General features: G+C 41.5%; 56 protein-coding genes and 1 pseudogene (2 of these 57 only partly in view). 18 read left to right on the forward strand and 39 right to left on the reverse strand.

From position 1 onward, the window contains the following. The 6 genes in view from CD03_RS0102415 to CD03_RS0102440 are tightly spaced (at most 50 nt apart) and all read left to right on the forward strand, a layout consistent with a single transcriptional unit that may run on beyond the window. A protein-coding gene (locus CD03_RS0102415) for an ABC transporter permease/substrate-binding protein (protein ID WP_027292265.1) crosses the window boundary here: on the forward strand, positions 1–730 show its end. Its footprint begins 809 nt before the window's first position; the window shows 730 of its 1,539 coding nt (coding positions 810–1,539); its start codon lies off the left edge, out of view; it ends in the stop codon at positions 728–730. 14 nt (positions 731–744) lie between these two features. Continuing rightward, on the forward strand, positions 745–1,497 hold the full coding sequence (locus CD03_RS0102420) for an ATP-binding cassette domain-containing protein (protein WP_330377108.1): 753 nt from the start codon (positions 745–747) through the stop codon (positions 1,495–1,497). Between the two features lies 1 nt (position 1,498). Further along, entirely contained in the window at positions 1,499–2,278 is a 780-nt protein-coding gene (locus CD03_RS0102425; protein WP_027292267.1) for a protein-ADP-ribose hydrolase, read from the forward strand. Continuing rightward, a complete protein-coding gene (locus CD03_RS32130; RefSeq protein ID WP_197041615.1) occupies positions 2,223–2,708 on the forward strand; it encodes a hypothetical protein in 486 nt (161 codons plus the stop codon). Before CD03_RS0102425 ends, CD03_RS32130 begins: the two co-directional genes overlap by 56 nt. Then, complete coding sequence (locus tag CD03_RS0102435; RefSeq protein WP_242849018.1) at positions 2,705–3,568, forward strand: SIR2 family NAD-dependent protein deacylase; 864 nt, start codon at positions 2,705–2,707, stop codon at positions 3,566–3,568. The genes CD03_RS32130 and CD03_RS0102435 overlap by 4 nt, the downstream gene beginning before the upstream one ends. A 50-nt stretch (positions 3,569–3,618) precedes the next feature. Then, the gene (locus CD03_RS0102440) at positions 3,619–3,993 is read left to right on the forward strand and encodes a TnpV protein (RefSeq protein ID WP_027292269.1); all 375 of its coding nucleotides are present in this window, start codon (positions 3,619–3,621) and stop codon (positions 3,991–3,993) included. 133 nt (positions 3,994–4,126) lie between these two features. Here CD03_RS0102440 and CD03_RS39310 read toward each other — a convergent pair whose 3' ends face one another. Genes CD03_RS39310 through CD03_RS37665 form a run of 4 tightly spaced genes read right to left on the reverse strand, consistent with a single transcriptional unit; the run spans position 4,127 to position 5,646 of the window. Then, the gene (locus CD03_RS39310; RefSeq protein ID WP_242849019.1) at positions 4,127–4,435 is read right to left on the reverse strand and encodes a DUF1016 N-terminal domain-containing protein; all 309 of its coding nucleotides are present in this window, start codon (positions 4,433–4,435) and stop codon (positions 4,127–4,129) included. 52 nt (positions 4,436–4,487) lie between these two features. Beyond that, positions 4,488–4,616 carry a hypothetical protein gene (locus CD03_RS38740; protein ID WP_255348054.1) on the reverse strand — a complete coding sequence of 43 codons (129 nt, stop codon included), beginning with the start codon at positions 4,614–4,616 and terminating at the stop codon, positions 4,488–4,490. Then, a complete protein-coding gene (locus tag CD03_RS0102450; RefSeq protein WP_156042733.1) occupies positions 4,613–5,089 on the reverse strand; it encodes a hypothetical protein in 477 nt (158 codons plus the stop codon). The genes CD03_RS38740 and CD03_RS0102450 overlap by 4 nt, the downstream gene beginning before the upstream one ends. A gap of 47 nt (positions 5,090–5,136) precedes the next feature. Continuing rightward, positions 5,137–5,646 (reverse strand): ATP-binding protein, encoded by a 510-nt coding sequence (locus CD03_RS37665; protein WP_197041641.1) that lies wholly within the window; start codon positions 5,644–5,646, stop codon positions 5,137–5,139. Here CD03_RS37665 and CD03_RS39765 point away from each other — a divergent pair. Then, positions 5,575–5,787, forward strand: coding sequence for a DUF4368 domain-containing protein (locus CD03_RS39765; protein WP_027292272.1), 213 nt, complete (start codon positions 5,575–5,577; stop codon positions 5,785–5,787). The two genes, CD03_RS37665 and CD03_RS39765, sit on opposite strands and share 72 nt — an antisense overlap. A gap of 151 nt (positions 5,788–5,938) precedes the next feature. On the opposite strand, the pseudogene CD03_RS36950 reads toward CD03_RS39765, so the two are convergent. Then, positions 5,939–6,702: pseudogene (locus CD03_RS36950) on the reverse strand (IS5 family transposase). 329 nt (positions 6,703–7,031) lie between these two features. Between CD03_RS36950 and CD03_RS32135 the strand changes: the two are divergent. Further along, complete coding sequence (locus CD03_RS32135) at positions 7,032–8,402, forward strand: D-alanyl-D-alanine carboxypeptidase family protein (protein ID WP_052377629.1); 1,371 nt, start codon at positions 7,032–7,034, stop codon at positions 8,400–8,402. A 98-nt stretch (positions 8,403–8,500) separates the two neighbouring features. On the opposite strand, the gene CD03_RS0102480 is transcribed toward CD03_RS32135, so the two are convergent. Continuing rightward, the gene (locus CD03_RS0102480) at positions 8,501–9,007 is read right to left on the reverse strand and encodes a VanZ family protein (RefSeq protein ID WP_027292275.1); all 507 of its coding nucleotides are present in this window, start codon (positions 9,005–9,007) and stop codon (positions 8,501–8,503) included. A gap of 859 nt (positions 9,008–9,866) precedes the next feature. Here CD03_RS0102480 and CD03_RS0102495 point away from each other — a divergent pair. After that, positions 9,867–10,679 carry a DUF305 domain-containing protein gene (locus CD03_RS0102495; protein ID WP_027292276.1) on the forward strand — a complete coding sequence of 271 codons (813 nt, stop codon included), beginning with the start codon at positions 9,867–9,869 and terminating at the stop codon, positions 10,677–10,679. 443 nt (positions 10,680–11,122) lie between these two features. On the opposite strand, the gene CD03_RS0102500 is transcribed toward CD03_RS0102495, so the two are convergent. From CD03_RS0102500 to CD03_RS0102520, 5 genes are all read right to left on the reverse strand, one after another. Continuing rightward, on the reverse strand, positions 11,123–12,139 hold the full coding sequence (locus CD03_RS0102500; RefSeq protein ID WP_027292277.1) for a zinc-dependent alcohol dehydrogenase: 1,017 nt from the start codon (positions 12,137–12,139) through the stop codon (positions 11,123–11,125). 38 nt (positions 12,140–12,177) lie between these two features. Next, positions 12,178–12,711, reverse strand: coding sequence for a hypothetical protein (locus CD03_RS0102505; RefSeq protein WP_027292278.1), 534 nt, complete (start codon positions 12,709–12,711; stop codon positions 12,178–12,180). 3 nt (positions 12,712–12,714) lie between these two features. Beyond that, the gene (locus CD03_RS0102510; RefSeq protein WP_027292279.1) at positions 12,715–13,791 is read right to left on the reverse strand and encodes a HAMP domain-containing sensor histidine kinase; all 1,077 of its coding nucleotides are present in this window, start codon (positions 13,789–13,791) and stop codon (positions 12,715–12,717) included. Further along, on the reverse strand, positions 13,788–14,459 hold the full coding sequence (locus CD03_RS0102515; RefSeq protein WP_027292280.1) for a response regulator transcription factor: 672 nt from the start codon (positions 14,457–14,459) through the stop codon (positions 13,788–13,790). The genes CD03_RS0102510 and CD03_RS0102515 overlap by 4 nt, the downstream gene beginning before the upstream one ends. 68 nt (positions 14,460–14,527) lie before the next feature. Continuing rightward, complete coding sequence (locus CD03_RS0102520; protein WP_027292281.1) at positions 14,528–15,190, reverse strand: hypothetical protein; 663 nt, start codon at positions 15,188–15,190, stop codon at positions 14,528–14,530. A gap of 250 nt (positions 15,191–15,440) precedes the next feature. On the opposite strand from CD03_RS0102520, the gene CD03_RS0102525 reads away from it, so the two are divergent. The 3 genes from CD03_RS0102525 to CD03_RS0102535 are packed head-to-tail and all read left to right on the forward strand — an operon-like array spanning position 15,441 to position 17,743. Next, positions 15,441–16,076, forward strand: coding sequence for a TetR/AcrR family transcriptional regulator (locus CD03_RS0102525; protein ID WP_027292282.1), 636 nt, complete (start codon positions 15,441–15,443; stop codon positions 16,074–16,076). A gap of 16 nt (positions 16,077–16,092) precedes the next feature. Then, a complete protein-coding gene (locus CD03_RS0102530) occupies positions 16,093–17,394 on the forward strand; it encodes an MFS transporter (protein WP_242849020.1) in 1,302 nt (433 codons plus the stop codon). A gap of 1 nt (position 17,395) precedes the next feature. Further along, complete coding sequence (locus tag CD03_RS0102535; protein WP_027292284.1) at positions 17,396–17,743, forward strand: hypothetical protein; 348 nt, start codon at positions 17,396–17,398, stop codon at positions 17,741–17,743. A 76-nt stretch (positions 17,744–17,819) separates the two neighbouring features. Here CD03_RS0102535 and CD03_RS0102540 read toward each other — a convergent pair whose 3' ends face one another. Then, positions 17,820–18,878 (reverse strand): uroporphyrinogen decarboxylase family protein, encoded by a 1,059-nt coding sequence (locus tag CD03_RS0102540; RefSeq protein ID WP_027292285.1) that lies wholly within the window; start codon positions 18,876–18,878, stop codon positions 17,820–17,822. A gap of 216 nt (positions 18,879–19,094) precedes the next feature. Between CD03_RS0102540 and CD03_RS0102545 the strand changes: the two genes are divergently transcribed. After that, positions 19,095–19,943, forward strand: a complete 849-nt coding sequence (locus CD03_RS0102545) for an AraC family transcriptional regulator (protein ID WP_027292286.1) — start codon at positions 19,095–19,097, stop codon at positions 19,941–19,943. A 3-nt stretch (positions 19,944–19,946) separates the two neighbouring features. Here CD03_RS0102545 and CD03_RS0102550 read toward each other — a convergent pair whose 3' ends face one another. The 3 genes from CD03_RS0102550 to CD03_RS32140 all read right to left on the reverse strand — a co-directional run bounded on the left by CD03_RS0102550 (position 19,947) and on the right by CD03_RS32140 (position 22,495). After that, positions 19,947–20,423 (reverse strand): helix-turn-helix transcriptional regulator, encoded by a 477-nt coding sequence (locus tag CD03_RS0102550; protein WP_197041616.1) that lies wholly within the window; start codon positions 20,421–20,423, stop codon positions 19,947–19,949. A gap of 128 nt (positions 20,424–20,551) precedes the next feature. Then, complete coding sequence (locus CD03_RS0102555; RefSeq protein ID WP_027292288.1) at positions 20,552–21,691, reverse strand: glycerate kinase family protein; 1,140 nt, start codon at positions 21,689–21,691, stop codon at positions 20,552–20,554. Positions 21,692–21,772: 81 nt separating this feature from the next. Beyond that, positions 21,773–22,495: a FadR/GntR family transcriptional regulator gene (locus CD03_RS32140; RefSeq protein ID WP_044288857.1), complete on the reverse strand. Its 723-nt coding sequence runs from the start codon at positions 22,493–22,495 to the stop codon at positions 21,773–21,775. 244 nt (positions 22,496–22,739) lie between these two features. On the opposite strand from CD03_RS32140, the gene CD03_RS37670 reads away from it, so the two are divergent. Then, positions 22,740–22,880, forward strand: coding sequence for a hypothetical protein (locus tag CD03_RS37670; RefSeq protein WP_156042737.1), 141 nt, complete (start codon positions 22,740–22,742; stop codon positions 22,878–22,880). On the opposite strand, the gene CD03_RS0102570 is transcribed toward CD03_RS37670, so the two are convergent. The 6 genes from CD03_RS0102570 to CD03_RS0102595 all read right to left on the reverse strand — a co-directional run bounded on the left by CD03_RS0102570 (position 22,873) and on the right by CD03_RS0102595 (position 28,908). Next, complete coding sequence (locus CD03_RS0102570) at positions 22,873–23,673, reverse strand: sugar phosphate isomerase/epimerase family protein (protein ID WP_027292289.1); 801 nt, start codon at positions 23,671–23,673, stop codon at positions 22,873–22,875. The two genes, CD03_RS37670 and CD03_RS0102570, sit on opposite strands and share 8 nt — an antisense overlap. Then, positions 23,670–24,716, reverse strand: a complete 1,047-nt coding sequence (locus tag CD03_RS0102575; protein ID WP_027292290.1) for a zinc-dependent alcohol dehydrogenase — start codon at positions 24,714–24,716, stop codon at positions 23,670–23,672. The genes CD03_RS0102570 and CD03_RS0102575 overlap by 4 nt, the downstream gene beginning before the upstream one ends. A gap of 27 nt (positions 24,717–24,743) precedes the next feature. Next, on the reverse strand, positions 24,744–26,114 hold the full coding sequence (locus CD03_RS0102580; protein ID WP_027292291.1) for a GntP family permease: 1,371 nt from the start codon (positions 26,112–26,114) through the stop codon (positions 24,744–24,746). An 88-nt stretch (positions 26,115–26,202) separates the two neighbouring features. Beyond that, positions 26,203–27,087 carry a 2-hydroxy-3-oxopropionate reductase gene (gene garR, locus CD03_RS0102585; RefSeq protein ID WP_027292292.1) on the reverse strand — a complete coding sequence of 295 codons (885 nt, stop codon included), beginning with the start codon at positions 27,085–27,087 and terminating at the stop codon, positions 26,203–26,205. A 49-nt stretch (positions 27,088–27,136) separates the two neighbouring features. After that, positions 27,137–28,069 carry a transketolase family protein gene (locus CD03_RS0102590; protein ID WP_027292293.1) on the reverse strand — a complete coding sequence of 311 codons (933 nt, stop codon included), beginning with the start codon at positions 28,067–28,069 and terminating at the stop codon, positions 27,137–27,139. A gap of 14 nt (positions 28,070–28,083) precedes the next feature. After that, positions 28,084–28,908, reverse strand: a complete 825-nt coding sequence (locus CD03_RS0102595; protein ID WP_027292294.1) for a transketolase — start codon at positions 28,906–28,908, stop codon at positions 28,084–28,086. 299 nt (positions 28,909–29,207) lie between these two features. Between CD03_RS0102595 and CD03_RS0102600 the strand changes: the two genes are divergently transcribed. Next, complete coding sequence (locus tag CD03_RS0102600) at positions 29,208–29,471, forward strand: CatA-like O-acetyltransferase (protein WP_027292295.1); 264 nt, start codon at positions 29,208–29,210, stop codon at positions 29,469–29,471. On the opposite strand, the gene CD03_RS0102605 is transcribed toward CD03_RS0102600, so the two are convergent. From CD03_RS0102605 to CD03_RS0102640, 8 genes are all read right to left on the reverse strand, one after another. Beyond that, positions 29,460–30,119 carry an ABC transporter ATP-binding protein gene (locus tag CD03_RS0102605; RefSeq protein ID WP_377145011.1) on the reverse strand — a complete coding sequence of 220 codons (660 nt, stop codon included), beginning with the start codon at positions 30,117–30,119 and terminating at the stop codon, positions 29,460–29,462. The two genes, CD03_RS0102600 and CD03_RS0102605, sit on opposite strands and share 12 nt — an antisense overlap. Before the next feature lie 59 nt (positions 30,120–30,178). After that, a complete protein-coding gene (locus CD03_RS0102610; protein ID WP_027292297.1) occupies positions 30,179–31,075 on the reverse strand; it encodes a hypothetical protein in 897 nt (298 codons plus the stop codon). Next, entirely contained in the window at positions 31,068–31,826 is a 759-nt protein-coding gene (locus CD03_RS35690) for a hypothetical protein (RefSeq protein WP_052377630.1), read from the reverse strand. Before CD03_RS35690 ends, CD03_RS0102610 begins: the two co-directional genes overlap by 8 nt. Positions 31,827–31,923: 97 nt before the next feature. Continuing rightward, entirely contained in the window at positions 31,924–33,534 is a 1,611-nt protein-coding gene (locus tag CD03_RS0102620; RefSeq protein WP_156042739.1) for a DUF6034 family protein, read from the reverse strand. Between the two features lie 52 nt (positions 33,535–33,586). Continuing rightward, on the reverse strand, positions 33,587–35,317 hold the full coding sequence (locus tag CD03_RS0102625; protein ID WP_027292299.1) for a sensor histidine kinase: 1,731 nt from the start codon (positions 35,315–35,317) through the stop codon (positions 33,587–33,589). A gap of 11 nt (positions 35,318–35,328) precedes the next feature. Then, complete coding sequence (locus CD03_RS0102630) at positions 35,329–36,000, reverse strand: response regulator transcription factor (RefSeq protein WP_027292300.1); 672 nt, start codon at positions 35,998–36,000, stop codon at positions 35,329–35,331. A 252-nt stretch (positions 36,001–36,252) separates the two neighbouring features. Beyond that, complete coding sequence (locus CD03_RS0102635) at positions 36,253–40,569, reverse strand: PAS domain-containing hybrid sensor histidine kinase/response regulator (RefSeq protein ID WP_242849022.1); 4,317 nt, start codon at positions 40,567–40,569, stop codon at positions 36,253–36,255. A 4-nt stretch (positions 40,570–40,573) separates the two neighbouring features. Continuing rightward, the gene (locus CD03_RS0102640) at positions 40,574–44,161 is read right to left on the reverse strand and encodes a response regulator (protein WP_027292302.1); all 3,588 of its coding nucleotides are present in this window, start codon (positions 44,159–44,161) and stop codon (positions 40,574–40,576) included. Between the two features lie 357 nt (positions 44,162–44,518). Here CD03_RS0102640 and CD03_RS35695 point away from each other — a divergent pair, with 357 nt between their 5' ends. Both CD03_RS35695 and CD03_RS38465 read left to right on the forward strand, forming a co-directional pair. Beyond that, entirely contained in the window at positions 44,519–45,112 is a 594-nt protein-coding gene (locus CD03_RS35695; RefSeq protein WP_052377631.1) for a TetR/AcrR family transcriptional regulator, read from the forward strand. After that, positions 45,106–45,993, forward strand: a complete 888-nt coding sequence (locus tag CD03_RS38465) for an alpha/beta hydrolase (RefSeq protein WP_242849023.1) — start codon at positions 45,106–45,108, stop codon at positions 45,991–45,993. Before CD03_RS35695 ends, CD03_RS38465 begins: the two co-directional genes overlap by 7 nt. 33 nt (positions 45,994–46,026) lie before the next feature. Here the strand turns inward: CD03_RS38465 and CD03_RS0102655 are convergent, their stop codons facing one another. The 6 genes from CD03_RS0102655 to CD03_RS0102685 form a co-directional block, all read right to left on the reverse strand. Beyond that, positions 46,027–46,407 (reverse strand): hypothetical protein, encoded by a 381-nt coding sequence (locus CD03_RS0102655; RefSeq protein ID WP_027292304.1) that lies wholly within the window; start codon positions 46,405–46,407, stop codon positions 46,027–46,029. Positions 46,408–47,044: 637 nt separating this feature from the next. Beyond that, positions 47,045–48,004: an ABC transporter permease gene (locus tag CD03_RS0102665; RefSeq protein ID WP_027292306.1), complete on the reverse strand. Its 960-nt coding sequence runs from the start codon at positions 48,002–48,004 to the stop codon at positions 47,045–47,047. A gap of 4 nt (positions 48,005–48,008) precedes the next feature. Beyond that, positions 48,009–49,502 (reverse strand): sugar ABC transporter ATP-binding protein, encoded by a 1,494-nt coding sequence (locus tag CD03_RS0102670; RefSeq protein WP_027292307.1) that lies wholly within the window; start codon positions 49,500–49,502, stop codon positions 48,009–48,011. A gap of 24 nt (positions 49,503–49,526) precedes the next feature. Then, a complete protein-coding gene (locus tag CD03_RS0102675; RefSeq protein ID WP_027292308.1) occupies positions 49,527–50,633 on the reverse strand; it encodes a substrate-binding domain-containing protein in 1,107 nt (368 codons plus the stop codon). A gap of 147 nt (positions 50,634–50,780) precedes the next feature. After that, positions 50,781–51,902: a uroporphyrinogen decarboxylase family protein gene (locus CD03_RS0102680; RefSeq protein ID WP_027292309.1), complete on the reverse strand. Its 1,122-nt coding sequence runs from the start codon at positions 51,900–51,902 to the stop codon at positions 50,781–50,783. Between the two features lie 51 nt (positions 51,903–51,953). Further along, positions 51,954–53,459: a xylulokinase gene (locus CD03_RS0102685; RefSeq protein WP_027292310.1), complete on the reverse strand. Its 1,506-nt coding sequence runs from the start codon at positions 53,457–53,459 to the stop codon at positions 51,954–51,956. Positions 53,460–53,798: 339 nt separating this feature from the next. On the opposite strand from CD03_RS0102685, the gene CD03_RS0102690 reads away from it, so the two are divergent. Then, the gene (locus tag CD03_RS0102690) at positions 53,799–54,593 is read left to right on the forward strand and encodes a DeoR/GlpR family DNA-binding transcription regulator (RefSeq protein WP_027292311.1); all 795 of its coding nucleotides are present in this window, start codon (positions 53,799–53,801) and stop codon (positions 54,591–54,593) included. A 130-nt stretch (positions 54,594–54,723) separates the two neighbouring features. Here CD03_RS0102690 and CD03_RS0102695 read toward each other — a convergent pair whose 3' ends face one another. The 4 genes in view from CD03_RS0102695 to CD03_RS0102710 are tightly spaced (at most 13 nt apart) and all read right to left on the reverse strand, a layout consistent with a single transcriptional unit that may run on beyond the window. Continuing rightward, positions 54,724–55,701: an ABC transporter permease gene (locus CD03_RS0102695; protein ID WP_027292312.1), complete on the reverse strand. Its 978-nt coding sequence runs from the start codon at positions 55,699–55,701 to the stop codon at positions 54,724–54,726. Next, the gene (locus CD03_RS0102700; RefSeq protein ID WP_027292313.1) at positions 55,698–56,444 is read right to left on the reverse strand and encodes an ABC transporter permease; all 747 of its coding nucleotides are present in this window, start codon (positions 56,442–56,444) and stop codon (positions 55,698–55,700) included. The genes CD03_RS0102695 and CD03_RS0102700 overlap by 4 nt, the downstream gene beginning before the upstream one ends. Positions 56,445–56,457: 13 nt before the next feature. After that, positions 56,458–57,396 (reverse strand): ABC transporter ATP-binding protein, encoded by a 939-nt coding sequence (locus CD03_RS0102705; RefSeq protein WP_027292314.1) that lies wholly within the window; start codon positions 57,394–57,396, stop codon positions 56,458–56,460. Beyond that, a protein-coding gene (locus CD03_RS0102710) for a MarR family winged helix-turn-helix transcriptional regulator (RefSeq protein ID WP_027292315.1) crosses the window boundary here: on the reverse strand, positions 57,389–57,671 show its final stretch. The gene runs 293 nt beyond the window's last position; the window shows 283 of its 576 coding nt (coding positions 294–576); its start codon lies beyond the right edge, outside the window; it ends in the stop codon at positions 57,389–57,391. Before CD03_RS0102710 ends, CD03_RS0102705 begins: the two co-directional genes overlap by 8 nt.

Consider the following 57,671-nt stretch of genomic DNA (forward strand, 5'->3'; position numbering starts at 1 on the left):
TACAGATTTAAATGTAGAAATTACCCAGGGTGTAGGCGGAGGAACCTCAAATATCCAGCCTGCAATGGAAAAAGGCGAGTTCGATATCTATCCGGAATATACCGGAACAGGATGGAATATGGTGCTCAAAAGAAATGAACTGTACACGGAAGATATGTTCGGGCAGTTACAGTCCGGGTATGAGTCCGGGTATGGACTGCAATGGACGGGTATGTATGGATTTGCAAACAGCTATGCACTTGCCGTAAGAAAGGACATCGCTGACAAATATAACTTAAAAAATATCTCCGATCTAAAAGACATATCATCTGAATTGACCTTCGGTGCGGAATACGATTTCTATGAAAGGGAAGACGGATACACCCCGCTATGTGCTGCCTACGGAATGGATTTTAAAAATACCGTTGATTTGGATATCGGTTTAAAATACCAGGCGATCAATGAAAAGAAAATCGATGTAATGCCGATTTTTACAACAGACGGACAATACAGTGTCTCTGATATCATTGTGCTGAAAGATGATAAAACTTTTTATCCCTCTTATCAGTGCGGAAACGTTGTCCGCATGGAAGTACTGGAAGAGAATCCGGATCTGGCAGATATATTTGAAATGGTGCAGGGTATTCTGACTGATAAAGAAATGGCTGAAATGAATTATAATGTAGAAAACAATGGCTCGGAACCCAGAGAAACTGCAATTGCTTTTTTAAAGAAAAAAGGATTAATCTAGCCTGGAGGTAAAAAATGTTTGATAAAAAAATGCCAATAATACAATTTAAAGATATCGAAAAAAAATATGATGAAAATGCCATCATCACGCATTTCAATCTGGATATAGAAAAAGGAGAATTTCTCACCGTTATCGGTTCGTCAGGCTGCGGAAAAACAACACTATTAAAAATGATAAATGGACTGCTGCTCCCGGACAACGGGAGTGTCCTGGTGAACCAGAAAGATATTAAAAATGAAGATTTAATTGCACTCAGACGCAGTATCGGTTATTGCATCCAGGGAAGCGTACTCTTTCCCCATATGTCCGTGGAAGATAATATATCCTATGTCCCCAATCTGCTGAACCATCGTAACAAGAAGAAAACCCATGAAGCCGTTGCAAAATGGATGAAGATCGTAGGTCTGACCGATGATATGCGGATGCGCTATCCATCGGAACTGTCCGGCGGACAGCAGCAGCGGGTGGGGATCGCACGTGCACTGGCTTCCTCTCCTGAAATCTTACTGATGGATGAACCCTTTGGTGCCGTTGATGAAATCACCCGGGTACAGCTGCAAAAAGAAATCAAAGAGATCCATCAAAAAACGGGTATTACTATTATTTTCGTTACCCACGATATTTCTGAAGCATTGCAGCTCGGTACAAAAGTCCTGGTATTGGATCAGGGTACCGTCCAGCAATACGACACCCCGGAAAAAGTAGTTCACTCGCCCGCCAATCCATTTGTGGAAAAATTACTGAATGGGAAAGGAATTCAAATTTAATATGACACAAGATAAAAGATTACGTTACCTGATTCGGTTTCTCCTGAATGAAAATTCTGAATACAGTACACTCCAGATTCCGGCAGCCGGGCAGGAGCAAAAAAAGCTTTTGCGTTCCCTCATGAATGTACGATTACCCAGACCCATTTCTCCGGAGTTTTTAGAAATACAGGATGCTTATTTACAAGAGGAACTACATGAAAAAAAAGTCACTTCCCTTCTTGATTTATCCCCTGTAAAGGATGGAATTTATTTATGGAAAGGGGACATTACCACACTTCAGACTGATGGTATTGTAAATGCCGGCAACTCTGGCTTATTGGGCTGCTTTGTTCCCTGCCACGGCTGTATTGACAATGCTATTCATTCTTTTGCAGGCATACAGCTTCGTTTAGCCTGCCAGGAGATAATGGAGCGGCAGCAAAGCGGGGAACCCGTTGGCAAAGCAAAGATTACAGAAGCATATAATCTTCCTTCCAGGTTTGTATTGCATACGGTAGGTCCAGTCATCCACGGGCGCCTGGGGGAAGAAGATTGCGTTTTGCTGGCATCCTGCTATCGCTCTTGTTTGGAACTTGCCGACACTTACCATTTAAAAAGTATCGCCTTTTGCTGTATTTCAACCGGAGAATTTCATTTTCCAAATGAAACCGCAGCACAGATAGCAGTCAATACGGTAACCGCTTACCGTAAAAATACACATGCAGAAATGGAGGTCGTATTCAATGTTTTTGGAGAAAAGGACTACAGCATCTACCAACAGCTGCTTAGAAAAAATTAAGACTTTAAAAGAAAAAATAGATACTGCCGATGCCATTCTGATCGGAGCCGGTGCAGGACTGTCTGCAGCGGCAGGATTGGAATACAGCGGTAAAAGATTTACGGACAACTTTTCCGATTTTATTGAAAAATATGGTCTGAGCGATATGTATTCCGCAGGTTTTTATCCATTTGAAACATTAGAAGAATACTGGGCATATTGGAGCCGTCATATTTACATCAACCGCTATATATATTCCACGGGAAAACCCTATACGGATCTGCTAAAACTGGTCAGAGACAAAGAGTATTTCATACTGACAACCAACGTAGACCATTGCTTTCAAACCGCGCACACCAGAAACAAATTAACGAAAAAATTGAGAAAACGGCGTATTTCAGGACATTTGCAAATTCAAACTACAATTTATAAGGAAAGGCGGTGTGCATGATGTTTGGCAGACGAAGCTTTGGACAAACCAATACGATAAATGGCATAGATAAGCTGCGTTGCGCACTGGCACAGGCAGACACTGTCATCATCGGTGCAGGAGCCGGTCTTTCCACATCAGCCGGTTTTGTTTATACGGGAGAACGCTTTCAGGAGAACTTCCATGGCTTTGCAGAAAAGTATCACTTTAACGATATGTACTCTGGTGGGTTTTACCCCTACGATACCTTGGAGGAGCATTGGGCATACTGGAGCCGCTATATTTGGATAAACCGCTACACACAGGCACCAAAGCCAGTGTATGACCAGCTGTTTGACTTGGTGAAAGACAAGGATTACTTTGTCTTGACTACCAATGTTGACCATCAGTTCCAGAAAGCCGGATTTGATAAAAAGAGGCTGTTCTATACGCAGGGTGATTACGGTCTGTTTCAGTGCAGTGAGCCATGCTGCCAGAAAACCTATGACAATGAGGAAATCGTTCGTCAGATGGTGGAACAGCAAAGAGATATGCGTGTGCCAACGGAGCTGATACCTCACTGCCCTGTCTGTGGCAAGCCCATGAGTATGAATCTGCGAGCAGACAATACATTCGCCCAGGACGAGGGCTGGCATAAAGCTGCGGAACGCTATTCAGAGTTTTTGCGGCGGCACGAAAATACGAAAGTGCTGTTTCTGGAATTAGGTACTGGAATGAATACGCCTTCGATTGTAAAATTTTCTTTCTGGCGTATGACAAACCAGTGGTCTAATGCTACCTATGCCTGTATCAATATGGGTGAAGCCTATGCACCAGATGAAATCAAAGCAAAGTCTATCTGTATCAATGAGGACATTGGAAGTGTCTTGAAGCAAATTTAACTCGTATCGATAACCGGCACAGGCTTATGAGAGCCGGAAAGGATACGCAAATGGAACATACGATTATTGAAAATGGATTTACCTATCATTTGGCTGAGGATGGGATGTACTATCCCGATTTGAAGCTGCCGGAGGATAAAAAACCCCGCTACGGCAGATACGGGAGGATGCGGAAAATATTCCTCATGGAACACAGGCACGGGATGTTCATGGAGCTTTTGTTAGATGGTAAATTGGTAAAGCATCTGAATGAGATAGACGAGCAAGCACAAAATCAAGTGGATTTGATTGTTCGTCAGATGGCGGAGAAACAGGGGGTAAACGAAGCTTTGAAAGCCTGTGACCAGATGGCATGGGTTGGGGCGAAAAACAATATTAAGAGTGCAGCGGAGGAAATTGTGCTGCCAGAATTGATTTATAACTAACTCAAAAGGCGTAGGTAAAGCGATGTTCGCTCTGCCTACGCCTTTGCTTTTATAATGTTGCTTGGGCATTCGTTTCCGAATTTTTTGGCTCAAAGCATGAATCAAGATTTTTGCATACTTTCTTTTAATTCATTTAACAGAAGTTTTGCAACGGGAGTGAATATTTGATATTTCTTCCAGATGATGTGCATAGGAGAACGAAGCTGAGCAATTCACAATAATGTGACCACGACAATTTTCCAGACACTGTCTGGATTTTTTGATAGCTGAGATAAAACAACCTCATATTATAGATATTGGAACGGGAAAATCCTTTTCCAAACTCCTTGGAAAGTGATTTGGATAACTGTTTCAGTGTATTCTCTCCGTAGGCGGCTCGTATCTGATCATTTTGTTCATAACGAACGAAAATTTCACCGATTTTCCAGTAGGTGGATAGCAATTCGGTGTTTACCTGCGCCGCAACCTTATTTCTGGACGAATCTAATATCGTCTTAATTTCTTATCGCATAGTCCAAACACTTATCGGAATTATATTTCTTTACAATGATGGCACATTTTTGCAGGGCTTCAAGCCCCTGCTCCGGGTTGCCCATTTCACCAAGCAGAACAGAGTAGTTCACAACGCCAACGCATCCTTTTCCAGCTTGACAGCTTTCTCTGTCTTGTTATGGAAGGTATCCTCATATAATGCGGTGTAGTCCAGCAGCAATGCCTGGTCAGTGTTTTTGCCACAATCCGGGTTATTCAGCATAGTTTCCACCTCTTTTAGTAGAAAGACAATGCCTGGTTCATAACTGTACTTTTCCATATAAGGAATGGTATCCTCAACGAACAGCAGGAGGAACGCTTCATCGTCACGGTCAAGTAGCTTCACGGCGTTTTCAATGGTCTGGAACAGCGTTTTGTAGTTGGCAATATCCTGTCCATGCAGCAGACAAATGTGCTGAAGGTTTTCCAGCAGTGTACGGCAGTTGGTGACAGACGGCTTTGTATCTGTGACTGTGATTTCCTGCATCATCGGGTGCAGAGCAATCATGCGCATTGCCTTTTCCTGTATGAAGCCCATTTCAATTAAATCATTAATGCCGTTCATATTCGGCTGCCCTATCCATCCGGCAAACTGCCGTGCGGGGATGCCAGTCAGCGGCACAAGAGCAAGCCCACGCAAGATGTTTTGCTCACTTTCAGAGAATTATCAATGACAAATAAAGTGTCGTCTTTCAAGGTGCGCAGGAATTTATTATGCTTCTTAAAGCGTTCTTCTTCGGTATCAGTAGGCAGATCATCGGCAAAATCCATGTCGATGATGTCCTGCTTCAAATCTCCGCTGTATGTCAGATAAAGAAAATTGGTGTAGCTTTTTTGGTATTGGGCTGCATAGGCTTTTGCAAGCTCGCTCTTGCCGATACCGGCAATACCATGCAGAAACCACCTTTCCGTCCTTTTCCAACAGGTCGTGGAGCTGTTCCAGTTCCTGTGTGCGCCCGCAGAACCAACGGCAGGGCTTGGGAATATCGTTGGCAAGTACATAGTCCCGAATGACCGGGGGAAACAGAGCAGTATACCGATATTACCGAAGTGACCGCCGAGCTTCTGCACACACTGGTTGAAAAAATCGTGGTGCATGAAAAAGAGGTTGTCGATGGTCAAATCATTATGCGAGTGGATATTTACTACCGCTTTATCGGGAAAATCGGTGCTATGGACGGCGAGGATTTGCAGGCTCCTAAAATCCGCAGGAATACCAAACTCTTGCGGGAAGCTGGTGTTTTACCGGCTCTGGAAGCCTAAAAGGGAAAAAGAACAAAATGGTGCGCAATAAACATAACACTCCGGGCATTATAAAATACCCCTTTTGGCAAATGACATACGAAAATCCCAAATCTGCCTATGCCTGTATCAATCCTGGACTAGAGCGTGTTTTAAAATTGCTACACATTGGTCATTTTAACCAAATTAATATTGAAGCGATACACAAAAATCCCAGATAGGTGAATGCAAGTTTGTCATAGCGGGTGGCAATTCTACGAAATGCCTTTAGCTTTAAAAAGAGTTTTTCTATCAGATGCCGCTCTTTATATAGCCACCAATCGCAATGACGTTCAAACTTTGCTCCCTTTCTTGATGGAATTGTTGGTTCACCACCTTGCTCATAGATATAGTCAATCAGTTTATCACTGTCATATCCACGATCAGCAAGTATGTTACTTCCTTTTAAATTTACATGTTTCAATAAGGGAATCGCGAAATTAATATCGTTGCGTTGTCCTTCACTGATCATGAAATACACTGGATTTCCATAAGCATCCACAATGGCGTGTATTTTTGTACTGGCTCCGCCCCGGCTGTGTCCTATTTCGCTAGAAGGCCCCCTTTTTTTGCACCTGCACTATGTTGGTGCGCCTGAACGATAGATGCATCTAACGAAAGTTCTTCCAATGCGGCTTCAAGGCTTAGAACGCGAAAAATATTATCCAGTACGCCAGCATCAATCCACTTACGAAAACGGCTGTATACACTTTCCCATGGCCCATAACGCTCAGGAAGATCACGCCATGGGGCTCCGCTTCGCGCCAGCCAAATCATTGCATTAAGCATGGTACGGTTTTCTTTTGAGGGACGACCTGGTTTTCCTGTGTTTTCAGGAGGAAGTAAAGTTACTATATGATTCCATTCATCATCTGTTAATTCATATCGTCTCAACATATAAAACACCCCTTTTTCTTTATTTTACCATAAAACGGGGATGCAAAACATTTGTTTTGTGCAACTTTTAATTTTCAAACACGCTCTAGAGCACTGCCCTTTTGAAATCGAAAGCCAGTCAATTTGTATCAATGATGATATCAGAAAGGTAATCCACGTTCTCCTTACGCAATAACAGTCAACTGCTAATGACTACTAATGACTTTAATTTAAGCCTTCTATTTGAGACATCTTTGTAATAGTATATTAAAGAGCCGGCAGATTGTACCGCTTTTTATCTGTCCGCCATTCCGGTCACTTGAAAAATAAGACCTGATAAGGAGATGTCTATGAAACGTATATCCATCGCTATTTTAATTTCCATGTTCATATGTCCCGCCATACTCCTAACGGTATATGCAATGCCGGATTGGCCTTCTGATGTCTGGATTCAGGCGGAAGCTGGCGTAGTAGTTGATATGGATTCCGGTGCAGTTCTTTTGGGTCAGAATATTGATACACCCTATCCTCCTGCAAGTATCACGAAGCTTCTGACTGCCCTGATCGTTATAGAAAACAGTAATTTAGAAGACATTGTGACTTTCTCTGAGGATGCGGTAAATAACGTGGAAGAAGGCAGCGGGAACAAGCTCAATGTTGCTGCAGGTGATCAGTTAACCGTAGAGGACTGCCTTTATTCCCTGCTCCTGCACTCCTGCAATCAGGTGGCAAATGCTTTAGCAGAGCATGTTGCCGGAAGCCGTGAGGCGTTCGTGCAGATGATGAACGATAAAATAGCAGCACTGGGATGCACCAAGAGCCACTTTGCAAATCCATCCGGTTTAAATGATGATACACAGGTTGTCACCGCATATGAAATGGCGCGCATCGCTCAGGCGGCATTTTCCAATCCAAAGCTTCTGGAAATTGATTCTTCCCTGTCTCATGATATCAGTCCGACTCTTAATAATCCCAATGGGATCACGATATATATGGAACATAAACTGGTCAGCACCTCCGATGAAAACAGCGAATTCTACTGTCCATTTGCCATCGGAGGCAAGACCGGATACACCACCCCTGCGGGAAATACCCTGGTCACTTACGCGGAACAGGACGGCCGTAGACTGATAAGTGTCATCTTACGGGGCACACCTTCCCAATATTATCTTGATAGCAAGGCTCAGCTGCAAAGCGGCTTTCAAAACTTCAAGAACCTGGATATTTCCAAATACGACAATACATCCAATCTCTTTAAAGAACCCGTTACCATAAATGGAAATACTTACGAACCGTCACAACTGGAACTTGCCGGTAAAAGCATAGTATCCGTACCTGCAGATACCACTGACTTTAAAGGAATTAAACGTATCTTAATCAAAGGGCTTCCGAATAATCCACCTTCCAATGCCGTCGGCGTCATCCGGTATGATTATGGAGAACATCACCTGGGTTACGCATACCTGTTAAAAAAAGACAGCAATCAGGCATCCGCAGAAGTTTCGGCTACCCCTAGTTCATCAGGTACTCCGCAAGAATCGGATACTCCGCCAAGCGAGAGCACACAAAGTCATCAAGATGCAGATCTGCCGCCTACTGTTGAAAGCAAGAAGGATGGTATTGATCCCCAGAGTAAACTTTTGTTTTTAGCCGTTTTGATTATAGCAGGGATCGCATGGTGTGCTGTTTCATTTGGGTCAGGGAAAGAGGATACACAGTAATAAGTGTCGCTGCTACTTTATTAGAAAAGATAAAGAAAACTTGCGTAAAAAAGGATCAACAGTCCCGCTGATCCTTTTTATTCCCCAAACAATATTTGCTATAAATTTACAATAATGAGAAGTCCCAAAAATGCAATAACCCCAATTGTCCCAATGCAGGCTAATATATTTAATACTTTGTTGGTTTTATCCTTTAACAGCTTATAAAAAACTATATAGATCAAACAACCAATTACACCTCCAAGGGTATTTCCAATTAAATCCGTTATATCAGTTGCTCCAACTGCGAATATAAATTGTAGTATTTCCAGCGCTAAACTTGTAAGTGCAATTGGTACGATTTTTTTCAAAAATGACCAGTTACTTTTTAGCATACAGATATACAATCCAAAAGGGATAAAAATAAGTACATTGTTAATTATTTCATCAAAATCCATTTTCCCATTAATTATTACAGATCCGGCAAAAGGAATTAGATTTACTCCTCTTAGATGTGGTAAGCCTTTTAGTGTAAACTGCATTTTTAATAATATAATCCATACTAATACAAAAACATAGATTATAAACAAGATCCATGTTAATTTCCTTTGACTCTTATTCTCCATTTTCTCCTCCTTATTCTATAATAGAAATATACTAACACAACTATCCTTTATATTTCTATTATAAATATTCTTATTTTTCTATTATGAAGATTCTTATTTTTCCTTATCTTCTATATTTTCTTTTTCAAAGGCAAGGCTAATAAGCCGCAAATTTACAGTAAGATATTTGCTGTAAAACATCCTAATCTATATTATTATACTTCCATGTGTTATAATGAAACTAATTAATAATCAAGGTGTAAATATAAGCGTTGTAATCATCACAGGCAGCTTGTAGAAAAGAATTTACAAACAGGCTCTACGCAGTATTCGTGATATCTATGAAGGAGCAAATAAGAAACTTGAATATAGAAATGCCAAAAAAGAAGATGCGAAACTTCTGACAGATATTTATAATAAATCATTTTATGATGATTATATACATTATAGTGAATGTCCCAAGTACATTTTTCTATAAAACGGTAATATTCGATTTCAGCACTACTGATCGGTTTGTTCGCTTTGCAATAATAATTATGTTTATGTGAAAGGAGGTATGTTGCATGTTAGCAGCTTTTATGGGGCAGTTCGGTATGTTTTTAAGTATCCTTTTCAATGTCTTAAAATTAATATTATATGTTCTTGCCATATTGGCTTTGATTAAATACTTAAGAACTAAATAATCTGCAAAAAGGGTAAACCGTATATACCGTTTACCCTTTTTTTCGTTTTATATCCCACTTTTCTTGAAAAATCAAATTATTACGGTCATTTTACCTCCAAAGTTTTAGAAAAACAATATTTACTGTATAATTTCCCCTATCCTGAAAAAGCTATAACTAAATCTAACTTACTGCCTGAACGGCTGAATGGAGGTCTTATGAATAAAAAAGGATTTTACTGGACGATGGGAATCATAGCTGCTCTTTTAGTGGTTCTTCTGATCTGGCTGTTTTTTGCCGGAAGAAATAAAACTGCTCCTATGCCAAACACAGATACAAACACCACCCAGGTTACTACCAACAGCAGCGGTGCTGACCACGCAAACAGCAATGCCAACAGCAATACTAACAACAATGCTGCTGACCAAACAGACGGCAATGCTGCTGACCACAGCGGTATGAATCATGATAATACGAACAACCATGGAGATAAAAATCTGGCTTCCTATTTGGATGAGCAGGACGATGATATGGATGATATGATGGAGGACATGGAGGAGATTGACAAAACAGGCTATGCTGCTATTGATTTTTTAAACGGAATGCTTCCCCATCATGAAGCAGCTATTTCCATGTCGCAAAGCTACCTGAAATACGGCGGTGCCAACGAAGAATTGAAAAAACTTGCAAACGATATAATTGACGTCCAGAAACAGGAAATTGATCAAATGCAAACACTCGCTAAGGAATTAAAAGCTGCCGGCAGACAGGATCAGGATCAGGAAAATGCCTATCTGGAAGAGTATAAAAAGATGTTTTCTTCCCACCAAATGAATCACTCTACTGCTAATAATGTAGAAGCCGCTTTTGCTGAAGGCATGATCATGCACCACCAGATGGCAGTTGATATGGCAGAATCTATTTTAAAATATACAGATGAAGAACAGGTAATCTCACTGGCTCAAAATATAATCACCGCTCAAAAAGAAGAAATTAAACAGATGGAAAATCTCTTAAAAGAAGTAAATTGAATCATTTTTTCGCAAATCGACTCGAATCGTGTCGTAAAACGAATTGACATATTCCGCTCGGAATTATATACTATAGAACGTGTTAACTTCTTAATTCGACACATATGATTCATAGCCCAGATCCCACGTCTGGGCTATTTCATTTTGACACACCTGGCATACGTTCAAAATATGGATTATCTGAAATGATCTGTAAATCTCACATTCTTACCCGAATTAGAAACATCCATGCACGATTGGTAACATTTACCACCATTACAAACCCCGTAAACCCAGGAAATAACCGAAAAAATATAAAATTAATATTTCATAACATAAAACCGGTATTTCAATACATTTCACAACTACATTTCAAATTAATAGTTATAATATAATTGTATTTAATTTTTCAATTTATACTCCGCAACTCCCACACGTTGCGGAGTACTCCCCAAATAATATTCTTATTGTTCATAATGAATTACTACATTTAATGCCCGTTCAACATCAGCGGCTTTTTCTATCGCTTCCGGCAGTTCCTCCCAGGTATAATCATGTGTAATAATGCTTTCAATATCCCATTTTCCGGACTTCATAATCTTCATAACATCCTTTACATCCGCCGGCATATAGCCCCCGCTCCCAATCAATGCATGCTGGGCAAATGTCATATTTAATATGTCCACCGGCCTCATTCCGGCCAGAACCGCTACGATCACCATACGGCTCTCTATCTTTCCCATATTTTGATATGTAAAAAGAATAGACTCGGCTCCTGCCGCATCAATATAAATATCCACATCAGCCGTAGGCCCATTTAAAGAAGGTGCCTCACCAAAATACTCCATCGCTTTTTCTTTCATATTTTCCCGCCCGTTATTGCAGACTTCCATACCGAGAGCACCGGCCTTTTTCAGGCGAAAATCCGAATGATCACAGATCATAACTTTTTCACATCCAAAATACTGCAATGCAATTCCGGCTGCTATTCCGATTGTCCCGGCACCAAAGACAATTGCTTTTTCCCCTTTCTGCGGGAACGCTCTTCGCGCAGCACGGCATCCTACAGTAAATGGTTCGATCAGACAAGCTTCTTTCGATGATATTTTTTCGTCTACATAATACACCTGCCGATTTAATTCTGCATGCGGTATCAACATATATTCCGAAAAACCGCCAATCGTTCCTGCTCTCTTCGTATCCCCCTTTGCCAAAAGCGGGTAAGGATAAACCCTGTCCCCCTGTTTAATATCTTTTACCTTTTTTCCCACCTGTACAACTTCTGAAACTGTTTCATGTCCAAATTCACCACCTACGTTAATTTTATGCCCTGTACCGGGTCCATGTTGGTAAACTGCCACATCCGTCCCGCAAATACTGGAATATAGATTGCGGACTACAATATCATAATCACCAGCTTCAGGCATCTCCAGTGCTGCCATTTTAATATTCTTTTTTCCCTGATAGATCGCTGCTCTCAATTTTTTACCCTCCTTATAATCTTTCAATAATATTGCTTTTATAATAGACTGTTTCCTTTTTCACATATTTCATATATCTCATCATATTTGTCTTCCATCAACAAATTTACTTTCTTTCTGCGTCTCATCCTTAGGCTTCGGAAAACAAAATACGGCAGTATCCAGCCTGCAAATGCCGGGAAAGCAAGTAAAATGCAGAGCCAGATAATGGGGGGTTCATTTGTCACGGCAAATACAGAACCTGCCATACATACTGTACCCAAAATGCCAATCGTTATCGCCATTATTGTTGGCATGGCTGTCTCAGACTTCTTAGCGGCATTAATTTCATCCATACATGCTTCGAAGTGCCGCTGCAGACGGGTCAGCTCTGCTCTGTTTAATATTTTACGGTCCCTTTTTAAACGGAGAATAACTTTTGAATTTTTCTTTACCGGCTCTACATTTTCATCTGATATCCATCCAAAATTTTTGTAACCATCCAGATAATGGGATAACTGTTCTTCCTCAATCTCTACTTCCTTATATTCATATCCCACAAAATCCTTTCCTTCTTTCACAATACCACTCATTCTCTACTCACCTGCCTCCGTAATCGGGATCCGCACCGTAAAGGTGGTGCCCTGACCCATTACACTTTCTGCCAAAATTGTATACTCCATTAACTGCAATACACGTAACGCTATTGCCAATCCCAGTCCGTTCCCTTCCGTTGCGTGGGAGGTATCTCCCTGATAGAATTTATCAAAAATGTGATTTAATGTTTCTTCACTCATGCCGCAACCATTGTCCGATATCTGAACAATGATTTCTTTTTCCGTGGAACTCTGCTTTAAAGTTACGGTACCACCGGGTTTCGTAAACTTAATGGCGTTGGATATCAGATTGTTCCACACCAGTTCCATAAGATTTTCATCTGCAAGAATAATCGCCTCATCTTCCATCTCTGCTGAAAACTCAATTTCTTTTTGATCCCACAGTGTTTCGAAATGAAGCACACATTCACAAAGCTGACTGCATAAGTCATACTCACTTGCTGCCGGGTGAATCGTCTGCTTTTCCAGTTTGCTCAGCTTTAAAATATCTGTAATCAGTTGGGACAGCCGTCTGGAAAACTGTAATATGTTATCTGCATATTCCTGAACTTTCTCCTTTGACAGATTTGATTTCCCCAAAAGTTCGGCATAATTTTGGATCACAGCCAAAGGAGTTTTGATCTCATGGGACACGTTTGAGAGAAAATCTGTTTTTAACGTTTCAATACTTCCAAGCTCCGCTACCATTTTGTTAAAATCTGCAATCATGACATCCAGATAGTCCGCCTTATCTGCTGTGTGAATGGGTCTAACATAAACTGAAAAATCACCGTTGGCAACATCCTTCGTCGCTTTTACAAACTGCTTTAAAGGTTTATCATAATGCCGGACTATCTGCCAGCGTATAAGTATAGTAAATGCTGCCGAAACCAGAAGCCAGTACGCAGTCATTCCAAAAATATATCCTTTGGGAATGGATGCAACATCAATGTATGCTCCTAAAATTTTATTCTGCGTGGTAGTCAGGAAAGCCAGTACAAAAAACGTAACCACAAATATGCGGATAGGGAAATGCTTGACTTTTACGCGGGGATCGGCATATTCTTTTTCGCTCATAATAACACCGCCTTATATCCGATTCCGCGTACAGTCACAATTTGAAATCCATCACATCCCGAAAATTTATCTCTTAGTTTTGTCACATAGACATCCACAGCCCGAAGGCTGGTATCACAGTCAACACCCCAAAATTCATCCATCAGCTGTGCACGGGTAAAAGTTTTTTTTGGATAAGAAAGCAGCTTATACAGGATATGGAACTCTCTTGTGGTAATTGGGATTTCCACATCATTGACAATCGCAGTCATAGCATCCGAATCCATCACCAGATTACCTGCTGCAAGCTTTCTTTCCGTTTCAATATTGGCACGGCGCAGCAAAGCCCTGACCCGAAGCAGCAGTTCATCAAGTTCAATGGGTTTCACCATATAATCATCAATCCCCAGCCGGAACCCTTTCTGTTTGGATGGCAGATCATCTTTAGCCGACATAAACAGGATGGGAATAGAGCTATTCACCTGACGCACCGTCCGGGCAAACTCAAAACCATCGATTTCCGGCATCATAATATCAGAAATAATCATACTGCAGATTGATTGATACATCTCATCATATGCCTCCGCCGCACACATACAGCCCTTAGCCTGAAACCCGCTGTCATTTAAATATGTACAGACAATTTTATTTAACCGCTCATCATCTTCCACTACTAATATACGAATCATTCCGTACCTCCTTTTTTCTTTCAGAATCCAACGCACTCAAAGAACTTCTCATTATTTTAACATATAATCTATCTGCTGCATTCTTTTTTTATCCGGTTTACCCGGATCACCATGCTCACTCCCAGCAGGGTGGCTGCACTTCCCATCAACACACCCATTAATCCATTGGACAGGGATGGATCGTAGCCGATTTCACGCTCATGGGTAAATGACAGCAGTGCCGTCTGGGTCAGAACCAGGCAGATCAGAGAAGATGCCAGATTAATCATTTTAATTGCATGGATTAAAAGAGTATGATTATGGCGTTCTAAGATAACTCCCCGGATATTCAGCGTTAACTCCGTAAATGTAAAAGCTGCAATGGTAATTCCCACATAGGGATGGTACGAACTGACCTCTGGATAGAAGAAAAGCCTTGCAGAGTAAGCAATATATAACGCACTGGCTATAATGAGAACTTCTCCGGAAAGCATATAATAGCGGCACTGTAGTTCCCGGCTTTTCCCTTTTGAGATCCCGGATAACGCAAAAAGCTTAGCCAGAACCATGCCAAAAGTATAAAATGCACTGACACAGGTAAATACAGAAAATGAGAGTATTCCCATAATCAGCTTCCCGGCCCCCACAAGAATATTTCCAATACAGGATGCTCCGGTAATCTGCAGAGAACGTCTTGGATTACAGATTCTTTTTACTTTTTGCAGCAGTTCTGTTTCTCTCATTTTCTTCATTGGTGATACCCCGTTTTAAAATAAAGTATATTTGTTGTATGATAGGATTGATTATAAATGAATTTTGTTTGTGATTTGTTTGAGAAATGTTTCTAAATTGTGAATTACTTGTGTATTGATAATGTCCGTTGGTAATGTCCGTGCTGATGCAGCAAGCCCCTTTTTGCTATTTATTATTTATTACCTTGACAAATCAAAAATGAAACCCTATAATAAAACAAACAGACAGTCTGTTTATAGGAGGATTAATATGAATAGAGAAGAAAAAAGTAAAAATAGTAAAGAAAAAATAATTCAATCAGCATTTTCTTTGTTTTCAGCAAAAGGATATGATGCGACTTCTACACAAGATATTATAGATCTATCTGGTCTGTCCAGAGGCGCAATGTATCATCACTTTAAGAGTAAGGAAGATATATTAAGAAGTGTAACAGAAGGATTCTATTCACATATGAATAGTTTCTTAGAAAATCTTGTTGCAGATACTACTCTTACATCAAAAGAAAAATTGATGAAACTTATTACTCATAGCGCGGAGGATTATACACATAAACAAATGGTAGATTGCTATTGGAGTGAAAAAATACCGTTTGCTCTATTAGAAGAAGTACAATACCTTAACAATGTGGCTGCTCCATATTTTTGTAAAATAATAGAGCAAGGCGTTGAAAACCATGAATATGAATGCGAATATCCGCAAGAATTGGCTGAAATTCTTATTTTTGCTGTCGACGTTTTACTCAACCCGACATTATTCACTCGTAGTTATTCTGAAGTATGCAGCAGATTAGACTTTTTATTTTTTCTTTTAAAGAAAATGGAGATACCAATTATTGATAGTGATGGAATAAATAAAGCCAAAGAACTATTCAAACAGGAATTATGATATAAAGGAGGAGAATGTGAATAATACAATGAATGATAATATACAATGCAATTCTGTGGAAAAAAGAAATATTCCACCGTTAAAAAACTTTAAACTAATGGTCTTAGGGCAGATCATATCAATACTAGGTTCTTCACTATTACGATTCGCGTTATCGTTGTTTGTTTTAGATAAAACAGGTCGTGCAGATGTGTTTGCGACTTTATTTGCTATTTCTAATATCCCACTCTTATTAGGTCCGTTTGGTGGGGCCATAGCGGATCGCTTTAATCGCAAAAATTTAATGGTAATCTATGATTTCTGTAGTGGTACGATTGTATTTTGTTTTTTTCTTTTACTTTTAACTGGAAATACTTCTATTGTAGTAATTGGTATCTTAATGATACTGCTTTCCGCAATCAGCGCAATGTACAATCCAACTGTTTCAGCCAGTGTACCGTTACTGGTTGAAGAAAAAAAGATTGAAAGCAGCAATGGGATTGTAATGGCTGTTCAATCATTGGCAATGGTTTCTGCTCCAATTATAGGTAGTCTTTTATATAGCGCTATAGATTTTAATATTCTCATATTAGTATGTAGTATATTATTTATACTATCTGCAATTATGGAAATTTTTATTGATATTCCCTTTAGCAAAACCAGGGAAAAAGGACATATCATACATACGACTATATCCGACTTAAAAAGCGGCTTTATATATGTAGTAAAAGAACCTTATATCTATAAATCCGTCCTATTTGCAATGGCACTAAATCTTATAGTGACACCACTTTTAGTAATTGCAACTCCCACAATTCTTCGTCTGGTTATGGGAAGTACAGAAACAATGTATGGTCTAGGCATGGGTCTGATCAATTTTGCAACAGTCGTTGGTGCATTGACGGTTGGTATTTTTGCGAGAAAATTGCATTTTAATAGAGTGTATCGCTGGGTGCTGGTTATGAGCGTAATGTTCCTTCCTATAGCAGTATCAATTTTACCATCCGTCTTGAAATTTGGATATTTACCTGCATTTTCAATTTTTATGTTAGGGGCAGTTCCGCTATCCGCTATGATACAAATACTTTCTATCTTTGTAGTTAGTAAGGTTCAAAAGCAAACACCAAATGAAATGTTGGGCAGAGTCATGTCAATCATGATTGCCGGGGCACAATGCAGTACACCAATTGGACAAATTATATGCGGAAATATACTGGAAACCTTTAGCGGTAATTTCTACTTACCTGTATTATTTATTTGTGGAATAATGATAATTATATCAGTCATAACAAAATATAGTTTTAAAAATATAAAATTGAACTGTGAAGGAGGAATTTAATATGCCATTTACCGAAATATGTATTTATCAGGTCAAGCCGCAAAAGGTGGACGAGTTTGAAGCACTCATGCTTGAGGTTAAGAGTTTTTTAGAAAAGCAAGTAGGACTGCTTTTACTTCGATTTGTCAAAAGGGAGTATCATATAGACTTAAAACAAATTAAAGAGGGGCTTCCCCCTCCCAAAATTACGCGCATTGTAAAAAGCGTTAAGTACATGCTTTATTGGGAATTTGATACTAAAGAAAGTTATGGAACTGCACAGAAAAACCTTTACGATAGTTATTGGAAATCTATCGAAAAGTGCTTAATAGTGCCACATGACAAATATTTAGGAGAGGGATTGTTTTGACGGGCAACGGCAAGCCCCGGCCAAACTGGCGGCCGGCCTCACCGCTAATTTCGTTTCGTCCTTACAGCTTGCAGGCTTAACGGGGTATCTGCCGTTCTACCTCATACAGCGCCTCAATATTCTCAATCGGCACATCTCCTTCAAAAGCCTGGCTTGCCATTAATATGTAACCGCCATCCCGATTCAATGTTTTAATAAAACGCCTTGTCTCTTCTGCAACTTCCTTAGGTGTCCCATAAGGGAGTATTCCCTGCGTGTCGATTCCGCCGTGAAATGTGATTTTTCCGCCAAACTCTTCCTGGAGGCTCTCCGGTTCCAAACCCGCAACTTTTTGGATCGGCTCCAGTACATCCACATTGCACTCAATCAGTTCCGGTATAATAGGGCGCACGGCGCCGCAGGAATGCTGTTGGTAAAACGCGTTGTATTTATGTGCCAGTGCGGTGAGCTTTTTCGTATTTTCTTTGAAGAAATCTCTCCACATGTCCACACTGAATAAGAGGGAAATCTGGGTACCATAATCATCGTGGGGCCTTAAAATGTCAATTCTGCCCTCTCCAGCCTTAAAAATTCTTTCATAATATTCCAGTTCAAAAGCTACCATGCGGTCTAATATACGCTGTGCCACTTCCGGTTCTTCAATCATCATTACAAAAAAACGATCCATATCAATCAGAAATGTTACTATCTGGAAAGGTCCTTCATGTCCTACAATAATAGCCTTATCCGGATATTTATCGCATTCTTTTTTGATAACGCTATAATCAAACCAATCCGGATCAGGGAATGGATACGCATCCACTTCTTCTATGGTTGTAACATCATTTAACGGAAAATAGGATGTCATACCGTACTCATCAATAGCTGTTTTATGGATGGTAGTTTCGTATCCCCAATAGCTGGTGGTGACTTTCTGCCCTTTTTCGTTTACATACTCCTTGCATTTTGGTCCGATGTATTTTGGCGAAACCGGTACTACATCGATTTTAAACTTATCTAATAACTGGCTGTAATCCGTAAATTGATAGTGCACCATTAATTTTTCCACTACGGAATCTACAGCTTCAAATGCCGCCGGTGTCCGGTCCGGCTTCTGATGGGCAATTGCCGCCCTGACTCTTTCTCTGGATGTCATAATTATCCTCCTTCAGTACCTTATGATAGCCTTATTGTACAATTTACCCCCTCTTACAGCAATGAAGAAAACAGTACATTTTATTGTATATTTTAAAACTAATTATAAACTTCAATTGACAATTTTATACCATGTTTTATAATGGAGATATACTCATATTCGATGTTTCCATATGTGGGTTTTACATTTTACTATTGACAATTTAGAGGTTATTATATGACAATTGATGAAAGAATAAAAAACGTACTGCATTTCAACTACCGTTTAGCTTCGCCACCAGCAAACGATAACTTTTTATTTCATGTAATCCGTGCCGGATGCAGTTATTTTGATGAAGATTTTGAAATTATCCGTGACAATAATTACCCTTATTATACGGTTCATTTTGTTTTCGACGGATGCGGAATTTTTCATATCTCAAAAAAAGAACATCTCCTGAAAAAAGGAGATGCATTTATTATTTTCCCCGGAGAGGCCCATGACTACAGCAACTACAGCCATTCTTCCCTGGGACTGCTGTGGATTGAACTGTCGGGCAGTAACTGTAAAGAATTATTCAGTTATCTGCTATCCAATAATCAATATGTTTTCAAAAATGTATCCACTGAAAAAGCCGGTCAGCAGCTTCTTGATATTTTAGAATATTTAAGTCCCCCGGTTACTATAAATAAATATGAATTATCTTCTAAAATTTACACTTTTATCATGTATTTGTTGGATTTAATGACCGGTATTCCCACAAAAAATACACCTGCGCTTATTGTAAAAGCACTAACTTACATCGATGAAAATTTTACCGGTCAGATTCAGATTCGTGACATAGCAGACAATCTTCATATCAGTCATACTTATCTTACGAAACTGTTTCAGAAAAATGTCGGTGTGACTCCTGTTAAGTATATCAACATGAAGCGCATTGAATATGCCTGTTATCTGCTGCAGAATACGGATTTGAGCTGCGAATCCATCAGTGATAAGACAGGGATCTACGATAATGCATATTTTCATAAGATGTTTAAATCCGTGAAAGGGATGACCCCTGTTCAGTACAAAGAATCCCTATAAAGATCACCGGGGATTGTTATCCCCACGATACTCCCTGGGACTGCACCCTACATATTTTTTAAATATTTTGGAAAAATAGTTCTGGCTGTTAAATCCGGTCTCATAAGTGACTTCTTTGATGCTTTTTTTCTGATGAAGCAGACGCTTTGCCGCTTCAATCCTCCTTTCTGCAAGTACATCCGTAAAGTTTTTCCCGGTGTTTTTTTTGAACACCCGGCTCAGATAAAATGGAGAGATGCGCAGATATGCCGCCATATCATCCAGTGTAATGTTATGGCTGTAATTTTCTGAGATATACATCATCGCCTGTTCCACAATATAGTGATTATTGGTCCGGTTAAATTTCAGGATTCCCTCCTGCATAGTAATCAGCTGCATTTCCAAATAAAACGTTAATTCCTTTGTATCGTTTAAGGTTAGAATTTCTTCTAAAGACACTGTAAATTCCGTGAGCAGCGTAACCTCAGCATATTGCTGCATAAGGAACGATTTTGCTGTTTTATCTATTATCTTGTCATAGCTGCAAAAAAATAGCAATATCTTGTCACTATGACAAGATATTGCTATTTTTCCGAAAAGGAATTGCATTGCTGACAGCTCTCCTTGATTTAATCAAGGCTTTTTATCAACCGGAATACCTGCTCCGCCGCATTTGTAATATTGGTAAGCGCCACCCGGCTGTCCATTGCCTGCTCTAATGTTGTTATCTCCTGTAAGATGGGAAAGTATGCATCTATCCCTTTTTCATTGCATTTCACTGCATCTTTGGAGACACTGCCGGCAAAGGCGATCACTTTAATTCCATGTTTTTTGGCAAGACCTGCTACGCCCACCGGTGCTTTTCCCATGGCAGTCTGTAAATCAAGCCGTCCTTCTCCTGTAATCACAAAATCTGCGTCAGCTATCTCTTCTTCCAGATCAACCGCTTTCATCACCAGATCAATTCCGGGCGAAAGCGTTCCGTTAAGAAAGCTTAAAAATGCAAATCCAAGCCCGCCTGCTGCACCTGCGCCCTGATATCCGGAATAATCATGACCAAAAGTGTGGGCAGTGACATCTGCAAAATGCTTCAGATCCCTGTCCAGCGCCTCTTTCATCTCATCCGTTACACCCTTTTGGGGACCATAGATCCAGGTTGCTCCGTTTGTACCACACAGTGGATTATTAACATCACACGCTATCCGGAAAGTACACTCACTGATCTCGGGATTTACGGCATCCGTTTTGATGGATGCGACCAGCTTTAAGCTGTCTGCGGAGATCCCCACAGGATTTCCTTCTTTGTCCAGAAACCGGTACCCTAACGCAGTGAGCATCCCGATACCGGCGTCATTAGTAGCACTTCCGCCAATTCCTATCATAAAATTGCGGCAACCTCTGTTTATTGCATCCAGGATCAATTCTCCCACACCAAAAGTCGTTGCTGATAACGGTTTTTTATCTCCTGCTTTTACAAGAGTAATACCGGCTGCCGCTGCGATTTCTATGACCGCCTGTTTTTTATCCGGTATGAATCCATATGCGGCATTTACCGGTTCTCTCATCGGACCGCAGACATAACGGCTGATATAGGTCCCTCCGCATCCTTCCACGAAAGCTTCAACGGTGCCCTCACCACCATCAGCCAGTGGTTTTACAATGACCTCTGCATCCGGATAAACCCGTTTTATTCCTGCGCGTATGCCACCGCCTGCTTCCATGGAACTCAGGCTTCCTTTCAAAGAATCAATAGCAACTACCACTTTCATACAATCATCCCTCCACCTGCAGACGCAGCTTACCTTCCTTTTATACCTCCTGCATATAGCAGGTTCCGCCTGAGATATGCATTAATAAGTAGTTCGATTGGAACTTTCAAATTTTATCTCTTCAATATATTTCACATTATTCTCAAGATGTTCCCTCATTACCTCCACAGCACCCTTTTCATCTTTTGCTATGATTGCATCAATTATTTTTCCATGATATTTCAGGGCAAGATCCCAGCCCATTTTCTCGATAATGGTCGTCACGTAAGAATTGATGACTTCCCTTAATATTTCATTTGTCTTTATAATCAGAGGATTTCTTGTCATCTGGCTGATTTTAAAATGAAACTCGGTATCCATTACCGCAAATCCTAAGGAATCGGACTCATCCTTTTTCTGGAGCATTTTCTTATGAATTTTCTTTAATTCTTCAATATCCTCCTGGGTACCTCTGCGGACTGCAAGCCTTACCGACTCCACATCGATGATCTGGCGGAATTCAAATACCTGTTCTGTTTCCTGCCCGCTTAAATACACTGCCGGCACTAATGCCTGCATATTCTCACTGATATCAATCACTTTCACAAAAGACCCTTCGCCCAGGCGGGTTTCAATCAGTCCCAGCGTCCCTAACTTCTGCAGTGCCTGGCGGACAGTGATCCTGCTGACACCCAGCATATCCGCCAAAGCATTCTCCGAAGGAAGCTTATCCCCCTGTTTCCATTCGCCATCTATAATCATCTGTTTTAATTGATCAAATACCTGCTCCCCGACATTCACGCGCTTGATTGGTTTTATACTCATACGTGCCTCCATCTTTCTGCCTGTACGTTGTCATACAGATACAATCATCATACCTTCTTTTTAGCATGATTGCAACTGTTTTTGTAAGGCTTTTTCTTATGAATATCCATATAAATATAATCTTTTCCGCCTGATCTGTAGAGGCACTCTATTTTTCCAGTTTCCCCACTGCGGCAAACCACGCTCTAGTACTACAACGAACAGTTTCTTGAATTTGGTTTTAGCTGATTAAGACGCTTTGTAAATGATAGGTAGTGTACAGAAAGATGGGTGTGGGAAACTGGCATGGGCTGTGGCAGGCTGTTCTTTATTGGATGCAGCGCAGTATGTTTCGGCTTTTTGCGTAAAAGAAGATTGGCCGGGCGACACTAGATTCATCAGCTGAAATATTTCTTAAAAAACGCAAGTGCTTTTGGAGCACTTACCCCATAATCATGGGTATATGCCTCACAGCTGACGCGTCCGTCATAGGATATAGCTTTCAGGGCATCTATAAAGGGCTGATAAGTTTCTTCCTCTATGGACTCCGGGTATACACGCCCATCTGGTCTCGCAAAATGAACGTGTCGCAAATACTCTTTTCCTTCTTTCAACAGATGTTCAACCGGTTCTTTTTCTTCCGTCAAATGATAAAAATCAACCAGTACCTTAACATTCTCTCTATCCACAGCCCTTGCCAGCCGGCATCCTTCTTCAAAAGTATTGATTAGGTTACACTCCTGTCTGCGAAGGGGTTCAATCACGATTGTAATATCCAAGTTATGTGCAATGTCATTTACCTGCTGCAATAAAGAAACTATCTGTTGGTATCCCCGTTCCAGGGGGAATCCGTCCGGTACATTTTTTGCAGGCCCGCTGCCGAACACTACATACTTCACACCTAACCGGTGTGCCCGCTCTAATGCCTCTGCGGCATAATTCAAATTGGCTTCCATATCTGCATCCGGACCTGTAAGCCGGTAACCGGTTGGGAAAAAATTATTGCAAACCTCACAATTTACACCGGAGGTGTCTACACAATGCTTTAATTTCCCGAATTCATCCTCACTCAAATCCATCATCTGCGCAAGGGGTAATTCTGCATAATCATATCCGCAAGATACTAATTGTTCCAGGAATTCGATGCCCGTTCCGTCTGCACCCTCCGCTATCATATTTAGACAACAACCAAATCTCATTTTCTTTTACCTCTTTTTATACTGGGATCAATCATGACTTTTATATAATCATCCGGGTTCGTATGCAAATCATCCATAGCATCTTTTACTTCCTCCAGAGTAATTGTTTTCGTTATCAGCTTTGCTGCATTCAATCTGCCGCTTCCAATTAAATCCACTACTTCTCCAAATTCTTCATGGGTATAGTTAAAGGAGCCAATCACTCTGCGGGCAGAGCATACGATATCCTGCATATTAATTTCCATTTCTTTTTGGGACATTCCCACCCAGATTGCCTGTCCGCCGATTTTCAGGCACTTAATGGACTGGTTGGCTGCAGCCTGAACGCCCACTGCCTCAATGGAAGTATCAATCATTCTCCCATCCGTATATCTGGAAACAGCTTCCATATAATCTTCATCCTTAGGATTAATTACCTCATCCGCTCCAAAAGTTCTTGCCGCAGCAAGTCTTGTATCACTTAAATCCGAAACTACGATTCTGCCCGGATTCTGTAATTTTACAATCTGCAAAATGCAAAGCCCAATGGCACCGGCTCCAATAATCAGCACATTCTGGCCTTCTATATTTCCTGCCTTCTTCACCGCTCCGTATGCAACCGCATAAGGCTCTGCCAAAGCACCGATTTCATAATCCGTATTATCCGGTAACTTATACAGAAGTTTTTCGGGTACTGCTGCATATTCAGCCATCGCCCCGTTTACCGTCAGTACGCCAAAGAATCTTTTATTCAGGCACATATTTGTCAGTCCTCTTTTACAGTTTTCACAGGTACCGCAGAAGTGAATCGGCTGAACGATTACTCTGTCACCCTCTTTAAACTTTGTGGCACCTGCCCCCGGCTTCACTACCTCAGCCGCGAACTCATGCCCCATCGTCATTGGTGCAATCCTTCTTCCCGTCAAACCCAGATATCCGTGCACATCACTTCCGCAGATACCACATGCCCTGACTCTCAGAAGCACTTCCTGTTCCCGGGGAACCGGCATCTGCTCTTCCTGTATTTCTAATTTGCCTGGTCCCATATATTTTAATGCTTTCATTACGTTCTTCCTCCTTTCAAACACACTCTAGAATACCGGGAATACCAATGCCCCGATAATTGCTAATATAAAGATACAGATTGCTGATATAAAAGAACCCAGTGTATAAGTTTTCAAACCGCCGGTCACCGTTAATCCCGACAAATTTGTTGCCACCCAGAATCCACTGTCATTTACATGCCCCACACTATTTCCGCCTGCCAGACATGCCATGGCTATATAAACCGGATGTATGCCCACCGTTGGTGCCAGGGTTGCCATAATCGTCATAGAGGTTAGTCCTGCTACCGTACCGGAACCCTGAGCTACACGGAAGATAAATCCGATGAAGAATGCCAGGAACAATACCACAATGGCAGAACTGGTATCCAGTCCCAGCTTGTCAACCAAAATTGTACCAATATCGGTTGCTTTGATCACTGCACCGAAAGAACCGCCGGCTCCGGTAATCATAAGAACTACTCCGGCAGCCTTTAATGCTTCTCCGGCAGAGTTTTCAATATTTTTCTTACCAATATATTTATAACCTAATAAATAAGATGCCAGTGCGCCTAATAGAAGAGCCGTTAATTTATTGCCCAGGAACTGGCTGATTATAGGCTGGTTCTCTTCTCCGAAGATTGCCGTTCCCACGGTTCCGCATAAAATGCAGATAATAGGAACTACAATTGGCAGCAGCGAGATGAAAAAGCTTGGTCTGTTCTCCTTGATCACTTTACCCTGTTCTTCTAATTCTTTCACAACATTTGAAGAATGATTTACATCCTTTTCCTCATTCCAGAAATGCCTGTCATGAATTTTGGTATATAAAAATACACTAACCGTTACCGTAATAATACCGAAAATCAATCCGAAGATCAGCATGATGCCCAGGTCAAACCCGAAGATATCCGGTGCTGCCAATGGATTCGGGGTTGGCGGAACGATACAATGGGCAGTGGTTGCACCAATCGTAAGTGCCCCCGTTGTATATGCCATCGGTTTGTTGATCTGCCTTGTAATAGCAATTCCGATTGGAATCAGAATCACAAAGGTAACATCAAAATAAACCGGTATGGATAATACAAAGCCCGTAAATGCAATGGCATATAAAGCTTTTTTAGCAGGGAATTTTCTGACAAGCGTTTCTGCTATTACGCTCGCACCGCCGCTGTCTGACAGCAACTGGCCTAAAATAACACCAAATCCGATAGGCAGTCCCATACTGGACATCATGCTGCCGAAGCCGTCTGAAATCTGCGTAATTGTACCCATGACACCCAATTTTGATGCAATCCCCATATATAAGCAGGCAATAATCATTGCAATACTTGGGTTGATTTTCAAAACCATAATTAAAAACAAAATAATTGCAATCGAAATAACCAGATTAATAATTAATAAAGTACCAACGTCCATAAAGACCCCCCTAGTAGATGATATCTGCCGGAATTCGAGCTTGTTTGAAATTTTCTTTCTGACACACCCCGGTCCGAACAGATTCAGATTATCCGCGGATTTCTACACCTGTAATTTTTTCATAATACTTTGCAATTGCGCTGTGATCTTGCTGCCCGCATCCGTCAGCACGTAGCGTCTGCAGCATTTCCATGGCCAATGCGGTCATCGGAAGCGGTGCGCCGACCCCATGGCCTGTTTCCAACGCATTATTCAGATCTTTAATATGTAAATCAATTTTAAATCCCGGATTAAAGTTGCCTGCTGTAATCATTGGTATCTTAGCATTCATAACTGTGGAGCCTGCCAGCCCGCCTTTAATTGCGTCAAATACCCTCACCGGATCCACTCCTGCTTTTGTGGATAACATAAATGCTTCCGATACAGCAGCAATATTCAATGCCACAATAACCTGATTGGCTAATTTTGTTGTATTTCCTGCACCGATGTCACCACAGTGTACCGCACTGCCCCCCATCACCATTAGCAGATCATACACCTGGTCGAAGACCATTTTATCTCCGCCAACCATAATTGACATGGTTCCGTCAATTGCTTTTGGCTCGCCGCCGGATACCGGTGCATCAATCATTTTTACTCCCTTTCCGGCACATGACCTGGAAATCTCCTGGGATGCAAGCGGTGCTATCGAACTCATGTCAATTAATATGCTTCCTTCCTGTGCACCTTCCAGAACTCCGTTTTCTCCCATAACAGCCGCTTTTACATGTGGTGAATTAGGCAGCATGGTAATAATGGTTTTACACTGTTGTGCAACTGCTTTGGAAGATTGTGCGGGAACTGCCCCATCCGCTGCCGCTTCCTCAACATTTGCCTCCATTACGTCAAATGCCACAACCTCATATCCCGCTTTTAGCAGGTTTCTAACCATTGGTTTCCCCATGATTCCCAGTCCGATAAATCCTACTTTCATTTTCATTACCTCCATTTTCTAAAATGATTTTGATTTGTGATTATTCTAATCAGTTAAAGTTATCCATCTTTTCAATAGCTTCCACAATACGCTCTTTCGTCAGTCCGTGGTACTGCAGCACATCCGCATAGTTATGTGCGCTGCAGCCGAATGTGTCATGAATTCCTACAAACTCAATGGGTTTGCATTCTTTGCAGATTGCCTCTGCAATAGCAGAGCCCATCCCTCCGGCTACATTATGTTCTTCTGCTGTCACGACTGCTTTTGCATCTTTTACAAGCTGGATAACAGCCTCCTGATTCAATGGTTTTATAGTGCTGACATTGACTACCTTTACAGACACTTTTCCTTCCAATTCTTCTGCCGCTCTTAATGCAAGCCCCACCATAATTCCGGCAGCAAATACAACGATATCTTTTCCTTCTTTTAAAACTGACGGCATCCCGATTTCAAATTTTTTGCCCTCCGGCGTTACATTTTCATAATCATTTCGATTCAACCGGATATAACAGGGACCATTGTATTCTGTAATTGCCTTTACTGCTTCCACGGTTTCATTGGCATCTGCCGGACAAATTACCGTCATGTTGGGGACAGCCCGGAAGATTGCCATATCTTCCACACACTGGTGGGTCGCCCCATCACCAAAATCAGACATTCCCGAAGAAGAACCACATATTTTAACATTTAATTTTCCAATTGCGATCGTCTGGCGGATCTGATCAAATGCCCTTCCGCCAGAAAATACGGCAAACGAATTTGTAAATGGGATTTTTCCGGTTTGTGCAAGCCCTGCCGCAACCGATGTCATGTTCGCCTCTGCAATACCCATTTCAAAATGCCTGTCGGGATACGCTTCTTCGAACAGCTTACCCATTGTAGAACCTCCAAGATCAGCATCCAGCACTACAATATTTTTGTTTTCTTTTCCTAAATCCACCAGTGTTCTGCCGTAAGCGATTCTCTGATTTGTATAACTCATTCTCTCAGCCTCCTTTAAGATAATTCTGCAATAGCCTGTTTATAATTTTCTTCTGTCAGCATTCCATTATGAAATCCCACTACATTTTCTGCGAAGCTTACGCCCTTGCCTTTTACAGTATTTGCAACAATCATGGTCGGTTTTCCTTTAACCGTATCTGCTTCATCCAGCGCACTTAAGATTTCCTGCATGTTGTGTCCATCTATTTCAATGACATTCCACCCAAAGCCTTCCCATTTCTCAATTATGGGATTCGAATTCATCCGATCCACAATTTTACCGTTTGCCTGCAGCCCGTTTCTATCCAGAATGGCTACGAGATTATCTGCCTTATATGCACTTGCAGCCATAGCTGCTTCCCATATCTGGCCTTCTGCCATTTCACCGTCTCCGCAGAGCACATATACTTTCCGGCCGATCCCGTCCAGTTTCATCCCCAGTGCCATTCCAAGACCAATTGACAGCCCCTGTCCCAGTGAACCGGTCCCGGCTTCAATCCCAGGTGTTTTCAATACATCCGGATGCCCCTGCAGGTAAGAACCGATTTCTTTGGTGGTCTTCAAATCTGCCACCGGGAAATAACCGGCTTCTGATAAAGCTGCATACTGCAGGATTGCCACATGTCCCTTACTTAATAAAAACCGGTCTCTGTCCTCCATTTTCGGATTCACGGGATCATGTTTCATCTTGTAAAAATATAAAGCAGTTACGATGTCAGCAGAAGAATTAGATCCTCCGATATGACCGGCAACCCCTACACCGATGCTAACGACCACATCTTTTCTGATTTGCTTTGCTTTCGTCTGAAGCTCTTCAATCAACTTATTGTCATAAACCATTCCATTTCCTCCTTCACTATTTTGTATGTTGTTATATGTCAGTTGTATTACAGGTGATGAGTAGAATATTACTCTTCTCTGGCATTTTTGTCAATAGAAATGGTTTATTTAATATTTTTTTGTTTATTATATATAATTTATTATTTGAATTTTTGTTTATATTTTTATTAGATGAAAAAAATTAAATAAAGTTTGCAGACATCCGTAAACTCTACGGAGCGTTTATTGCTTTTATTCTAATTTATAGATATGCTTAGATTCGGTAAAGAAAAACAGGCTGTACTTAGGAAGGAAAAATAATGAGTAATTTTCAACCAATAGATATACCGACATGGCCTATGACACAGGCTTTTTACTACTACACGAAGATGGCATCAACCAGCTATACCGTCAATGTCAATATGGATGTGACAATTCTTAGAAAAGAACTAAAAGAATGCGGGTATAAGTTTTTTCCGGTAAATCCTCAAAGTAAGGGTTTTGCACAGTACCAGAACCGCCCCGGCTCATATTCAGCCGGGGCGGCAGCCCTTTCCCTCATTTATAATCACTCAGGATACTAAAACTTTCAATTCCCCCGCATCCATCTCGCATACCGTATCACACAGCATCTCAATATCGGCGGCATTATGGCTGACCAGGAAAATCGTCTTTCCCTGGTCATTTAATTCCAACATCAGATCGTACACTTCCTGCACTCCCCGCTTGTCCAAACCGTTAAAGGGCTCATCTAAGATTAAGATATCTGGGTCTTCCATGATCGCCTGGGCAATCCCCAGCCGTTCCCGCATTCCCATAGAATATTTTCCCACATGCTTCTTTGACTCTGCATCCAGCCCTACGCGCCGGATTGCACTCCGGATTGTTTCATCATCAATTTCCCCTCTTAACGATGCCAGTAATTTTAAGTTCTTAAACCCGGAAAGATTCGGAAGAAATCCCGGACTTTCGATAATCATTCCTAAAGATTCCGGGAAATCGATATCCCTTCCTACCAGTTTTCCCTCTACATAAATCCGTCCTTTAGTTGGAAATAAAAATCCGCAGATACATTTTAACAGCACCGTTTTTCCGGATCCATTCATCCCTACAATACCGTGCACCATTCCACATGCAAAATCATGCGTAATATTCTTTAATACTTTCTCCTCACCAAAATCTCTGCACACATTTCTTAAACTGATTGCAATATTCTCCATCTTATTCACCATCTCTATCCCTCTGCCGTATTCCAAACCCGCCTTCACTATTGCCGCAAATAAGTTCTTCACTACTCATTTAGCTGCAGGAAATGAAATTCATATCTATGCGCCATTTTGCAGATAAGCAGTAAAATAATTATTAAAATTCCCCCAAACATGCCTGTACTCATCCATATCCGGGGAAGATAATCATATCCAAAATTATGCATATAATAAGTGGCATGATTAAGAGGAGAGAGCCATCCAACTGCTAAATTTGCTTTATATTCCATCGTCTGGGGTAATTGAAACAGTGCCATAAAAATCTGAGGACTCAACAGCAGTCCGTACAGATTCAAAACAAAAACACTGATTACTCCCATAAACTGGCTTTTACAGAGATTAAAAAGCAGCATAACAGAGGCAATCACCAGAGAATACAAGGTAGTCAGTAAAAATATAACCGCTGCACACTGGTATGGATAAGACATTTCCATGGTCTTAACAGATGCCGGCAGTGCGATCTTTACCCCAACGCCGGAATAACCAAGAAGAGCCCCCGTCTCGCTCCACATATTCCCCGGAAAAGACAGAGGAGCGCAGATGATACAGCTGACCGCCAGTAAGAAAGAAGTATAAAGCACTGTAGCAAACACTACATAGATTACCTGCCCCCATACCCACAGGGACCGCTTCGTCCGATAAAGATAATAAGGGGTTCCCTGGCTGATAAAAGGCATGTCTGCAAACAGTAAAATCAATAGCAAAGAGGATATCATAATGGAATTCCCATCTCCGAATGTCCATACAAAGGCCTCCAATATCTGCATATTTGTACCGTAACTTCTCGCCAGGGACACTGCTTTGTCCGATAACATCAGACAAAGTACAAATGCCAGGGCAAAAGTCATAATGACTCTGGGATTCTTCTTCCATAGACGGAAATTATAGAACGCAATCTGAAAAGACTGTTTTATGTCACGCATCCTTCAGCCTCCTTTCCATGGTTATCACAAAAGCCGCTGCTGCTGCAAAACCTACCACAGAAACCATCAGTCCGGCTTCCCAAATCTGTATCATCCTTGGTGCTGCCCACTCACGGGGATTCAGTATATACAGAGAAGAATAATATCGTTCTTGAAATGCATTCAACATATAATACAAAATAAAAGGTGTGGTATATGCCATATATTTGTTTTTCATTACAGCAGCAAAAAATCCACCCAGCAATGCCCAGAGGCTGCCGCTAAAACAGGTGAGGACTATCCACCCTGCCACTTCTGTAAGGTGGGGAAAAATTTCTGTTTTCATGAAAATCCCCTGCTTCGGATCTATAAAAACTACCAGTGTTATACCTGCTAAGAGCAGCAGCACCCCAAACAATACCATCAAGCCGCCGGATAAAACTGTCACAATTACTTTTGAACTAAGATATCGTCTCCATCCGGTACGTACAAGGCCTGCTAATGCAAATCGGTACTTCAGTTCATCCGAAAATGCAGCCCCATAAGCAAGTGAACTAACCAGTGGAATCGCCATCAAAAACAATTCTGAATGAATCACCGCTTCTGCTAAATAAATCCAGCTGCCCTGAGAATCATAAACCCTGTTTTCCTTCATATATGTCACTGCTGGCAATCCACCGCAGATGCCTGCGATGACAAGTCCTATAATGCCGGTTAGGAATCCCATAGATAACACTGCCCTTTTCCAGTCTGTGAAAAATACTTTTCTCATCTTTATACCTCCTGCATATAGCAGGCCCGCCTGCGATACTGCCTTAATAAGTGGTTTAAAAGGAACTTTCAGACTTCTCCTGCCTGTTGCCGTAACTTTATGAAGGATTCACAAAACCTCCGTCAATCCCATTAAGAAATACCGTTTCCGGCATCGTATACATCTCACTGCCCTCGTAAGAAGACTGGACTACAAATACCCAGACCGGAATCAACCAGACATGATCGGGAGCATTAAATGCCGTGGAATAAGCCGCTTTTAATTCTGCACTTTTTACCTTGAAAGTGACAACTGTCTGATCTTTATCTGCCCCACCTGCACCATCTGGCGGCAGACCGATATACTGCAGATGTTCTGCCAGCCTGTCCTTGATTTTATCAAAAGGCAGAAGTTTCGTATTTTCTGCAACCACCTGATACAACTCCGCCATATTGATCCAGGAAAATCCCACGACTCCGTCTTCCGTAACCGTTATTTCGATTTTTTCCGGTTGAAAAGGAGGATTATAAGTTAGTTCAGGCATATCATTATGCAAAGTACCTCTAATAGGTCTATATTCCGAAATTCCATCCAGATTCCAACTATACAGTAACGTATAGGCTGCTTTGTTCTCTCCCAAATCTGAAGCATAATCTTCATAGCCATGCCCCCATATAGGGGGATTCGGAAACCAAACGGCCTTCTTGGATTGTTCCAATGAAAGACCGGTAATTCCCAGATCCTTCAATATTTTATTTCCTGTTTCAACAGCATCATCTATTTCTATTGCCGGATTTTCCATTGCTGATTCACATCTCTGTATAAAATCCTCTTTGTCATCCAGATGTTTGCTCCCCTGGGGATATCTGTTTTTCCTATCCCATATACAATCTTCCTTATCAGAATTCAGGAATTCTTCATCATAAACATCCCCAATAGAGTATGAAAAGTAACCTGCAGTTCCTGCTTTTTCATTGAGGCTGAAAGCTTTTATTATAGGATCCACTTTTTCTCCTGTTTCCACTACTGCCCAAAAACAGTTATTCTCAGTACGTACCATCTCATCTTCAGTACCCCACCACATATATTCCATTTCTGACTGGACCGGTTTTGAAAACTCCGGCTTCCTATATATTTTTTCCTGCTTTTTATCCGGTGCTTTTTCCATTAATTCTTCCAATCGCGGCTTCCATTCCATTTTGCTAAGCATAAGAAAAGTGCCCTCTCCGTTTATCCCTGATTTATTTTCTATATTAGTAATCTGATGTGATAACTCTTCTTTTGTCATTTGCGGCTTTTGATAAAACTTCCTCCCTTTGAAGAAATAATCGGTCAATTTCTTCAACTGCTCATTATCAAAGTTCGCTTTTTTTAATTCTAATACCGGAGTATTACTTACCGAGAGCCTGGGTATGTCCACATCCGCCTCTACTGTCACACGTCCATCCATGCGCTCCATGGTTTCCTTCCAGTGTTCCGGTGCATCAATCTGTTTTAATTCTCCATCTTTCACCTTGTCAATTATGCATCCTTTGGGAAGTCCTTCTGATTTATTAACAACCGGTGCCTGGTCAGGCGTTTTCTGACAGGCAGTTACCGTACATCCTAACATGACGGCCAGCAGAATCATACCATACCACTTTTTTCTATTGTTTTGTCTGTATTGTTTATTTTGTCTGCTTCGTTTTCTTATTTCTTTCACCATCGCACATCCATCCCTCTTTGGCATATTTACCGGTGTCTTTTCATTTACAAAAGCATAACAGAAAAATATCCCCTTTTTATTCTTCTGCCTTAAATCGAATACGAAATAAATTCCCGGCAGATGTATTTTCAGCCTCGCATCTCATTCCATGCAGACCTGCAACCTTTTTAACCAGATACAGCCCATATCCCAGATGCTTCTCCCTGCCTCCGGACAGCTGTTTCCCACTGGAAAAAAGTTCAAACATATCCCTCTTCCAATCTTCCGAAATAGGTTCCCCTGCATTTTCAATTGAAAGTTCTTCTTCATCCAGCATAATACGAATATAACCACCAGGTGTCACATAGGAAACAGCATTAGACAGCAGATTTGATACCAGTTGTTCAAAATAATTCTGATTCACTTCTTTTTCCACCCGTTCTATATCCATCTGTAAATCAATGTCTTTTTCCAAGAGCAGAGGGGCAATCCGGTTCAGAGATTCCATTACCAGTTTCCCAAGATTTGTCCTTTGCAGCTGAAGCATGAAATGTATGGAATTTATCTGCGACAACGTCATCATCTGGCGAATCATAGTATCCATCTCTTCTGTCTTCTGGTTAATCATATCCAGATAATATTCCTTTTTATATTCCAGCTCTTTTATCCGCAGATTATCATCACACATCCGTATAATTGCCAGCGGCGTCTTCAGTTCATGGGTCATTCCATTGATAAAATCCTTACGATCCTGTTCCATCTGCTGCCGCTTTTCTTCTGTTTTTATCTGGCCATAAGCCAGATACAGCGCACATAAGCCCAAAATAAAGAACATGACCAGATAAGCCCACTTCAGATTTACCAAAGATGTATACAAATGCCTTCCGCTTGCCCGTATTTGAAGGCAGATATACGACCTGCTGTTGAGTAACGAAAACCTCATACGGGTCTCCATCTGTGTTGTTAGAAATCCAGAGGTCAGGGTCTTCCCATTATCCCAATTCATTTCCTGACCGGATGTGGTGTTCATTGAAATTTCTTTCCTGTTATGCAGCCATTCCTCCTGCTCCCAGTAATTCCACTCTTCAAAACCATCCTGGTAGTAAGGAAATCCCAATATCTGTATTTCTCTGTATTTTTCGTTTTCAGATATGGCGCTTATTTCTGGAGAAATCCATTCCATTACAATTTCACTGCCGGACTGACAATAATTCTTCCCATCATACTCTGATTTCCATGAGCGTGAGGTTAATAACCAGGGATCCTGCTGTGCTTTCTCTCCCTGTTCTCCACTGACCCACTCTAATTTTTCAACATACAGACCCGTTAAAAACCCTTGCCCATCCCTGCTATCGGTACTGCAGAGAAAACGATATTTCGGTGGTTTCGATTTATTCCTGCTGTTTTCTTTTATAGCCGTTATAAAAACATTTTTCTGCTCTATAGAAAACAGCTCTTCCGGAAATATCAGCTTCGATTCAGTCGTTTCTCCATCCTCTATTTTAACATTCAGATAATTTTTACTTTCCGCCAGTAAATCTTGCTTATCATTGTAAACCAGGTAACTGTAATATTGGTTCTGGAAGTTTCCATTCAGACTGCTTTTCGCACTGTCTCCCACTTCGTTAACGATTTTCTGAAAATCCTCTTCGCTGCTTTTTACTAATTTTTCATATATATAATTTTTCTTTTGTTGAAATGCCTCCTGTCCCAGTTTCCTGTTTCGTAAAGTATCGTAGGTAGTTATGATACATGCACAAAGCAAAAACAAAAGTAAAAAACAACCTCCGGTTTTAAGCAGAATACGATATTTTTCCTTTTTGGTCATATATTTCTCCCTTATTGAATCTGAAAAGAATAGCCTGCTTTTGAAACCGTTCGGATATAGCTGCCTGCATCTCCCAGAGCCTGGCGCAGCTTAACGATATGTTTATCCACAACCCGGTCCAGAATCTCGGCATCCACTCCCCAAACCTGGTTTAAAATCTGTTCTCTGGACAGTACCCGGTTCTCGTTCTCCATAAAATACAGCAGGAGCTGATATTCTTTGTCTGCCATGATACACTCCCGACCTGATGCAGTTACTTTTCTCTGTTCCGGATTAAGCGTGAGGATGCCTTTCTGTAATACCCGCTCCTTCCTGTCCTTACTGGTCCGCTGGGCCAATGCATGTACCTTCGCCAAAAGTACCGGAAGAGAAAAGGGCTTTGTTATATAGTCATCGGCACCGCAACCATATCCTCTTAACTGCATATTTTCCGCTTCCAATGCAGTCAGGAAAATCACCGGAATCTCCATGTTTTTCCGAATCTCCTTACAGACTTCAAATCCATTCATGCCAGGAATCATTACATCCAGCAGCACCATCTGAACCTCATTCCTTTGCAGATAAGCAAGCGCTTCCCTGCCATTATCAAAACATGCTGTCTGCCATCCCTGTACGGTAAAAAAGTCCGCTACCATCTCCTGAATAAGAATTTCATCTTCCACTAACAGTAATGTATTTTTCATTCTTTATTTTCGCCTTTCTATTAAGCAGTAAAATATTATACAAGTTTACTATAAAAATGTCTTCTTTTTATGCTTTTGCTGTATTTTAACAGCTGTTCCCATTTCTAAAAATAAAAAAGCCGCTGTACTCCCTTATGTCTCAAACAACAGGAAAGTACAACGGCCTTATTCCAGCGCAAGCTTAAAAATGTTAATATTAATTTACGGTCCAATTTCCAAGACATTCTCTAGTAAAATGCTAAAATGCTTCCATTATCTTCTCAGCAATTTACACAAAATATCATGCAGCACCTTAAAATCAAGAGGCTTCGCCAGATGCGCATCCATTCCGGAATCCAGCGCCTCCTGAATATCTTCCTCAAAAGCATTGGCGGTCATCGCAACAATAACAATATTTTTTGCATCCTCTCTGTCCAGTGCACGGATCGCCCGGGTAGCCTCGTATCCATTCATGCCGGGCATCCGGACATCCATCAGAATTGCATCATAGGTATTGGGGGCTGTATTTTGGAATGCCAGTACTGTTTCTGCCCCATCCATCTTCACAACCGATTCTGCTCCGTGCATCTGAAGCAGTTCACAGAGAATTTCTGCATTAATGGCATTATCCTCTGCTACCAGAAAGCGGCGTCCTGCAAATATTTCATCCTGGGAAGCAGCTGATTTAACCCTTCGGACATCTTCTGCGTAAATATCCGGTTCACCCTGCGCTGCCTCACATTCCAGTTCCACACGGAATGTAGATCCCTGATTAAGCTCACTCTCAACAGATATCTCTCCATTCATCAGATCCACTAATCCCTTGGTAATACTAAGACCAAGTCCTGTTCCCTCCACATTCACTGCTGCACTGCTGCGTGTGAACGGTTCAAAGATATGCCCGAGAAATTCTTTGGACATCCCTATCCCCGTATCACGAACCGAGAATCGGTAACGCACCCATTGCCCGCCTTTGACGGAAGGCACTTCCTCCACCAGAAACTGAACCTTACCGCATTCCGGGGTAAACTTCATCGCATTGCCCAGAATATTGATGAAGATTTGATTGATACGCAAAGAATCCCCATAGAAATATTCATGGCAGATCCCCTCCGTCCGGAGTTCAAACTTCAGTCCGGACGCCGTGACCTGGGGTGCCACAATAGCCGTCAGCTGCTCCAGCAGCTCAGACATCGATATCTTCATGCGGTTTAGCGTGATATTAGACCGCTCGATTTTGCTCATATCCAGAATATCGTTGATCAGACTAAGCAGATGCCTGGAAGAAATAGAAATCTTCTGCAGACAGTCCTTCACCCGCTCCGGTTCTTCAATATGAGCTGTTGCCAGCGTAGTCATCCCCATGATCGCATTCATAGGTGTACGAATATCGTGACTCATGGCAGACAGGAAATCGCTCTTGGCACGGTTTGCTTCCTTTGCAAGTGTCAGCGCATTTTCCAGGGTCTTTTTCGCCTGCCTTTCAGCCGTCAGCATATCCGTTACATCCGCCCGAACCATACAGATCGTACTGTGGTTTACATCTCCCCACAGTACATTAATCTGCTTATACAACAAACCGTCCCTGGATTGGTAAGGAAGGACAAAGTCATAACCCTCCGGCTTTTCTTCCAGACGCAGAAGCATGTTCTCCAAACAGAACCGCTGCAATATTTCTGCCCGGTCTTCCTCTGTACCATAATGGTCTGCAAATGCTTTTGCATTTTCATAATTATCTGCAATATATGGGGACAGGTTTTCCAACACGGTCTGACGGGTATATGTCACAAGTCGTTTGGTGTTGACATCAATAAATCCCGCCAGTTCAAAAGTATAGGCAATCATATTAAGCAGACCCTGCTGCTCCCGCACAGATTCCGTAATGTCTGTACGTACCAGACAGACCCTCCCAAGTCGCAGATCTACAGCGGAAACGGTCATATTTTTGGTACGGATTTCACCTTTTTCATCAATTGTAGAAAAAGCAAATGTATAGGAACTCTTCTCCGTCAGCCTCCGGTAAATTTCATCAGGTGTCAGTGCCCTGGCATACTGTTCTCTGTCCTTGGGCACAATGGGAGACCGAAGCATATCTGCAATCCTTTCCGAATGACAGCCTTTGGTTGCCGGTAAAAAATCTGAATTCTCATTAAATGTCAAAACCGTATACGAATCCTGCTTAAGGTTTAAATCTATGACAAAGTCATAGTTGGTGACTGAAAGCTGGTGCAGAATCCGGTCAGATATGGTCTGCTCCGTAATATCCGTTACCGTCAGTATCCCGGTGATATCCCCGGTATCGGGCACCTCCACCAAATTTACCTTAAATTGAACATAACGTCCAAAATCTTCCCGCGGCATTTTTATAAAACACTTTAGGATCTGTTCCCTGTCATTTCTTTCAAAAGCCTCCAGCGCAGGTGCATTCAGATAGGTCTTTAAAAATGTCTGCCTTTCCTTTTCATCAACAACAAGTCCTGCTATCCCGGTAAAAAACTCTTCCCGTACCGTACCAAGAGTTTTTAAAAGGTCTGAATCTGTAAGATCAATTATTTCCAGAATCTTATTCCGCGTGATATTGCAGTGGCCGATAATCAGTGCATTGGGTACCGGAATCCGATAATGCTGTATAATCATATCCTTATACTGCTCCCGGAGCTGTTCCTGTTCCCCTAATTCCCTGGTCATATCATGATAGACAGCATAAACCCGGCTCTCTCCATTCTCATTCTGAATAAGGGAGAGATTATTTTTCACCCATACATAACTATTGTCGCCCTTTTTCAGACGATATACCATTTCACACTGGTTCTCACCGCTGGAAATATATGCTGTCAGCTGCTGGTCCACCATTTCCTGATCATCCGGATGTACACCCGCCAAAGCATCCTTCTCGTATAGCTCCCAAGCATCTTCCAGGGTCATTTCGGTCAGTTCTGCAAATCCATCAGATAAAAACTCAGGAACCATTTTCCTGTCCTTCTCATAACGGACAACCGAAACTCCCCCCGGAAGATTTTTAACTAAAGTCTGAAAATACTGCTCCAGACGTTCTTTTTCCTTTCGAATCCGAACCTCTTCCGAAATATCCCTGACATAATTGACATACGCCGGAATTCCATTCCACTCCGTTTCACGAAAACGTATGCTGTAACAGGCGTCTGACTCATCAGACATGATCTCCTGTTCTTCCCCGTCAGGCTTATTATTTTTCAATGTGCAGAATTCGCAGGGTGCGCTTTTGCCATGCATTGCTTCATAGCATTTAAGACCGATACAATCCACTTTCTTGCTGAAAAGACTCTTGGATTCATTGACATAGAGCAGATCATAATTTCTCTTGTCGATCACATAAATTCCATCCGCGGTTTCGTTGGCAATATTCTGAAACAGGTGCGTCTCTGCCGACATGCCGGTAAAAACTGCATAAAATTTTGAGTTCTCTGACAGAGGTCCCATACGTCTTCCATTGAGATGAATCCAAATCAGACGGCCATCTTTATGACGCATACGATAGGAGACATCCAGAACTTCTCCGCTGGCAAGAGCTGCCTGCGCCGCTTCCAGAACCCGCTCCCTGTCCTGCTCGTATACAATGTCAAACACATCATGCCTTGCCATCTCTGAATATTCTTCCCGTGAATGACCGGAAAGTGCCATTACCCCATCCGAGAAAAAGGTTGGGATGAAACGCTTTCCTTTTACCAGATAACTGGCAATGCCACCTGGTATGGAATTAACCAGATGATCCATTTCCAGCTGTGCTTCCTGCATCTTTTCATTGGCTCCGGCAAGTTCCTTTTCCAGATGCACCTGTTCGCTTACATCGCTGTATACGCCATATAATAATTTTTTTCCGTCAGCCTGTTCCTTTACCGCTCCCTCAAGATGAATCCAGCGGTATTCTCCAAGCCGGTCATTGAACACCCGGTAAGTTTGACGGACGAATCCATTACTTAGAATTGCTCTTTGGATTTTTCCCTGTAAAAGCTCAAGATCTTCCGGATGAACCCCCAGAAAATCTGTCTTCTGTTCCAATAACCGTATATGTTCTTCTGAATACCCCATAATTTCATAAAATGCAGAGTTATGGAATAATGGAGAGATGCACCCGGCTTCAAATTCATAAACGCATAAGCCACAGGGAATGCTTGTGAATGTTGTCTGCAGTTCCTCTTTCACCGCTTTGAAGTGATTTTCTTCCCGTTTTTTATCCGTAATGTCCAGTATGTACTCAATATGAGCGGATTTGCCTCCCCATTCGATAATTTTCCCACTGAGCTGGTAGGTCCGGTTATTGCCGGGATGATGGAATTCACGAACAAAAAGCTCGGTCCGGCTCATGTCTCCTGCATGACAAAAAGGGCATGGCCTGTCATAACCCGCCGCTTCATAACAAGTAATCCCACCAATGCCAGGATACTGAAAAATCAAATCCTTTACTATCTGATTGGCATAGAGCAGTTCCATATTCTCAGCTGCGCTTACATATATAGCTACTGGGGCATTGTCCAATATGGCCTCCATCTGTTCCGTTGAAAGGGAGATATCCTGCATTATCCCATCTTCCTCATTATTTAATTCCCCCATCCTCTCAGACCTCCTTTCCATAGATGAAATCATATAGAGTCTGATACAGCCGGTCTGGTTCAATGGGTTTTGCCAGATGGGCATTCATCCCCGCCGCCTTGCTTTTTTCGATGTCGTCATCAAAGGCATTGGCAGTCATGGCAATAATGGGAATGGTCTTAGCATCCACATTACTAAGATGACGGATATTGTTCGCCGCAGTCAATCCGTCCATCAGAGGCATCCGGATGTCCATTAGGATGGCATTATAATATCCCGGCTCTGATTTGCTGAATAATTCTATGGCCCGCAGTCCGTGTTCCGCCGTGTCCACAACAAATCCCTTATCCTCCAGCAGCATGGCAGCCACCTCCGTATTAATCATATTATCTTCCACCAGCAGCACACGGTTGCCGGTGAAATCGTAATTGATCACCTCCGTCTGCTGAGCCTGTTCTTCCTGCTCTCCCAAAGCTCTTGTGAATGCGGAGACCAAAGTAGATTTAAACATCGGCTTGCTCATCAGTAAATTTACCCCCGCAAGCTTTGCCTCATTTTCAATCGAAATCCAGTCATATGCCGTCATAATAATGATCGTAACTTCCGGGCCTACAATCGCACGGATACGCCGGGCAGTCTCAATACCGTCCATTTCCGGCATTTTCCAGTCAATGAGAATCATGTCATAGTATTGGGATTTTTCCCACAGGTCCTTGACCCGGTCAATTGCCTTACGGCCGCTGTCTACCCATTCCGCCCTGATACCTATCTCCTGAAGCGTATTGATGGTACTTTCACAGACAGCTACATCATCATCTACCACCAGTGTTTTCAAATGTGAAAAATTGTGATTTGTTTTCTTCTGGTTGTGACGAAGCTTTTCCTCCTCCGTAATACCCAGCTTCACATCCACGGTAAACTCTGAGCCGATTCCTTTTATCGACCTGACAGTTATTTTTCCATCCATCATATCCACTATGTTTTTGGAAATAGCCAGACCCAGCCCGGTTCCTCCATACAAAGCAGTAGTTCCGGAGCTTTCCTGAGAAAATGGCTCAAAAATATGTACCAGATACCCTTCGCTCATCCCCACGCCGGTATCATTGATGATAAAACGAAGAACGGCATCATTTTTCGTCTTCCTCTGCTGCGCTGCGGAAAAAGTGACCTTTCCGCCTTCCTTTGTAAATTTAATCGCATTGCTTAAAATATTAATAAGGACCTGCTGCAGCTTCATCGCATCGCCTATGTAATAATCATCCAGTACAGGATCCACAATACACTCATATTCCACCCCTTTGGCTGCCGCCTGGGAATAGCAGATAGAGTTAATCCCGGTTAAAAATTCCTCCACAGGTATCTTCTCTTTTTTCAGCAGCATCTTACCGCTCTCGATCCGGCTCATATCCAGAATATCATTAATCAGTGCAAGCAGGAATCGGGAGGAAATACCAATCTTAGAAATACAGTCCGCAACCTGTTCATCATCACCAATAGAACGGGCAGCGATTGCGCTCATGCCGATAATTGCATTCATCGGTGTACGGATCTCGTGGCTCATACGGGAAAGAAAGTCCGATTTTGCAGCATTGGCCTGCTCCGCGGCAACAAGAGCCGCCGACAGCTCCTCTTTTTGTTTCTGTTCCTGCCGTACAACATCCGTGGCATCATTACACGTTACACAGACCCGTCCCAGATCCTGGCTGATATAGAATATCTGGAAGCGTTTGACATGAACCATACCAAATTCATCTTTCATCTCCACAATAAAAGTATAATTAACCTGCTTAACCAATGTCTTTTTCATATATCCGTAATCCAGCTTAGCAAGAAATTCTTTCTTTGACGGTTCATCCATAAACTGGTCGGCAATGACACGTATTTCCTGCTGAAAACCATCCTGACACGGAAAGATATTCTTCTGGCTGCTGCTAAAAGAAAACAGACGTTGGGAGTCCTGCTGTATATCAATTTCCATAATAATATCATAATCCAGTTCTGTGATTCTATTTAGCAGCTGTTCCTGCAATTTCTGCTCCGTAACGTCAAACATATAGAAAAAAACGATCACGTCCCCCGTTTCAGGGTTCAGCGAAGAACGGAAACTCATACTGCCCCAAAAAGTTTCTCCGCCTTCACTCCTGCATAAGAAATCAAAGTGATAATCTACTTTACCGGCAGCATGGTCAGCCAGCAGCTTCTCCCTGCTCAGGGTATTGCGGATCTTTTGCCCATAATCCCTGTCTACAGCAGAAGCTGATATACTCTCGACAGTCTCTTCATAGGTATTCCCTACATGTGCAATTGCTATATTCGAAGAGGCTGCATAACTTTCCAGCTTATCCTTCGTGACATTAATCCGTCCCTGAATACTTCCTCCTGCGGAAGACAACTCTGCAAAATACTCCAGTTCCTTTTCGTACAGCTCCCTCTCCCTCTGCTGCAGCAGTTTTTCTTCCGTAATATCAACAAAAACACAATAGAAATACTTCTCATTATCCTCTTCTGTAAGAAGTTGGGCTTTAATCGAAATCCACTTTACCGTCCCGTCTTTACAGATCAACCGGTTCTCATTCTGTATGGTATTTCCATCCGCCAGCTGTACTTTCAGCCGCTGCGCCATAACTGACAGATCCTCCGGATAAATTACAGATGACATTTTGTTGCCCATTGCTGAAAATTCTTCACGGGAATAGCCAATAAATTCAAACAGCCCGTCATTTGCATCGATTACAGAAAAATCGGCATCAAATCTGCAGCGAAACACTGCACCGGGTATGTTATTATAGATATGAAGCACTTCTTCCTGTGCCTGCTTTTGAGCTGTAATATCAATACAAACTGAGGTGATGGCAGGCTTGTTGTTCTCTGCAGTCATCTTAAGCCCTGTATCATGAACCCAGATGTAAGTACCATCTTTTTTCTTCATCCGGTATTCTACGACATATTCTCCTTTTTCCTCTATCTGGACATCCACCTCATGATCCACCCGTTCCCTGTCATCCGGATGCATACATTGGGTTATCATTCCGCCAATATCCGAAATAAACTCTGCTTCACTATCATAGCCCAGATATTCCAGCATCCGGCGATTAATAAAATAAAAAGGAAATCCCGGTTCAATATAACCGCCCATCATTCCGCCTGCCAGGGAATCATTTAGAAGTGCCTGCCGCTGCTTCATCACATTTTCCAGAACCAACGTTTGCGGATAGTGCTCCCCGCCCCTTTGGCTGCTGCCAGGTTCAGCAAAGTGCAGGCTGCATACCAGCCATCTGTTACTCTGCCTGCACAGTGCAAAAAAGCCGTGCAGGCTCCAGGCATACACGGAATTTCTGAGTGTAAACTCAGCAGTCATAATATAAATTGCATCGTTAAAAACCTGCTCGTGGATAACCGTCAGTTCCATTTCAAACGGTTCCGGAATTTCCCGGATATCAGTAAGAACATAATTCGCCATATCCGTCTTCCCCAAGGCAAACTCTTTCTCCCCCGTGCCGATAAATTGGATATCATCCGCCAGGAATTCCGTGGCCAGCGCTGCGTCCCGCTGTTCAAACCAAGAACTGCAAAATAGCCGGACTGTCTGCCGTGCAGAAATTTGTTCTTTCATATCATTTCCTCTTTCCATAAACAAATATTTCCTTTATTATAATTTTTCACTTGCTAAATTGTCTGAACACCTATGGCATGACCGAAGAAATGCCGTAAAACTTAACGTCACACTGCCTGATAAACCGCCGGTTTATACGGTTAGGATTACAGAGATATTTCGAGTTATTTCGCCTGAAAATATTATTTTCATTTTAGCATAGAAAAAGTGGTTGTGCAATCATTTCAGTGAGTGGTTCGGAAGATCCAGAAGAATTGTTTTCGTGGACTGTAAGATGATTTGTATTGACTGATTAGAAATAATATGCTATTATTTATATGACCTTAAACAAAAAATAAGTCATATAAAGGAGTGTATATGCCTAAATTTACAGCGACAGAACGTGAAAAGATTTTCTCCCTGCTTTTGGAAAAAGGCAAAACGTTATTTAATGAAGAAGGATTCTACGCAGTAACAGCAGAAGATATCTCTTTAGCAGCCGGAATAGCAAAAGGAACCTTCTACCATTTTTTTGACAATAAAGAACATCTATATATGGTGATAAATAATCGTTTACAAGCTAATATTTTTGAATTCCTGCTTTCAATGCTGGAAGAACATAAAAGTTGTCATAATGCTGAAACTTTTTACCGTATGTTATGCTATGTAATGGAAAAGTTTATTGAAAATCCACTTATTATGAACATTGATGCACAGTTATGGGAACGAATTGTAGCAAAAGCACCAAAATCGTGTATAGATGAGAATAATGATAGAGACTTGGAATTAATATCCATGTTAGAAAACTCGGGTTTTATGTATCGATATAACTTAGAAATCACAACTAAAATCTTGCAGATGCAGTTTATTCAATTATCTTATCTTAAACATGAAACACAAGATATTGAGTTGATGAAGATTGTATTAAAGGCATTGTCAGAGCATCTAATACAGGAGGAGAGAGAATGCTAATTAAACCATTAAATGAAGAAGCGATTAAACAAGCTGGCTGGAATGACACTTATATTTCAGGCTATTCTGAACGGGTACATATTTTTTATTATCATGCAGAAGCCGCCAGTAAAAATATAATTGTTTTACACACACCTGTAATTGCTGTAAAAAATTGTTATGAATGTTATGAACAGCTTGGCAGCATTTATGGTTTCAATGTATTTGCTGTGGATTATGTACCGGGCGAAGGAGAGTGCAGTGGTACGACAAAAGATTTTACACTTCCTAACATGGTTGCAAATTTAGATGCCGTGTATGAGTATGTATCTGGAAAATATTCGGGCGATATTCATTTATTGGGTTATACGGGCATTGGCGGCATTATGGCACAATATTATTTGGGAACAGGCTGTAAGTTCAAGAGCTTTGCGCAATTTGCTTGTGGAATTTACGGAGACATAGCTCCTTTAGGACTTCCGAAGTTCTTTGCAAAACCGTTAATTCAAGTTTGCCGTCTATTAATCAGGATAAAACCAACTTTGGCAATTACCTTTACCCCACCGCCAGCAAAGGGTTATCATGCTGAATTAGATAATGAGTTTTATAAATCCTTCCGCTTACGGGATGCCAACTTTTTCATCATGAAAATAAATACACTGCTCCGAATGCTGGAGTGTATGGTTGGAAAAGAAAGCTTATTAAAAGTGCCCCTTGCCTGTCCGACTCTGGTGTTTAAAACATTACATGACCGATATTTTTCTTGCGATTATTTCGATCAGTACTTTGATGCATTAACCTGTGAGAAAAAACTCGTTGAGATCAATGATGTCCACAATAGCTATTTTATTTCCCCAGAGCCTTTTATGAAAGAAATTGCTGCATGGGTGAATAGCCATTAACTAAATTCCCAAAGTGCAGGTATTCCACCAAATTCATTTTTTCTCATTAAAAACTTTCCAATAATTTTGTATAACCCCCTTACGCCATGCAAGCAATATATTAAAGCATATAACCAGCCCCGCCAAAATAATTACAACAACGGGATTCATCCCGGAAACATCCAGAAACTGCGTCACATCATCACCTACCGGTGCTTTTCCATTCAAATAAAGCAGCGGTACTAAAATCCATGCTGCAGCAGAGAAACTAGCCCCTATTATAAACATAAAAGAAAAAATCTTATAAAACACATTTTGCTTCTCTTTCTGATACAACAGCAAATAGATAATGGAGACTATAACCGGCAGCAACATGCCACCCGCCTTAAGCAGCGCAGAAGTTAACGGCTGATAAACACCGCCTACAGAACTCATATGCGCCTGTAAAATAATCTCCAGCTTCCATTTCCCAGGCAGCTAATGAGAATTTTTCTTATTAACTGCTTTCCTCTTGGCATTTCCAAAATTTTATAGTATGATACACTGGTTAGACGCGCCTAACTTTCATAATTCTCTTCTGTATGTCCAAGATCATATAACCGTTCTCTGCCGGGCCCCACAACCGCAAACGAACGATGCTATGTCAGAATGTAAAACACTATAAAACAAAAAAGGAAAATGCAAATGATTAAACACAAAGAATTTACTTTTATGATAATTTCTGTTATTTTATGTGCTGCACTATTTTTCGTAAAGATTACAGGAAACGCTGTGCATACTCTCATTGGTTTTCTGTTAGTTGTCATCTCCTCTGTTCACCTGTATGCGAAATGGAAAAAATACAGGTATATGCCGCCAAACCTCAGAATAGTAGATCAAATTTTAATACTTTCATTCGTATTCATATTGATTTCAGGAATTGCATCCCATATGTCAGCAGGTCTGCTGATATTCAAAATAATACATAAACTGTCTGCTCTGGTTTTTTGCATCGGTTTAATCGGACATACCGTGCAGCACAAGCAATTCCTGATAAAGAAGAAAGGATAAGAAGCAGGATTGCCACTGAAACTTATACTGTCTTTTCCGAACGCTCCGTTACAATCTGAAGCAGCACAGCTGCAATAATTATAAATCCTTTAATAATATCCTGTGGATAAGACGGAACCGCCATAAGATTCATAATATTTCCAATGAGCGCCAATACCAAGGCTCCCACTACAGTCTTTATTACAAATCCGTTTCCGCCCGCCAGGCTTGCTCCGCCGATTACACATGCCGTAATGGCATCCAGCTCCTGCCCCATTCCCACGGAGGCACTGCCGGTAGAGCTTCTTGATGCCACAAAAATTCCTGCCAGGGCAGCCAGTACACCGGAGACTGCATAGACAGAAATCAGATAACGTTTCACTCGTATTCCAGCCAGTTCAACCGTGGTCTCATTGCTTCCCACAGCTATTACAATACGTCCAAATGCCGTATATTTCTGTATGAACCAGAAAATCACCACTATAAGCACTGTAATTATAATAATAGGATAAAACAGTTCTTTTTTCACCAGCAGATCCAGATACCCCTTATCTAATTTGATTGGAGTGCCATTGGTAAGTACAAATGCCATCCCACGGGCTATTGTCATCATTGCAAGAGATGCCACGAATCCCTGCATCTTCGTATAAGCAACCAGTACACCGATAAAAGTTCCCATGAGCAGCCCAGCCGCCAGTGATATGAGAATTGCCAGGAATAAATTCATGGAAAAATCTCTGATCAGTATGGCTGTCAGGGCTGCACCGAAAGCCATGACAGAGCCTACCGATAAATCAATTCCTCCGGTTAAGATTACAAACAGCATGCCGATTGCCACACAGATCGGTGCTGCCTGCTGCAAAGCAATATTTCTCAGGTTCATTACTGTCAGAAAGTTTTCCGACAGCAGACAACAGACAATAAATAAAATGATAAAGATAATATATGTATTATTTTGAATGAATAGCTGCCGTATCCGGCGCTTCTTTTTCTCCTGCTGCATCCGCTTATACCCCCATAGCATATTTAATTAGATTACTTTCTGCCAGCTCTTCCTTACTCAGTTCCCCGGTAATCCTGCCCTGAAACATAATCATGGCTCTGTCGCACATGCCGATAATCTCCGGCATTTCTGATGAAATCATAATGACTGCCACGCCATTTTCCGCAAGTGTATTCATTATCTTATAAATTTCTATCTTGGCGCCAATGTCTACGCCCCTGGTCGGTTCGTCAAAGACGATACATTTACAGTCTGCCGCCAGCCATTTGGCAAGAGCTATTTTTTGCTGGTTCCCGCCGCTCAGGCTATTTGCATTGTCCTCGGCAGAGCCATATTTTGTTGCCAGTCCGGTCAGTAACTCACAGACATATTTTTTCTCTTTCTTATGATTGATTACACCAAATCTATTTGTGATTTTCCCAATTGCAGCCAGCGTGGTATTCACACGGATACTCTGTTCCAATAGAAGTCCCTGCTTTTTCCGATCCTCCGGAAGCAGACCAAACCCGCTTTTGATCGCTTCTTTCGGATCTCTAAAATTCACTTTTTTCCCAAAGTAGATTATATTTCCGGAATCTTTCCGGTCGGCTCCAAAAATGGCCCGCATTGTTTCCGTTCTGCCTGATCCCACAAGGCCGCTGAATCCCAGTATTTCTCCGGATTTCACATGGAAACTTACGTTATTGACCAGCTCACCGGCATTCAGTCTTTCCACCCGGAGCACTTCTTTTCCAATCACTGCATGCCGCCCGGGAAATAACTGGGTCAGATCCCTGCCCACCATCATATTGACCAGCTTTTGTTTATCAATGGAAGCAGTTGGCACCGTACCCACGTAGGTGCCATCCTTTAGGATCGTGATATGATCACTTAGTTGAAATATCTCTTCCAAACGATGGGAGATATAAATAATACTGGTTCCTTCCGATTTTAATTTCCGGATTACTTCAAATAATTTTTCGATCTCGGAAAAAGTCAAAACTGCAGTTGGTTCATCCAACACCAATACCCTGGCATTGCGTGTGAGGCATTTGCAAATCTCTACCACCTGCTGATATGCCACACTCAGGGTACCTACCCTCACACCTGGATCTATTTCCCCGAATCCCAGTTTTTCTAACTGTTTCTTAGCGTCCAACTTTAATTTTCTCCAATTAATGGTCAGCTTTCCTGCGGACAATTTATCAATAAAGATGTTTTCCGCCACTGTCAGATCCGGTGCCAGCATAAATTCCTGGTAAATAACTGCAATTCCATGCTCTTTCGCATCTTTCGGACCGTTTATTTTGATCCGGACACCATCGACCAGAATTTCCCCGTCATCCTTCTGATACGCGCCGGATAAAACCTTCATCAGAGTTGACTTGCCTGCCCCGTTCTCTCCAATCAGAGCATGTACCTCTCCTTTCTGAACTTTTAGCGAAACACCGGTCAGTGCCTTAACGCCTCCGAAATGCTTGGTTATATTTTTCATCTCAAGTCTGTATTCATCCTGCATAGCGCCCCTCCATCTTCCGGCAATCTAAAATCCGAATTGATAATGTTCATCGACGTTTTCTTTTGTCACCGCAACTGCCTCCGTCAAAATAACATCTTCATAGCTCTTCCAATCCTTCTTATCCACCAGAATCTCTTTGGCAACTTCTATGCCTTTTTCTGCAACTTTATATGGAGAATTTTCTCCTGTGCCAAAATATTTTCCTTCCTTTATCAGATCATAAGCTTCCTTTGCACCATCTGCTGCTGCAACCATATCCACCCCTGTGATACCTGCATTTTCCAGTGCTTCCATTCCGCCGAACAGCATCTGGTCATTTTCACCCAGCATACAGTTTAAATCTTTATTTGCTGTTATTAAATCTTCCGCCGCAGTTAATCCTTCTTCTCTTGTTCCTGCACCCCAGCCTTGTCCGCGCAGCGTAAATCTGGCCTTCTCATTGGATGCTTTTCCATTTTTCATTAAATCATCTTCAAATTCCTGCGCCGCTTTCCACGCTTCCTCTTCACTGTATCCTGCTCTGCTTTCGATGATTCCACAGAATAATCCCAGCCTTCTTTCCATACATGCCACATTTCCTTTCAGTGCACTCAGAAGTACTGCAATAATTTCCTTGTCTTTGTCGAACTGTTCACCATATGCTTTTCCGACCAGCCGTCCATTCTGCTTATTATCAGAGTATATGGTAGTACATTGATTACACTCTCCCACTCCGCTGTCCAGATTAATGACCGGTATATCTGCTTCTGCAGCTGCATTGATACTTGGAATGCAGGCATCCGGCTCCACACTGTCCAGAAAAATCAGATCCATCCCCTGAGTAATAAAAGTCTCTAAATTTTCAGCTTCTTTGCTAGTATCACTGTTCGCATCCAGAACGGTACACTTCCATCCCTTTTCCTGGGACAGTTCTTTTACAGCCTCCACCAGGCTGACGAAATAGGGGGAATCCTGTGTCTTTATTGCAAAACCGACTTTAATATCCGATGTTTCCTGTACATCCTCCGCTTCCTGTCCTGCAGCCGCTGCTGTTGCCGCTTTTGTTTCTTCACCCTTCCCATTGCTGCCACATCCTGCCATTGTTATTACCATTGTGAAACATAACACCGCACTTAATATTTTCTTCAACATACCAATACCTCCGCTTATTTTCATTAACATATGATTTTACCGCAACTTCCCACACATGAATTCCCTTCTCCGCTTGTGCTTATTTTTCAAACAGGCTCCCCAGCGTGTCTGACAATTGCTTTTTTGTCAGCTGTGCGTCAAAAGGCTCTAGACATACACTCCGATTTCTTTCGCCAACCGTGCAAAATTCACAATATTTTCTAATGGCATATCATCCATGAAATTACTGGTAGGCGCCATAATATATCCGCCTTCTTTTCCCAGGGACTGCACTCTCACCTCCATTTCCTGCTTCAACGTTTCCAGGGAGCCGATCAGCGCCGTCTGCTCATCAATGCCGCCATGGAAGATCAGCTTATTTCCAAACTCCTTTTGGAGCCGGAACGTATCCATATCGTCTGCACTTGGCTGAATGGGATTTAATATGTCAACTCCCGTAGCAATTATTCCGTCCAATATTTTATAGACAGATCCGCAGGTGTGATGGAATATCTTTACCCGGGGTGCTTTTGATTTAATAAAATCATTTAATTTTTTACGCCTGGGAACGATCATTTCATTAAATAACTCCGGAGATATAATAGGTCCCCTCTGTGTCCCATAATCATCCCCCGTCTCCACAATCTGTATGTACTCGCCACATGACGTTAACAGAACATCATACAGTCCCATCTGAATTTCCAGTGTTTTATCCAGCAGTCTGTTGGCAAATTCCTTATCCACCAGCATATCAACCAGCATATTTTCCATTCCCCGCAATTCCCAGGCAAGTTCAAAAAATCCATGTGATACTGCTCTGGATGCAATTGCATAATCAGTGTGATAATACAGGTATTCTGCTCTTTCCCTCATCCCCCTCGCACGTCCGGGAGCATAAGGATCCGGCCAGGGATAGGTATCAATATCTTCTATTTCTGCATCCTCCAGGGGACTGCTGTGCCCCTGGGACAGGCCGTTGACCAGCTTCTTCTTAATGCCGAATTCATTTGTGATCACACCTTCCTCATCGTAAACCGGCTCATATCCATCGGGCGGCAGCAAGAAAACATGGCGAAAATCTCCTCCCATCTTTTCCATCAGTTCATCATTATACAATGCAGAACTCTCATCCGGCCGAATCACAAGATCCTCGCTTTCCACCTGGAAATATTCCTTTACCCGCCTGAAGGTGGGATTGGTCATACCCGATGCGGTTGAACCGATATCAATTGCTACTCGGTCCGGTCTCCTGTGTTCCAAAATACACTGCACTCTTTCTCTGGGTGTCATTTTTCTTCCTCCTTGTTATGCATTATCTGATTATTTTAGCAGCTCTTTTATCTATAACTGTAAAGCTGCCAGTTCTCTGAACTGCTCTTTCATTGCGGGATATAGCTTTGTATATATTCCATACAGACGGTCATACTTTTCAGCGTTTGCTTCCTCCACGGATACCGGTTCAAACTTCAGATATTTTTTTCCGTCCTGAAACGAATTCAGAATTCCCGCTCCATATGCTGCATTTATCATATTTCCCATTGCAGTAGCCTCTTCGCACTCTGCCAGATACAAGGGTCTTGCAAGTACTTCTGCAAATATCTTCATCCAGATATTACTCTTTGCTATTCCGCCAGCTATTCGAAGTTTTTTGGCTACGGCACCTTCTTTGCCAAGTAATTCCATGATCTCCCTCACTGCCAAAGCGTTCCCTTCCATAATTGCCCTTAAAAAATGTTCTCTCCCATGATTTGGGGATATTCCAAAAAAGACGCCTTTCATACTACCATCCCATTGAGGACATCGTTGTCCCACTAAGGTAGGAAGGAATAAAAGTTTATCGGCACCCGCCTTCACCTTTTCAGCCATGCGGTTCATTTCTTCATAAACAGAATCCGAATTAAATTCCTGCATGAATTTATCCCGGAACCACCTGTAATTTCCTCCTCCAAAATCAACCCCCGCCATATTGCACCATGTCCCCGGAACAATATGGTGATATACATGGAGGGAACCACTTCTAACCGGCCTGTTAGTACATACTCCAAGGGCGGTGACAGTACCCCCGGTAATAAAAGCATCGCCTTCTTTTGTAATTCCGCATCCAAGACCGCAGGAGACTGCATCCATGGCACCTGCCACTACCGGAGTTCCCATAAGCAGACCAGTGTTATCACCAGCCTGTGCAGTAATATTTCCCACCACATCAAAGCACTGGTAAATCAAGGGCAGTTTATCCATATCCAGTTCACAGGCTTTCACCAATTCCCCGGACCACTCCCCCTTCTCAACATCAAACAGCTGGGTCAATCCTCCTTCCGAAAGATTGCAGGAAAATATTCCGGTCAGCTTATAGGCAAGAAATCCTGCAGCATTTAATATCTTATAGGTATGCCGATAATGCTTTGGACAATTGTTCTTAAACCACATCAGCTTAGGTGCTATATTGGATTCATCATTGCGGTTACCATTTATCTGCGTGAGTATTTCCTGCCCCACGTTGATATCGATCCATTTCTTTTCCATAACGGCACGGCGATCTGTCCAGATCATTGCATTGTGAAGTATTTCTCCGTCTCTTCCTATTGGTATCATGGCACTGCTCTGGCTGTCGATTCCCACCACAGCAATCTGCTGGCTGCTGATCCCGGCTTTCCATAATACTTCCCGGATTGTTTCACAGGCACCCCTCCACCACTCATTGGGATCCTGCTCTGCAGCACCGTTCTCTCCAAAAAATGTTTTATGTTCTCTGGACGCTATGCCAACCATTACACCTTCGCCATTAAATAAAGCCGTCTTGCAGCTGGACGTCCCCAGATCAACGCTGATAATATACTGTTTATCCATTTTCTCTTCCTCGTTGTTTATTCAATGTTTATTATTTGTTTATTGTGTTTGTTTTGTTTATAGTTACATATAATCATATCCTGTTCGTTTTGTCAAGATGTTTTTGATGTATTTTATAATTTATTGTCTTTTTTAGTAATTTGTTTGTTTAATTCATATATTATTTATTATGGTATTGAACATTTTTTCTGATATCGCTCACACTTGTACACAAACAAACATTTTATTCCAAGAATCCTATTGTAATTTTTTCTACTAAACTATATAATGGAATAAACAAACATAAGGTAACTATGTTTTATTTGTGTTTAATTCTTTTTGAAAGGAACATAAAATTATATGAAAATCAAACGAACAGATCAAATTATTGAATATATGCGTACTCATGGCGGTGTCGCAAATGTTGTTGACTTATGTGAGAAATTCGGTGTTTCAGATATGACCATCCGAAGAGATCTGCAGACACTGGAAAATAACAAGTCTGTAATCCGGCATTACGGAGGCGCCACCCTGATACAGGAAATAACCTCCTCTGTAAATGCCGCTCCATTTCAAACACGGCTCAATGTAAACCAGCAGATTAAAATGAGTTTAGGACTGGCTGCAGCAGAATACCTGCAAAAAGCCAGCATACTTCCCACCTGTAATGCAGTATATATTGCCTCCGGTACAACTTTGTACAGTATGGCACTGCAAATCAATTATCCGTTAAGTAATACTACCCTGGTTACAGACAACGTAAGCGTATCCCAGGTATTGGCAAGCCACCCGGACTACACAGTAATTTCTATCGGAGGCCAGTTAATTCTCCCTTCCCTGAATGCAGTGGGGCATGTTGCTGAAAATATGATTCGCAGCTTTTCATTTGATTATGCCTTTATCAGCGCTGCTGCCATCGATGAAAACGGTTATATTTATAACTACAATTATATAGAGGCCGGAACTTTTACTGCCGTTCTGGAATCCAGCCGCCATATTATTGTAGTTGCCGATTCCACTAAATTTATGAAAAAAACCTTTGTGCAGCTCTGCCAGCTGAAAAAGGGATACACCCTCATTACAGATTCGGGTATATCCCAGGACTTTTATAATACTTTAGTTAAAAATGAAGTTGATGTGATTGTAGCACCATGATGGTCAGATATCTCTGACGGTGGGAAGATATTTGGCTTTTGCATATAAAAAGCCGATAACCATGAATATATTTCATAGGTTATCGGCCCTGCCTCACCAAACACATTTTATTGCATTTTGCATTTCTAAATTAATAAATCCCTTTCTTTACTTTATGGCTCGTAATCACTCCTCCAATCACCCAGAATCCAACAATCCAGATCATTAAGTAGATAACTTGATCCATGTAATTAAAGAATTTCCCACCACCAGCAATTCCCTGAATCATATTCATGTATGCCTTTTGCGGTATGAGATTTAATACATTGTCTAGCAGAGTGTTGTTATCCGAAAATGATATAAAACAGCCAGCTAATATACAGGTAATTACCGCAATACCACTAGCTGCCAGCGAAGTATTCCTTTCAATCAGCGAAGAAATGAACAGGGCAAATGATGTTGAAAAAACTGTAAGAATCCCAAGTAATAACGCCATCATTCCAAGGCTATAACCAAGATTTATTCCAAAGCCAGCATTTGCAATAACAATTGCAACATATGTTGGTATGAAAAGGAACAGAACTGTTAAAATACCCTGTGAGAAAAGATATTGTTTTTCACTTACAGGCGCTGTCATAATCCTGCGAAATGTTTTCTTAATTCGGTCTTCCGGATATAGTATCGTTAAAGCTACCGCCTGCATAATCATAATCATGAAAATATATCCCAGTATATTCGTTCCTGCACCCCTTTTGTTTTCTATTTCCATTTTGCCGGTATTGAAATAGTTTTCCATTGCAGATTGTTCTTTTTTACTTTTGATGGTTTCAACCCTATAAGTTCCATCCTTATTTTGCTCGATGACAGCTGCATATGTCCCCATAAGCAGGGCAGATTCAGGGGGCCTCTCTTTCACAACATCTATTTTATATTTGTTATTTTCCGATATTTCCCGGGATATCCCACTTATATCACCAACCAAGGCAACGGATAATTTCATTTCAGCCCTTTCAGAAAATATCACAGCAATTCCTATAAAAACCGGTACAATAATTATGGCAACTGCCAGAATCTCTTTATGTGTAAGAATACGTTTAAAGTTGTTTTTAATTAAATTTATACAATTCATGCTACATAGTCCTCCGGTTTAAATGTAATCTGGCAGATTGCAATACATATGGCTGACAGCAACAGCATCATACCCATTACAGGAAGAAACAGATGAAAGTTCTGGTCATAGATTATCTGAAAAGCACATTCTGTTACCCATCTTACCGGTGAAATAACAGATATCATTTCCACCATTCTGCCAAAGCTCGCTGTAGGAAAAAATATGCCTCCAAAAAAAACGAATACCAGTATAACAAGGGGTATCACGGAATTTGCTCCCTCTTCACTTTTTAGAAGACAACAGCACATAATGCCGAAAGCAGTTCCAAATAGTGCAGCAAAATTAATCAGCAGCATAATATAGACCAGGTTTTTTCCGCCAAAATTTATATGGAAGATAAACTGTCCGAGAAAACAAATGAAACTGTATGAAATACTGCCCAGAATATAAGTAGAAATCATTTTTGACAGATATATTTTCACTTTGGAAACCGGTGCATAAATAATCCGGGTATTTCCTCTCTTTACTTTTTCTTCCATAAATGTATTTGATGCTGTCATTGCTATCAGCAATGCCACAAAAATCATCATTGTGATCCCATTGTAGTCGAAAGAACTCACATTGCCTGCTCCAAAACTGCCTGATGTTACAAGTCCCATTACCCCAATTAAGATAAACGGAAATATGGTATTGACTATGAGCAGCATTGGATTTTTGATAATATTCATAAAATCGAATTTTATGATTTTTATAAAGTTCAAACTAATCACCTTCTTAATCTCTTAATTTTCGTCCGGTCAATTCAAGAAACACTGTTTCCAGGGACGCCTCTTCACTGCGCATACTTTCAATTTTACAGCCATTTGCAATGATTACGGATATAATATCATTTAGATTTTCTTCTGATTGGTCCGAAGTAACTGCAATATTTGATTCAGAAAAAACAACTTCCCGAACACCTTTCAAGTCCAGAAAATCCTGCTCATTGCATTTTTCCTTTTCCTCAACCTCAAAGTAATACGTGACATCATTATTTACTTTCTGATTCAATTCTTCTTTTGTCCCTTCCGCAATAATCGTTCCTTCGTTCATAATAATAATCCGGTCACAGATTGCCTCCACTTCTTCCATATAATGTGTGGAATAAATAACAGTTGCCCCTCTCTGCCGTAAAGTCCTGATTGACTCTAAAATGTGATTCCTTGACTGCGGATCAATCCCCACCGTAGGTTCATCCATGATAATCAGTTCCGGCTGGTGAACGATGGCACAGGCTATATTCAGCCTTCTTTTCATACCACCGGAAAAAGTTCTCGGCTTATCATCCTTTTTATCATATAAACCAACTAATTCTAAAGCTTCTTTTGTCCGTAATTCTAATTGCTTCCCGTTTATTCCATAGAGACTGCCAAAGAAACGTACATTTTGAATGGCTGTAATTTCTTCATAGATAGCTAAATCCTGAGGTACTACCCCCAGCAAACGTTTAATTTCCTTTACATTCTTCTTTAAATCCCGGTCAAAAATCGTGATCTCTCCCTGATCCATAGAAAGAATGGTTGACAGAATATTAATGGTTGTGCTTTTTCCAGCCCCATTTGGTCCAAGGAAACCAAGAATTTCTCCTTCATTCACCACAAAGTTAATACCATTAACCGCTTTCTTTGTATGATAGCTTTTCTCCAGATTTTGGACTTTAACAATACTATTCACTTTTATTTCCTCCATTATGGGCATAATATCGGCTCCGGTCAAATTCTTCCAGTGCTTTCATCTGGCTTTTGGTAAGCTCTCCGTCTCCAACTACCCGATTATCTACATCTTCCTCAAAACCATCCATTTCTTCTCCATCATAACGGTACATTTTTTTGAGCAGGCTCCATAAAATTTCAAGTTCTTCCGTTGTAAAACGCTGAAAAACATCGGCAAAAAACTTTAAGGAACGTTCCGAACACTCCATCATAACCTGCAAACCAATATCAGTTATT

The organism is Robinsoniella sp. KNHs210 (assembly GCF_000686105.1).
In the GTDB taxonomy this organism is placed as follows: Bacteria; Bacillota; Clostridia; order Lachnospirales; family Lachnospiraceae; genus Robinsoniella; species Robinsoniella peoriensis.

Bases quoted from the DNA above. Each gene is read 5' to 3' on its own strand.
- CD03_RS0102590 (WP_027292293.1), bottom strand. From the start codon at position 28,069: ATGAGTTATACAAATCAGAGAATCGCTTACGGCAGAACACTGGTGGAT.
- CD03_RS0102510 (WP_027292279.1), bottom strand. From the start codon at position 13,791: ATGAGCGAAAAAGAATATGCCGATCCCCGCGTAAAAGTCAAGCATTTC.
- CD03_RS0102480 (WP_027292275.1), bottom strand. From the start codon at position 9,007: ATGGAGAATAAGAGTCAAAGGAAATTAACATGGATCTTGTTTATAATC.
- CD03_RS0102690 (WP_027292311.1), top strand. From the start codon at position 53,799: ATGAAAATCAAACGAACAGATCAAATTATTGAATATATGCGTACTCAT.
- CD03_RS0102640 (WP_027292302.1), bottom strand. From the start codon at position 44,161: ATGAAAGAACAAATTTCTGCACGGCAGACAGTCCGGCTATTTTGCAGT.
- CD03_RS37670 (WP_156042737.1), top strand. From the start codon at position 22,740: ATGATAGGTAGTGTACAGAAAGATGGGTGTGGGAAACTGGCATGGGCT.
- CD03_RS32140 (WP_044288857.1), bottom strand. From the start codon at position 22,495: ATGAGTATAAAACCAATCAAGCGCGTGAATGTCGGGGAGCAGGTATTT.
- CD03_RS38465 (WP_242849023.1), top strand. From the start codon at position 45,106: ATGCTAATTAAACCATTAAATGAAGAAGCGATTAAACAAGCTGGCTGG.
- CD03_RS0102545 (WP_027292286.1), top strand. From the start codon at position 19,095: ATGACAATTGATGAAAGAATAAAAAACGTACTGCATTTCAACTACCGT.
- CD03_RS0102570 (WP_027292289.1), bottom strand. From the start codon at position 23,673: ATGAGATTTGGTTGTTGTCTAAATATGATAGCGGAGGGTGCAGACGGA.
- CD03_RS0102425 (WP_027292267.1), top strand. From the start codon at position 1,499: ATGACACAAGATAAAAGATTACGTTACCTGATTCGGTTTCTCCTGAAT.
- CD03_RS0102515 (WP_027292280.1), bottom strand. From the start codon at position 14,459: ATGATTCGTATATTAGTAGTGGAAGATGATGAGCGGTTAAATAAAATT.
- CD03_RS35695 (WP_052377631.1), top strand. From the start codon at position 44,519: ATGCCTAAATTTACAGCGACAGAACGTGAAAAGATTTTCTCCCTGCTT.
- CD03_RS0102695 (WP_027292312.1), bottom strand. From the start codon at position 55,701: ATGAATTGTATAAATTTAATTAAAAACAACTTTAAACGTATTCTTACA.
- CD03_RS0102505 (WP_027292278.1), bottom strand. From the start codon at position 12,711: ATGAGTGGTATTGTGAAAGAAGGAAAGGATTTTGTGGGATATGAATAT.
- CD03_RS0102605 (WP_377145011.1), bottom strand. From the start codon at position 30,119: ATGGTGAATAAGATGGAGAATATTGCAATCAGTTTAAGAAATGTGTGC.
- CD03_RS0102550 (WP_197041616.1), bottom strand. From the start codon at position 20,423: ATGCAGCAATATGCTGAGGTTACGCTGCTCACGGAATTTACAGTGTCT.
- CD03_RS0102595 (WP_027292294.1), bottom strand. From the start codon at position 28,908: ATGGTTTATGACAATAAGTTGATTGAAGAGCTTCAGACGAAAGCAAAG.
- CD03_RS0102620 (WP_156042739.1), bottom strand. From the start codon at position 33,534: ATGCCAAAGAGGGATGGATGTGCGATGGTGAAAGAAATAAGAAAACGA.
- CD03_RS0102675 (WP_027292308.1), bottom strand. From the start codon at position 50,633: ATGTTGAAGAAAATATTAAGTGCGGTGTTATGTTTCACAATGGTAATA.
- CD03_RS0102630 (WP_027292300.1), bottom strand. From the start codon at position 36,000: ATGAAAAATACATTACTGTTAGTGGAAGATGAAATTCTTATTCAGGAG.
- CD03_RS0102600 (WP_027292295.1), top strand. From the start codon at position 29,208: ATGAGTAATTTTCAACCAATAGATATACCGACATGGCCTATGACACAG.
- CD03_RS0102685 (WP_027292310.1), bottom strand. From the start codon at position 53,459: ATGGATAAACAGTATATTATCAGCGTTGATCTGGGGACGTCCAGCTGC.
- CD03_RS0102665 (WP_027292306.1), bottom strand. From the start codon at position 48,004: ATGCAGCAGGAGAAAAAGAAGCGCCGGATACGGCAGCTATTCATTCAA.
- CD03_RS0102580 (WP_027292291.1), bottom strand. From the start codon at position 26,114: ATGGACGTTGGTACTTTATTAATTATTAATCTGGTTATTTCGATTGCA.
- CD03_RS0102435 (WP_242849018.1), top strand. From the start codon at position 2,705: ATGATGTTTGGCAGACGAAGCTTTGGACAAACCAATACGATAAATGGC.
- CD03_RS0102670 (WP_027292307.1), bottom strand. From the start codon at position 49,502: ATGCAGGATGAATACAGACTTGAGATGAAAAATATAACCAAGCATTTC.
- CD03_RS35690 (WP_052377630.1), bottom strand. From the start codon at position 31,826: ATGAGAAAAGTATTTTTCACAGACTGGAAAAGGGCAGTGTTATCTATG.
- CD03_RS0102450 (WP_156042733.1), bottom strand. From the start codon at position 5,089: ATGAACGGCATTAATGATTTAATTGAAATGGGCTTCATACAGGAAAAG.
- CD03_RS0102625 (WP_027292299.1), bottom strand. From the start codon at position 35,317: ATGACCAAAAAGGAAAAATATCGTATTCTGCTTAAAACCGGAGGTTGT.
- CD03_RS0102680 (WP_027292309.1), bottom strand. From the start codon at position 51,902: ATGACACCCAGAGAAAGAGTGCAGTGTATTTTGGAACACAGGAGACCG.
- CD03_RS0102525 (WP_027292282.1), top strand. From the start codon at position 15,441: ATGAATAGAGAAGAAAAAAGTAAAAATAGTAAAGAAAAAATAATTCAA.
- CD03_RS0102495 (WP_027292276.1), top strand. From the start codon at position 9,867: ATGAATAAAAAAGGATTTTACTGGACGATGGGAATCATAGCTGCTCTT.
- CD03_RS0102540 (WP_027292285.1), bottom strand. From the start codon at position 18,878: ATGACATCCAGAGAAAGAGTCAGGGCGGCAATTGCCCATCAGAAGCCG.
- CD03_RS0102575 (WP_027292290.1), bottom strand. From the start codon at position 24,716: ATGAAAGCATTAAAATATATGGGACCAGGCAAATTAGAAATACAGGAA.
- CD03_RS0102610 (WP_027292297.1), bottom strand. From the start codon at position 31,075: ATGCGTGACATAAAACAGTCTTTTCAGATTGCGTTCTATAATTTCCGT.
- CD03_RS0102535 (WP_027292284.1), top strand. From the start codon at position 17,396: ATGCCATTTACCGAAATATGTATTTATCAGGTCAAGCCGCAAAAGGTG.
- garR (WP_027292292.1), bottom strand. From the start codon at position 27,087: ATGAAAGTAGGATTTATCGGACTGGGAATCATGGGGAAACCAATGGTT.
- CD03_RS0102635 (WP_242849022.1), bottom strand. From the start codon at position 40,569: ATGGGGGAATTAAATAATGAGGAAGATGGGATAATGCAGGATATCTCC.
- CD03_RS0102420 (WP_330377108.1), top strand. From the start codon at position 745: ATGTTTGATAAAAAAATGCCAATAATACAATTTAAAGATATCGAAAAA.
- CD03_RS0102520 (WP_027292281.1), bottom strand. From the start codon at position 15,190: ATGAAGAAAATGAGAGAAACAGAACTGCTGCAAAAAGTAAAAAGAATC.
- CD03_RS32130 (WP_197041615.1), top strand. From the start codon at position 2,223: ATGTTTTTGGAGAAAAGGACTACAGCATCTACCAACAGCTGCTTAGAA.
- CD03_RS0102655 (WP_027292304.1), bottom strand. From the start codon at position 46,407: ATGAGTTCTGTAGGCGGTGTTTATCAGCCGTTAACTTCTGCGCTGCTT.
- CD03_RS0102440 (WP_027292269.1), top strand. From the start codon at position 3,619: ATGGAACATACGATTATTGAAAATGGATTTACCTATCATTTGGCTGAG.
- CD03_RS32135 (WP_052377629.1), top strand. From the start codon at position 7,032: ATGAAACGTATATCCATCGCTATTTTAATTTCCATGTTCATATGTCCC.
- CD03_RS0102555 (WP_027292288.1), bottom strand. From the start codon at position 21,691: ATGAAAGTGGTAGTTGCTATTGATTCTTTGAAAGGAAGCCTGAGTTCC.